Source organism: Cobetia sp. 5-11-6-3 (assembly GCF_013374055.1).
Classification (GTDB): domain Bacteria; phylum Pseudomonadota; class Gammaproteobacteria; order Pseudomonadales; family Halomonadaceae; genus Cobetia; species Cobetia marina.
This window is the reverse complement of the sequence record NZ_BLWJ01000012.1, coordinates 1-56726: the sequence shown is the minus strand read 5'-3', so window position 1 is coordinate 56726 and position 56726 is coordinate 1. Positions and strand designations below refer to the sequence as shown.

52 protein-coding genes and 4 tRNA genes (1 of these 56 running past the window's edge) are annotated in these 56726 nt (G+C 62.1%); 41 read left to right on the top strand and 15 right to left on the bottom strand.

Annotation, left to right across the window (positions count from 1 at the left end; all coding sequences use genetic code 11):
• Positions 1–381: the 3' end of an aspartate ammonia-lyase gene (locus tag HXS66_RS16555; protein WP_077374611.1), read on the top strand. The gene continues 1017 nt to the left of window position 1, outside the view; the window shows 381 of its 1398 coding nt (coding positions 1018–1398); its start codon lies beyond the left edge, outside the window; it ends in the stop codon at positions 379–381.
• Between the two features lie 154 nt (positions 382–535).
• On the opposite strand, the gene glpD is transcribed toward HXS66_RS16555, so the two are convergent.
• Positions 536–2038, bottom strand: a complete 1503-nt coding sequence (gene glpD, locus HXS66_RS16550; RefSeq protein WP_176504108.1) for a glycerol-3-phosphate dehydrogenase — start codon at positions 2036–2038, stop codon at positions 536–538.
• 97 nt (positions 2039–2135) lie between these two features.
• On the opposite strand from glpD, the gene HXS66_RS16545 reads away from it, so the two are divergent.
• Complete coding sequence (locus tag HXS66_RS16545; RefSeq protein ID WP_176504107.1) at positions 2136–2543, top strand: hypothetical protein; 408 nt, start codon at positions 2136–2138, stop codon at positions 2541–2543.
• A 57-nt stretch (positions 2544–2600) separates the two neighbouring features.
• Here the strand turns inward: HXS66_RS16545 and HXS66_RS16540 are convergent, their stop codons facing one another.
• Positions 2601–3383, bottom strand: a complete 783-nt coding sequence (locus tag HXS66_RS16540) for a DeoR/GlpR family transcriptional regulator (protein WP_084208138.1) — start codon at positions 3381–3383, stop codon at positions 2601–2603.
• 419 nt (positions 3384–3802) lie between these two features.
• Between HXS66_RS16540 and glpT the strand changes: the two genes are divergently transcribed.
• From glpT to HXS66_RS16505, 7 genes are all read left to right on the top strand, one after another.
• On the top strand, positions 3803–5146 hold the full coding sequence (gene glpT / locus HXS66_RS16535) for a glycerol-3-phosphate transporter (RefSeq protein WP_077374603.1): 1344 nt from the start codon (positions 3803–3805) through the stop codon (positions 5144–5146).
• 88 nt (positions 5147–5234) lie between these two features.
• Positions 5235–6728, top strand: coding sequence for a glycerol kinase GlpK (gene glpK / locus HXS66_RS16530; protein WP_176504106.1), 1494 nt, complete (start codon positions 5235–5237; stop codon positions 6726–6728).
• 1 nt (position 6729) lies between these two features.
• On the top strand, positions 6730–7452 hold the full coding sequence (locus tag HXS66_RS16525) for an MIP/aquaporin family protein (RefSeq protein WP_077374599.1): 723 nt from the start codon (positions 6730–6732) through the stop codon (positions 7450–7452).
• A gap of 198 nt (positions 7453–7650) precedes the next feature.
• Entirely contained in the window at positions 7651–8373 is a 723-nt protein-coding gene (locus HXS66_RS16520; protein ID WP_084208139.1) for an MIP/aquaporin family protein, read from the top strand.
• Positions 8374–8675: 302 nt separating this feature from the next.
• A tRNA-Val gene (locus HXS66_RS16515) sits at positions 8676–8752 on the top strand.
• 37 nt (positions 8753–8789) lie between these two features.
• Positions 8790–8866, top strand: a tRNA-Val gene (locus tag HXS66_RS16510).
• A gap of 40 nt (positions 8867–8906) precedes the next feature.
• Positions 8907–8983 (top strand) — tRNA-Val (locus tag HXS66_RS16505).
• A 90-nt stretch (positions 8984–9073) separates the two neighbouring features.
• Here HXS66_RS16505 and HXS66_RS16500 read toward each other — a convergent pair.
• The 5 genes from HXS66_RS16500 to HXS66_RS16480 all read right to left on the bottom strand — a co-directional run bounded on the left by HXS66_RS16500 (position 9074) and on the right by HXS66_RS16480 (position 13637).
• Positions 9074–10105, bottom strand: coding sequence for an alpha/beta hydrolase (locus HXS66_RS16500; RefSeq protein ID WP_176504105.1), 1032 nt, complete (start codon positions 10103–10105; stop codon positions 9074–9076).
• A 183-nt stretch (positions 10106–10288) separates the two neighbouring features.
• Positions 10289–10777, bottom strand: coding sequence for a GAF domain-containing protein (locus HXS66_RS16495; protein ID WP_077374593.1), 489 nt, complete (start codon positions 10775–10777; stop codon positions 10289–10291).
• A 203-nt stretch (positions 10778–10980) separates the two neighbouring features.
• Positions 10981–11799: a MetQ/NlpA family ABC transporter substrate-binding protein gene (locus HXS66_RS16490; RefSeq protein WP_077375588.1), complete on the bottom strand. Its 819-nt coding sequence runs from the start codon at positions 11797–11799 to the stop codon at positions 10981–10983.
• 160 nt (positions 11800–11959) lie between these two features.
• Positions 11960–12613 (bottom strand): methionine ABC transporter permease, encoded by a 654-nt coding sequence (locus HXS66_RS16485; protein WP_077374591.1) that lies wholly within the window; start codon positions 12611–12613, stop codon positions 11960–11962.
• Positions 12594–13637: a methionine ABC transporter ATP-binding protein gene (locus HXS66_RS16480; RefSeq protein WP_077374589.1), complete on the bottom strand. Its 1044-nt coding sequence runs from the start codon at positions 13635–13637 to the stop codon at positions 12594–12596. Before HXS66_RS16480 ends, HXS66_RS16485 begins: the two co-directional genes overlap by 20 nt.
• A gap of 622 nt (positions 13638–14259) precedes the next feature.
• Here HXS66_RS16480 and HXS66_RS16475 point away from each other — a divergent pair.
• The 6 genes from HXS66_RS16475 (at position 14260) to HXS66_RS16450 (ending at position 19629) form a co-directional block, all read left to right on the top strand.
• A complete protein-coding gene (locus HXS66_RS16475; RefSeq protein WP_136938677.1) occupies positions 14260–14871 on the top strand; it encodes a riboflavin synthase subunit alpha in 612 nt (203 codons plus the stop codon).
• Between the two features lie 300 nt (positions 14872–15171).
• On the top strand, positions 15172–16473 hold the full coding sequence (locus HXS66_RS16470; protein WP_176504104.1) for an NCS2 family permease: 1302 nt from the start codon (positions 15172–15174) through the stop codon (positions 16471–16473).
• Positions 16473–17018 carry an adenine phosphoribosyltransferase gene (locus tag HXS66_RS16465; RefSeq protein ID WP_077374582.1) on the top strand — a complete coding sequence of 182 codons (546 nt, stop codon included), beginning with the start codon at positions 16473–16475 and terminating at the stop codon, positions 17016–17018. Before HXS66_RS16470 ends, HXS66_RS16465 begins: the two co-directional genes overlap by 1 nt.
• Before the next feature lie 171 nt (positions 17019–17189).
• A complete protein-coding gene (gene gpt, locus HXS66_RS16460; protein WP_077374580.1) occupies positions 17190–17687 on the top strand; it encodes a xanthine phosphoribosyltransferase in 498 nt (165 codons plus the stop codon).
• A gap of 1 nt (position 17688) precedes the next feature.
• On the top strand, positions 17689–18402 hold the full coding sequence (gene ung, locus HXS66_RS16455) for a uracil-DNA glycosylase (RefSeq protein WP_218015199.1): 714 nt from the start codon (positions 17689–17691) through the stop codon (positions 18400–18402).
• 36 nt (positions 18403–18438) lie between these two features.
• A complete protein-coding gene (locus HXS66_RS16450) occupies positions 18439–19629 on the top strand; it encodes a glycosyltransferase family 4 protein (protein ID WP_176504102.1) in 1191 nt (396 codons plus the stop codon).
• A gap of 63 nt (positions 19630–19692) precedes the next feature.
• Here the strand turns inward: HXS66_RS16450 and HXS66_RS16445 are convergent, their stop codons facing one another.
• Positions 19693–20628: a glycosyltransferase family 8 protein gene (locus HXS66_RS16445; RefSeq protein WP_176504101.1), complete on the bottom strand. Its 936-nt coding sequence runs from the start codon at positions 20626–20628 to the stop codon at positions 19693–19695.
• 165 nt (positions 20629–20793) lie between these two features.
• Between HXS66_RS16445 and HXS66_RS16440 the strand changes: the two genes are divergently transcribed.
• From HXS66_RS16440 to HXS66_RS16425, 4 genes are all read left to right on the top strand, one after another.
• The gene (locus HXS66_RS16440) at positions 20794–21414 is read left to right on the top strand and encodes a sulfotransferase family 2 domain-containing protein (RefSeq protein WP_167592976.1); all 621 of its coding nucleotides are present in this window, start codon (positions 20794–20796) and stop codon (positions 21412–21414) included.
• A gap of 148 nt (positions 21415–21562) precedes the next feature.
• Positions 21563–22771: a glycosyltransferase family 4 protein gene (locus HXS66_RS16435; protein ID WP_176504100.1), complete on the top strand. Its 1209-nt coding sequence runs from the start codon at positions 21563–21565 to the stop codon at positions 22769–22771.
• Positions 22772–22895: 124 nt separating this feature from the next.
• Complete coding sequence (gene upp, locus HXS66_RS16430) at positions 22896–23525, top strand: uracil phosphoribosyltransferase (protein WP_077374565.1); 630 nt, start codon at positions 22896–22898, stop codon at positions 23523–23525.
• Between the two features lie 122 nt (positions 23526–23647).
• Complete coding sequence (locus HXS66_RS16425) at positions 23648–24928, top strand: uracil-xanthine permease family protein (RefSeq protein ID WP_176504099.1); 1281 nt, start codon at positions 23648–23650, stop codon at positions 24926–24928.
• A 145-nt stretch (positions 24929–25073) separates the two neighbouring features.
• Here HXS66_RS16425 and HXS66_RS16420 read toward each other — a convergent pair whose 3' ends face one another.
• Genes HXS66_RS16420 through HXS66_RS16410 form a run of 3 tightly spaced genes read right to left on the bottom strand, consistent with a single transcriptional unit; the run spans position 25074 to position 29591 of the window.
• Positions 25074–25760: a helix-turn-helix domain-containing protein gene (locus HXS66_RS16420; protein ID WP_084208148.1), complete on the bottom strand. Its 687-nt coding sequence runs from the start codon at positions 25758–25760 to the stop codon at positions 25074–25076.
• 40 nt (positions 25761–25800) lie between these two features.
• Positions 25801–28062, bottom strand: coding sequence for a cache domain-containing protein (locus HXS66_RS16415; RefSeq protein WP_176504098.1), 2262 nt, complete (start codon positions 28060–28062; stop codon positions 25801–25803).
• On the bottom strand, positions 28059–29591 hold the full coding sequence (locus HXS66_RS16410) for a sigma-54 dependent transcriptional regulator (protein WP_176504097.1): 1533 nt from the start codon (positions 29589–29591) through the stop codon (positions 28059–28061). The genes HXS66_RS16415 and HXS66_RS16410 overlap by 4 nt, the downstream gene beginning before the upstream one ends.
• Positions 29592–30137: 546 nt before the next feature.
• On the opposite strand from HXS66_RS16410, the gene HXS66_RS16405 reads away from it, so the two are divergent.
• From HXS66_RS16405 to HXS66_RS16360, 10 genes are all read left to right on the top strand, one after another.
• On the top strand, positions 30138–31067 hold the full coding sequence (locus HXS66_RS16405; RefSeq protein ID WP_077374553.1) for a substrate-binding domain-containing protein: 930 nt from the start codon (positions 30138–30140) through the stop codon (positions 31065–31067).
• 26 nt (positions 31068–31093) lie between these two features.
• The gene (locus HXS66_RS16400; RefSeq protein ID WP_205632739.1) at positions 31094–31768 is read left to right on the top strand and encodes an ABC transporter permease; all 675 of its coding nucleotides are present in this window, start codon (positions 31094–31096) and stop codon (positions 31766–31768) included.
• Positions 31769–31956: 188 nt separating this feature from the next.
• Positions 31957–32649: an ATP-binding cassette domain-containing protein gene (locus HXS66_RS16395; protein WP_176504096.1), complete on the top strand. Its 693-nt coding sequence runs from the start codon at positions 31957–31959 to the stop codon at positions 32647–32649.
• 95 nt (positions 32650–32744) lie between these two features.
• The gene (mobA, locus tag HXS66_RS16390; RefSeq protein WP_077374547.1) at positions 32745–33494 is read left to right on the top strand and encodes a molybdenum cofactor guanylyltransferase MobA; all 750 of its coding nucleotides are present in this window, start codon (positions 32745–32747) and stop codon (positions 33492–33494) included.
• 458 nt (positions 33495–33952) lie between these two features.
• A complete protein-coding gene (gene mobB / locus HXS66_RS16385) occupies positions 33953–34576 on the top strand; it encodes a molybdopterin-guanine dinucleotide biosynthesis protein B (protein WP_176504114.1) in 624 nt (207 codons plus the stop codon).
• Between the two features lie 35 nt (positions 34577–34611).
• Positions 34612–35982 (top strand): gephyrin-like molybdotransferase Glp, encoded by a 1371-nt coding sequence (glp, locus tag HXS66_RS16380; protein WP_255303320.1) that lies wholly within the window; start codon positions 34612–34614, stop codon positions 35980–35982.
• Positions 35983–36149: 167 nt separating this feature from the next.
• Positions 36150–36965 carry a cyclic pyranopterin monophosphate synthase MoaC gene (gene moaC, locus HXS66_RS16375; RefSeq protein WP_176504094.1) on the top strand — a complete coding sequence of 272 codons (816 nt, stop codon included), beginning with the start codon at positions 36150–36152 and terminating at the stop codon, positions 36963–36965.
• Between the two features lies 1 nt (position 36966).
• Positions 36967–37530: a molybdenum cofactor biosynthesis protein MoaE gene (locus HXS66_RS16370; RefSeq protein ID WP_176504093.1), complete on the top strand. Its 564-nt coding sequence runs from the start codon at positions 36967–36969 to the stop codon at positions 37528–37530.
• Entirely contained in the window at positions 37530–38516 is a 987-nt protein-coding gene (gene moaA / locus HXS66_RS16365; protein ID WP_176493384.1) for a GTP 3',8-cyclase MoaA, read from the top strand. Before HXS66_RS16370 ends, moaA begins: the two co-directional genes overlap by 1 nt.
• Positions 38517–38754: 238 nt before the next feature.
• The gene (locus tag HXS66_RS16360; RefSeq protein WP_077374537.1) at positions 38755–39042 is read left to right on the top strand and encodes a hypothetical protein; all 288 of its coding nucleotides are present in this window, start codon (positions 38755–38757) and stop codon (positions 39040–39042) included.
• 214 nt (positions 39043–39256) lie between these two features.
• Here HXS66_RS16360 and HXS66_RS16355 read toward each other — a convergent pair whose 3' ends face one another.
• Positions 39257–40837, bottom strand: a complete 1581-nt coding sequence (locus HXS66_RS16355; RefSeq protein ID WP_084209644.1) for a ribonuclease J — start codon at positions 40835–40837, stop codon at positions 39257–39259.
• A 363-nt stretch (positions 40838–41200) separates the two neighbouring features.
• Between HXS66_RS16355 and purU the strand changes: the two genes are divergently transcribed.
• Positions 41201–42055, top strand: a complete 855-nt coding sequence (gene purU / locus HXS66_RS16350; RefSeq protein ID WP_077374535.1) for a formyltetrahydrofolate deformylase — start codon at positions 41201–41203, stop codon at positions 42053–42055.
• A gap of 117 nt (positions 42056–42172) precedes the next feature.
• On the opposite strand, the gene HXS66_RS16345 is transcribed toward purU, so the two are convergent.
• Positions 42173–43141 carry a LysR family transcriptional regulator gene (locus HXS66_RS16345; RefSeq protein ID WP_077374533.1) on the bottom strand — a complete coding sequence of 323 codons (969 nt, stop codon included), beginning with the start codon at positions 43139–43141 and terminating at the stop codon, positions 42173–42175.
• A gap of 181 nt (positions 43142–43322) precedes the next feature.
• On the opposite strand from HXS66_RS16345, the gene trpB reads away from it, so the two are divergent.
• The 4 genes from trpB (at position 43323) to HXS66_RS16325 (ending at position 48542) form a co-directional block, all read left to right on the top strand.
• Complete coding sequence (trpB, locus tag HXS66_RS16340; protein ID WP_176504092.1) at positions 43323–44558, top strand: tryptophan synthase subunit beta; 1236 nt, start codon at positions 43323–43325, stop codon at positions 44556–44558.
• A 125-nt stretch (positions 44559–44683) separates the two neighbouring features.
• Positions 44684–45523, top strand: a complete 840-nt coding sequence (gene trpA / locus HXS66_RS16335) for a tryptophan synthase subunit alpha (protein WP_084208158.1) — start codon at positions 44684–44686, stop codon at positions 45521–45523.
• A 470-nt stretch (positions 45524–45993) separates the two neighbouring features.
• Complete coding sequence (locus tag HXS66_RS16330; RefSeq protein WP_176504091.1) at positions 45994–48369, top strand: EAL domain-containing protein; 2376 nt, start codon at positions 45994–45996, stop codon at positions 48367–48369.
• Between the two features lie 96 nt (positions 48370–48465).
• Positions 48466–48542 (top strand) — tRNA-Arg (locus HXS66_RS16325).
• A gap of 280 nt (positions 48543–48822) precedes the next feature.
• Here the strand turns inward: HXS66_RS16325 and HXS66_RS16320 are convergent.
• On the bottom strand, positions 48823–49992 hold the full coding sequence (locus HXS66_RS16320) for a glycosyltransferase (protein ID WP_176504090.1): 1170 nt from the start codon (positions 49990–49992) through the stop codon (positions 48823–48825).
• A 326-nt stretch (positions 49993–50318) separates the two neighbouring features.
• Here HXS66_RS16320 and HXS66_RS16315 point away from each other — a divergent pair, with 326 nt between their 5' ends.
• Together HXS66_RS16315 and HXS66_RS16310 are read left to right on the top strand one after the other, a co-directional pair.
• On the top strand, positions 50319–51176 hold the full coding sequence (locus tag HXS66_RS16315; protein ID WP_176504089.1) for a methyltransferase domain-containing protein: 858 nt from the start codon (positions 50319–50321) through the stop codon (positions 51174–51176).
• 72 nt (positions 51177–51248) lie between these two features.
• Complete coding sequence (locus HXS66_RS16310) at positions 51249–52304, top strand: methyltransferase (protein WP_176504088.1); 1056 nt, start codon at positions 51249–51251, stop codon at positions 52302–52304.
• Between the two features lie 45 nt (positions 52305–52349).
• Here HXS66_RS16310 and HXS66_RS16305 read toward each other — a convergent pair whose 3' ends face one another.
• The gene (locus HXS66_RS16305; protein ID WP_077374288.1) at positions 52350–52889 is read right to left on the bottom strand and encodes a GreA/GreB family elongation factor; all 540 of its coding nucleotides are present in this window, start codon (positions 52887–52889) and stop codon (positions 52350–52352) included.
• A gap of 242 nt (positions 52890–53131) precedes the next feature.
• Between HXS66_RS16305 and HXS66_RS16300 the strand changes: the two genes are divergently transcribed.
• The 5 genes from HXS66_RS16300 to HXS66_RS16280 form a co-directional block, all read left to right on the top strand.
• Positions 53132–53821: a hypothetical protein gene (locus HXS66_RS16300; protein ID WP_077374285.1), complete on the top strand. Its 690-nt coding sequence runs from the start codon at positions 53132–53134 to the stop codon at positions 53819–53821.
• A 152-nt stretch (positions 53822–53973) separates the two neighbouring features.
• Positions 53974–54612 carry an NUDIX domain-containing protein gene (locus HXS66_RS16295; protein ID WP_176504087.1) on the top strand — a complete coding sequence of 213 codons (639 nt, stop codon included), beginning with the start codon at positions 53974–53976 and terminating at the stop codon, positions 54610–54612.
• A gap of 268 nt (positions 54613–54880) precedes the next feature.
• Positions 54881–55327, top strand: a complete 447-nt coding sequence (locus HXS66_RS16290) for a DUF1249 domain-containing protein (RefSeq protein WP_077374279.1) — start codon at positions 54881–54883, stop codon at positions 55325–55327.
• Between the two features lie 234 nt (positions 55328–55561).
• Positions 55562–56296, top strand: a complete 735-nt coding sequence (locus HXS66_RS16285) for a metallophosphoesterase (RefSeq protein WP_176504086.1) — start codon at positions 55562–55564, stop codon at positions 56294–56296.
• Between the two features lie 278 nt (positions 56297–56574).
• On the top strand, positions 56575–56726 hold a 152-nt coding region (locus HXS66_RS16280; RefSeq protein ID WP_176504085.1), incomplete at its 3' end, for a phosphoadenosine phosphosulfate reductase family protein.

Sequence of the window (56726 nt, the reverse complement as noted above, 5' to 3'; positions counted from 1 at the left end):
GTGATGGGCAACGATGCCACCATCGGCATCGCCGGTCAGAGCGGCAACTTCCAGCTCAATGTCATGCTGCCGTTGATCGCCAACAATCTGCTGTCCTCGATCACGCTGAGCGCCAATGTCAGCCGCCTGCTGGCGGACAAGGCCATTGCCACCTTCACGGTGCGGCGGGACAACATCGAAGCGCCGCTGGCCAGGAACCCGATTCTGGTCACGGCACTCAATCCGGTGATCGGTTACAACGAGGCCGCACGTATCGCCAAGGTGGCCTATCAGGCCGGCCGGCCGATCCTCGAGGTGGCCGAGGAGGAGACGGATCTCGACCGTGAGACGCTGGAGCGTCTGCTGGACCCGGCCAAGCTGACCGAGGGCGGCATCCAGTAAGCGTGCCCCCGCAAGGCTGACAGCAAGCGACAGCAGGCAAGAGACAGCAGGCAAGAGATAGCAAGCAAGAATCTGCGAGTAAACGACAGAAAGCCCGCCCTCCAGTCAGGAGGGCGGGCTTTCTGATGTCGCGAGCAGATGAATCAGCGATGCGTCAGGCGGCACGCGCCATCAGGCGTTCCTTGAGGTACTCACCGATGCGGGCCTTCTGCTCATCGCTCAGGCGCAGGGTCAGCTTGGTACGCCGCCACACCACATCCTGTACCTCATGTGCCCACTCACGCTCGACCAGGTAATCGATCTCGGCGGCGCTCAGGCCGGCACCGAAGTCTTCGCCAAGCTCGGCTTCGCTCTTCTTGCCGTCGAGGAAGTGCAGGCACAGGCTGCCGTAGCTGGAAGCCAGGCGTCTGGCGCGAGCCTCTCCCAGGAACGGGAAGTCGCGGACCAGCTGGCGAGTGAAGGCCGCGCGGCTCTCGATGTCTCCCCCCGGCAAGGCCTTCTCGTGGGTCCACGGCTCACCCATGTTGGGCAGCAGCGGCTTCAGATCTTCCAGCGCGGATTCGGCCAGCTTGCGATAGGTGGTGATCTTGCCACCGAAGATGGACAGCATCGGCGCGCCGCTGTCATCCAGATGCAAGGTGTAGTCGCGGGTCATCGCTGACGGGTCGGCTGACTCGTCATCACACAGCGGGCGTACGCCGGAGAAGGAGGAGATGACGTCATCGCGGCTCAGCTTGCGCTTGAAGTGATGGTTGACCACCTCGAGCATGTAGTCGGTTTCATCGCTGGAGCAGGCCACCTCGGAGGGGTCGCCCTTGTAGCGCACGTCTGTGGTGCCGACCAGGCTGAAGTCTTCCTGATAGGGCAGCACGAAGACGATGCGCTTGTCCTTGTTCTGCAGGATGAAGGCGCGATCATCGGTATTGAGGCGCGGCACGATCAGGTGGCTGCCCTGGATCATGCGGATGCCGTAGCGCGGCGTGCGCTCGGTGGCACCCTTGATGAAGGACTCCACCCACGGCCCGGCGGCATTCACCAATGTGCGGGCGTGGCGGGTGAAGGTCTCACCGCTGTCGATGTTCTCCAGCGTCAGCTCCCAATGCCCGTTCACGTCGCGTGCCCCGACGCAGCGAGTGCGCGTCATGATCTCCGCGCCTTGCTCCTGAGCCTGAAGCGCGTTGGTGATGACCAGACGCGCATCATCCACCCAGCAGTCGGAATATTCGAAGCCCTGGGTGATCTCGCTGACCAAGGGGCTCTGCTCACCGAACTTGAGCCCCTTGGAGGCTGGCAGGGTCTCGCGCTTGCCGATGTGGTCATACAGGAACAGGCCGGCACGGATCATCCAGGCCGGACGCAGATGTGGCTGGTGCGGCAGGATGAAGCGCAGGGGCCAGATGATGTGCGGTGCCTTCTTGAGCAGCACTTCACGCTCCTGCAGGGCTTCACGTACCAGCCGGAACTCGTAGTGTTCCAGGTAGCGCAGGCCGCCATGGATCAGCTTGCTGCTGGCGGAAGAGGTGGCGCTGGCCAGATCATTCTGCTCGCACAGTGCCACGCTCAGGCCGCGCCCGCTGGCGTCATTGGCGATACCGGCACCATTGATGCCACCGCCGATGATGAAGAGGTCGATAAGTGCGTCGTTGTCGCGGGACATGGGCTGCTCCTGCACGTGCCCGGCGCTACCGGGGAGATCGAGATGGGGCGGCACCGGTTCGGTGCGCGTGATAAGTTTCGAAAGTGAACATAGCTTAGTGAAAGTCGAACATCAAGGTGATTCTTGTGGCATCTCGATTTTCGAAAGTGCGCATAATGGGCTCGAACAAGCGACCCGGCATTGCACCATGTTCAACCTGTTGTCCTGCCTGAACATTTTTCACAGTGTCGATGCGGGATATGACAGTCGGATGAAGATCTGCCTCTTCGCCCATGCGCTCGAGGCACTGGCCGACGGGCTTTTCTGCAGCCTGCCGGCGCACCGCAAGGCGAGATGCCCGATGCAAGGGGAGCTTGCTGAGCAGGAGGATGAGAAGAGAGCCGAGGAGGAGCAGGCTAGAAGAAGAGAAGAAGAGAAGAAGAGAAGAAGAGAAGAAGAGAAGAAGAGCGGCGACCCACGCCACGGCATGACGCACGGCTTGACGTGGGAAATGACTCAACGATGAGGAAGGGGATGGCGAGACGACAGGCGTTCCGCGTGGCTGGGCGCTCTGCGCCGTGGATCAGGCGTTCCCGGCCTCGTCGGATACCGCAACATGCAAGGCCACTTCATGCTGGTGCATCAGTCTCAGAATGTTTTCCGGAGGCTGGATATCCGTGAACAGCGCATCCAGCTGGCTCAGGTTGCCCTGACGCACCACGGCATTGCGCTGGAACTTGGAGTGATCCGCGATCAGGAATACCTGGCGCGAGTTGTGGATGATCGCCTGGGCGACGCGCACTTCCTGATAGTCGAACTCCAGCAGCGAGCCATCTTCATCGATGCCGCTGATGCCGATGATGCCGTAATCCACCTTGAACTGATTGATGAAGTCGATGGTGGCCTCGCCGATGATGCCGCCATCGCGGGAGCGCACCATGCCACCGGCGACGATGACATTGAAATCCTCCTTGTGCTGGAGAATGGCTGCCACGTTGAGGTTGTTGGTGATGACTTCCAGTCCGTGATGATCACACAGCGCCTCTGCGACCATCTCATTGCTGGTGCCGATGTTGATGAACAGCGAGGCGTGATCCGGTATCTCGTTGGCCAGGGTGCGAGCGATGCGTCGCTTGGCTTCCAGGTTCAGGGTCTTGCGCGTGCTGTAGGCAGTGTTCACCGTGCTGGATTCAAGCCCCGCCCCCCCATGGACACGCTTTAGGGCACCGGCTTCCGAGAGCTGGTTGAGGTCACGGCGAATGGTCTGCGGCGTGACCTTGAAGTGACTCGCCAGCTGCTCGATGGAGGCATAGCCCTGACGCGTGATCAGTTCGACGATGGCGCGGTGGCGCTTGGACTGCATCATCCTGTCCTCTTGCTCATGTCCGGTGAAAAGACGTCTGCTCTGAACCGTCGCGCAGGCAACGTGATCCTGCGTGCGGTTGCTGCTCGACCAGGTGCCCCGTGATGGTGAGGCGGGGCGGTGTGCCATCCAGAATGTTCGTTTGATGTTCTTTTTGATACATGCTCGCGGTGACGCCAGTGGTTGCACTGATTGACCTGGTGGGCGCAAGCCGTTGAAGTTATACGAAATCATGCATAACTTACTGAATAGCAAGGATTGTCATGCTCGTGTAGACAAAGGTCTAGCGAATATCGGTGCTTTTCGCATTGTGACACCGATGTGAAGCCTGTACTTTCGCATTCGAACACCAAGCGCGTCTGTCAAGGCGTCGCTATGCCCGTGTAGAGGTCGGTGTCGTAAAATCAGGAGCGAGCAGCAGAATGTACGGTTTATTCAAATCCGCGGTGCACGCCACACCGCTTCACGACGCCAAGGTAGACGACACCTATAAGCGACTGAGATGGCAGATCTTTCTCGGTATCTTTCTAGGCTATGCCGGCTACTATCTGGTACGCAAGAACTTCTCCCTGGCCATGCCTTCCCTGGTGGAGCAGGGCTATTCCCGTGGTGATCTTGGTCTGGCCTTTGCCGGCGTGTCGATCGCCTATGGCATCTCCAAGTTCGTGATGGGGGCTGTCTCTGACCGCTCCAACCCGCGTTACTTCCTTCCTGCCGGTCTTCTGATGTCTGCCGGCATCATGTTCCTTTTCGGTTTCACTGACTGGGCAACCTCCAGCATCGGCATCATGTTCGTGCTGCTGTTTCTCAATGGGTGGGTGCAGGGCATGGGATGGCCGCCCTGCGGTCGCACCATGGTGCACTGGTGGTCACAGAGTGAGCGTGGCCAGATCGTCTCGGTGTGGAACGTGGCCCATAACGTCGGCGGCGGTCTTGTCGGTCCGCTGTTCATTCTTGGCATGGCCTGGTTCAACGACTGGCAGTCCGCGTTCTATGTGCCCGCCGCGCTGGCCGTCTTCGTGGCGATCTTCGCCCTGCTGACCATGCGAGACACGCCGCAGAGCTGTGGCTTGCCTCCCATCGAGAAGCACAAGAATGACTACCCGCCGGGATACGATGAAAGCCACGAACAGGAATTCTCCACGCGGGAGATCCTGGTCAAGTACGTGTTCAAGAATCGCATGCTCTGGTACATCGCGCTGGCGAATGTCTTCGTGTATCTGCTGCGTTACGGGGTCCTCGACTGGGCGCCGACCTACCTGCAGGAAGCCAAGAGCTTCAGCGTCGACAAGTCCTCCTGGGCGTATTTCCTGTATGAGTGGGCCGGTATCCCCGGCACGCTGCTGTGTGGTTGGTTGTCCGACAAGCTATTCCGGGGCAACCGCGGTGCGACAGGGGTGTGCTTCATGGCGCTGGTCGCCGTCTTCACCACTGTCTATTGGTTGAATCCTGCCGGTAATCCGGGAATCGACATGCTGTGTCTGGTCGCCATCGGCTTCCTGATCTATGGCCCGGTCATGCTGATCGGTCTGCAGGCGCTTGAGCTGGTACCCAAGAAGGCGGCAGGGACCGCGGCTGGCTTCACCGGCCTGTTCGGTTACCTGGGCGGCTCTGTCGCTGCCAGTGCCTTGGTAGGCTATACGGTAGATGCCTATGGATGGGATGGTGGTTTCATGTTGTTGATTGGCTCGTGCGTGATGGCGGTCGTCCTGTTGTCATTGACGATCTTCGAGAGCGCTCGCATGTCGGCACGCACCGCCAGCTGATTCCCAGCGGAAACATGATCATTCAAATGGCCCGCTGAACGTGGCATGGGCGGGCCATCTTGTAACGGACTACCGGGAGATATTGACGATGACCAACCACATTCTGTCCATTGACCAGGGAACCACCAGCTCGCGCGCCATCCTCTTCGATCGTGAAGGCGTGGTGACCGGACTGGCACAAGAAGAATTTGCGCAACACTTTCCGAACAGCGGCTGGGTCGAGCATCACGTCGATGATATCTGGGGATCGGTGAAGCGCACCGTGCATCAGGCGCTGATCAATACCAATATCGGCGCCGAGCAGGTCGCGGCCATCGGGATCACCAACCAGCGTGAGACCACGATCGTCTGGGATCGCAAGACCGGCGTGCCGGTCTACAACGCCATCGTCTGGCAGGACCGCCGGACCCACGAGTACTGCCGCGAGCTTTCCGATGCCGGCCATGGCGAGATGATTCAGCGCAAGACCGGCCTGCTGATCGACCCGTACTTCTCCGCGACCAAGCTGCGCTGGATTCTCGAGAACGTCGAAGGCGTGCGTGCGCGCGCCGAGAAGGGCGAACTGGCCTTCGGAACCGTCGACAGCTATCTGATCTGGAAGCTGACCGGTGGGGCCCGTCACGTGACCGATGCCACCAACGCCTCGCGCACCTGCCTGTTCAACATCGTTGATCAATGCTGGGACAGTGAGCTGCTGGCGCTGTTCGGCATCCCGGAATGCCTGCTGCCGGAAGTGCTGGATTCCAGTGATGATTTCGGCACCACCGATCCGCAGCTGTTCGGGGCGGCAATGCCGATCCGTGGCGTGGCGGGCGATCAGCAGGCGGCGCTGGTCGGGCAGGCTTGTTTCACGCCGGGCATGAGCAAGAGCACCTATGGCACGGGCTGCTTCATGATCATGAACACCGGCGAGAAGATGGAGCTGTCCAGGAACCGTCTGCTCACCACCGTCGGTTATCGCCTCAACGGCAAGCCGACCTTCGCCATGGAAGGCAGCATCTTCGTGGCCGGCGCCACCGTGCAGTGGCTGCGTGATGGCCTGAAGCTGTTCTCCGATGCCTCCGAGACCGAGCCGCTGGCACGTGCGGCCAGCGCCGATCACGGCGTCTACATGGTGCCGGCCTTCACCGGCCTGGGAGCGCCACACTGGGACCCGCAGGCACGCGGCGCGATCCTGGGGCTGACCCGAGGTACCGGCATCACCGACATCGTCGCGGCCGGCCTGCAATCGGTGTGCTATCAGACCCGAGATCTGCAGGAGTGCATGCTGGATGACGTCACCATCAATTGCGCGAATCTGCGCGTGGATGGCGGCATGGTCAGCAACAACTGGGTGATGCAGTTCCTCTCCGACATGCTGGGCGTGAAGGTGGATCGCCCGCGCGTGCTGGAAACCACGGCGCTGGGTGTGGCGTATCTGGCCGGCCTGCATATCGGTTGGTATGAAAGCCTGGAGGAGATCAGCGAGCTGTGGCACTGCGAGCGCACCTTCGCGCCGGAGATGGCGGAAGAGCAGCGTGAGCGCCTCTATGCCGGTTGGCTGGAAGCCGTCGAGCGAGTGAAGAGCGACGGAGGTCACTGACATGTGGACTGACGTCATGACGGGCGAGTTTCTCGGTTGTCTGTTCCTGATCCTCTTCGGCGGCGGTGTGGTCGCCAACGTGGTACTCGCGGATACCAAGGGCAACGGCTCCGGGTGGATCGTGATCACCACCGGCTGGGGATTTGCGGTGATGATCGGCGTGTTCGTGGCCGTTTCCACCGGCTCGCCCCAGGCGGACCTCAATCCGGCGGTGACCCTCGCCAAGTACCTGCTCGGGGTGCATGCCACCCTCATCGATGTGGCGCGTCATGTCATCGCCCAGATGCTGGGCTGCTTCGCCGGTGCGGTGATGGTGTGGCTGGCCTATCTGCCGCATTGGAAGCGTACCGGCGACGCTGGCCTCAAGCGTGCGGTGTTCTGTACTGACCCCGCGGTCGAGTGCCGGTTGGGCAACATGCTCAGTGAGGTGATCGGCACCGTGGTGCTGATCTTCGGTATCGGCGCCATCGTCGGTTCCGGCAAGATCAGTGCCGGCCTGCTGCCGTATCTGGTCGGCATGCTGGTGTGGGCCATCGGGCTGTCGCTGGGTGGCGCCACGGGCTATGCCATCAATCCGGCACGTGATCTTGGTCCTCGCATCGCGCACTCGCTGCTGCCGATCCATGGCAAGGGTGCCTCCGGGTGGGGATATGCCTGGGTGCCCATCGCCGGCCCGCTGGCGGGGGCATTGATCGCGGCCAGCATGTGGAATCTACTGCTGTAAGCCCTTCTGTCGCGAGTGGCTGGAGCCACCTCGTCAGCTGTGGCAATGTAACGCCTCCTTCGCCCCGTCACTCGACGGGGCGAAGTCTTTGTGCCCGTGTGCCGACATTCCTGTCTGGGGGAGCGATGCCGCGACCTCTCTCGGGGCTGGAAGACACAGTGGGTGGTGGATGGGGACAAGTGACGGAGGTCATCTGGCATGTGGACTGACGTCATGACGGGCGAATTTCTGGGTACCACGCTCATGATCCTGCTGGGCGGCGGAGTCGTCGCCAATGCGATGCTGCGCAAGACCAAGGGAGCCGGTTCCAGCTGGTTGATGATCAATGCCGGCTGGGGCTTTGCGGTGATGGTCGGGGTGCTGGTGTCGACCTCGACAGGCTCTCCCTACGGAGATCTCAATCCAGCGGTCACCCTCGCCAAGTATCTGCTGGGCGTGCATGCAAGCGTGCTCGAGGTGGCCAGGATGATGCTGGCGGAGATGCTGGGATGCTTCACCGGGGCCGTGCTGGTGTGGGCGGCGTACTATCCCCACTGGAAGGTGACCCGTGACCCGCTGCGCAAGCGTGCGGTCTTCTGTACCGATCCGGCAGTCGATTCCCGATTGGCGAATGTCGTCAGTGAGGCGATCGCGACGGTGGTACTCGTCTTCGCGATCGGCAGCATGGTCAACAGCGAGCTGATCACTGACCGGGTATTGCCGTATCTCATCGGGGCGCTGGTATGGGCCATCGGTCTGTCACTGGGTGGCCCGACCGGCAATGCGATGAACCCGGCGCGCGATCTTGCGCCACGTGTCGCGCATTGGCTTCTGCCGATTCCGGGCAAGGGCAGTTCTGACTGGGGGTATGCCTGGGTGCCGATCGCCGGCCCCTTGCTGGGGGCGGCTGTGGCCGCGGGACTGCGATGGGTATTGTTTTGACGCCCCGTTGCCTTGTGATGTCGCTTGCGCGGCGCTGAGGGCGTGAAGATGTGAGGGCGTAAAGAAGTGAGGCGGTGCCGGCATGGGCTGGCACCGCCTCGCGCGTTCTCGGGGGAGGATCGGTGACCCCGGTGAGACGCCTGAAAGAAGGCGCATACGGCGAGTATCGCGATGCTGCTCAGGCGAGAAATTTTTTTATCATCAGGGGGTTGCATCAAAACGGAAGATAAGTAGAATACGTCCTCGCTGACAGGGCAAAGCGCTTCGCACCACAAACGCTTCCCTCATTCAGCTGCTGACACAGGACCATAGCTCAGTTGGTTAGAGCGCCACGTTGACATCGTGGAGGTCGGCGGTTCAAATCCGCCTGGTCCTACCAGCATCGGCATCGATGGCAACATCGCGCCACTTGATACAGGACCATAGCTCAGTTGGTTAGAGCGCCACGTTGACATCGTGGAGGTCGGCGGTTCAAATCCGCCTGGTCCTACCAAGCAGAAACTTCAAGTGACAGTGATCCATCAGCCTCATCCAGGACCATAGCTCAGTTGGTTAGAGCGCCACGTTGACATCGTGGAGGTCGGCGGTTCAAATCCGCCTGGTCCTACCAGATTCCAGAAAACGCCCGGCTCATCGAGTCGGGCGTTTTCGTGTGCGCGTCAGACACGCCTGTCGAGAAGCGCTGGCGCTGGCCGTGCTGTCAGGCAAGCGTGGTGTCGAGGAAGTCACCGGCTTCCTTGAGGGCGGCGTTGGCAGCGCTGAGCAGCGGTGCGAAGCCGACGAACACATGCGGCATGTCCGGCCACAGGTTGAGCGTGACAGGTGAGCCGCAATCCTGTGCCTGCGCGGCGTAGCGACGACTGTCATCGAGCAGGATTTCCGCCTCGCCGCATTGGATCAGCGTCGGTGGCAGGTCAAACAGATTCCCCTCCAGCGGCGAGATACGTGGATCGCTCATGTCGGTACCGTCCTGCACATAGGCCATGCTCACGAAGGGCAGCAGATTGGGGTCGAGGATCGGGTCCACCTCGGCCTTGCGCGACAGCGAGGCGCTGCCCCAGCTGAGGTCAGTGGCGGGCGAGAAGGCGATCACCGCGTCCGGCAGCCGCTCGCCTGCGCTCTTGAGCGCGTTGAGGGCCGAGAGCGTGAGGTTGCCGCCCGCGCTGTCTCCGGCCAGCAGCAGGTGGTCATCCGGAAACTCGCGGCACAGCCAGTGCCATGCGGCCAGTACGTCTTCCAGGCCTGCCGGGAAGGGCGCCTCAGGGGCGAGGCGATAATCCAGCGTGTAGGTCTCGGCGCGCGCCGTGCGGCCCAGACGGCTGGCCAGCGGGCGATGGCCGGCGGGGGAGCCGGCGATCCAGCTACCCCCATGCACGTACAGCAGGCGACGTGCAGGTGTCGGTGCGCCGTCTGGTGCGGGCAATACCTCACAGAGGCGCTCGCCGTTTCCTCCCGGCAGCATCTCGAGGCGTGGCGTCACGCCGGTGTCGAGAATGCTGGCATCGGCGGCGAAGTAGCCTTCCAGCAGGGTGCGCTTGGCGCCCAGGTCATTGCCGGTACGTGCCGTGAAGGTCTTGAGGCGCTCGAGATGCGCGATGACCTGCTCGAGCCCGGCGTGGGCGTCATCGTGATTCTGGAGGGAGCCTTGCGCATGCGGGGCAGGATGAGCGGTCGATGAAGATGAAGAAGGTGCTGAGGAAGACGCGTCATGTGATGGCGACTGGGATGACATGTTCTGCTCCTGTCGGGTCAGAGAACTCTTAACGTGTCATCTCGCCAGGGGCTGTGCAAGGGGCTTTGCAAGGGGCTGTGTGAGGGCTATGCAAGAAAGGCCTGACCCGCCGCAACGCAGACCGCCCGCCATGCAGGAGGCATGGCGGGCGGCAGGACATGATGTCGGCACCTGATGGGCGTATCAGGCGGGCACGCTGTCGAAATCGCTGGAGGCGATGAAGATCTCGACCAGGCGTTCGATGCCGGCTTGATCCTCTTCATCGAAGCGCTCGGGGCTGGGGCTATCCAGGTCCAGCACGCCCCACAGCACTTGCTGGCCGTTCTGCTCGATGAGAACCGGGATGACCAGCTCGCTGCGCGACGCGGCGTCACAGGCGATATGGCCCGGGAAGGCATGCACATCCGCGATGCGCTGAGTGGTGCGCTGGGTCGCGGCAGCGCCACACACGCCCTTGGTGAAGGGGATCGGGTGGCAGGCCGGCTGACCCTGGAACGGTCCCAGGTGCAGGATCTGCGGCTGACGTTGCACATAGAAGCCTGCCCAGTTGAGGTCCGCCACCGTCATGTTGATGAAGGCAGCCGTCTGGGAGGCGTTGGTCAGCCAGTCGCGAGTGTCGAGCGTGGCGTCCAGCTGGCGGGCCAGCAGTGAGTAGTCGGGACGAGTGGCCATATTGGCTCCTGAGTGGATGGCGGGTTGATGCCGGTGACGCAGGGATGCGGTCGCGGGTCGCCTGTTTCAAGCACGCCCTGCGCGCGCGCTCTTGCGCCGCGTCGGCATCTGGACGTGATGAGAGATTCATCAAGCAGATGCAAAAGCGCCGACCTCAGGGTCGGCGCTTTGCGTCATGCAGCTGTCAGCTTGCGCTCGAAGGCTTATTTCCAGCCCGGTACCGCAGCGCCCTTGAACAGCTCTTCGGCCTTGGCTTCGACTTCCGGTGTCTGGTAGGCCTTGACCAGCTTCTGCACTTTCTCGCTGTCTTCATCGCCCTGGCGCACGACGATCAGGTTGACGTACGGGGACTCGGCGCCTTCACGGATCAGCGCGTCTTCCGGTTTCAGGCCAGCCGGCTGAGCGAAGGTGTTGTTGATGAAGGCCAGGTCGACGTCCGGCAGGATGCGCGGCAGCTGGGCAGCCTCGATTTCCTTGAACTGGTAGTCATGCGGGTTCTTGGCGACGTCGATCGGGGTCGCTTCGAGGTTGTCCTTGTCGGTCAGCTCGATCATGCCCAGGTCGTGCATCAGGATCAGGGAGCGGCCTTCGTTGGACGGGTCGTTCGGCAGTGCGATGGTCGCGCCGTCCGGCAGTTCGCTGATGTCTTCGTACTTCTCGGAATAGGCACCGATCGGGTACACGAAGGTCTTGCCGGCGCTGGCGAACTTGTAGCCGCGCTCACGCACCATGGATTCCATGTACGGCTGGTGCTGGTAGGCGTTGGCATCCAGCGAGCCATCGGCCAGAGCGGCGTTGGGAGACACGTAGTCGGTGAACTCGGTGATCTCGACGTTCAGGTCGTACTTTTCCTTGGCGATCTCGGCTGCGACCTTCATCACCTCGGTTTCCGGACCTGCGACGGTACCCATCTTGAGGGTGTTCTCGTCGGACGCGTCGTTGCCGCAGCCTGCCAGCAGGGTGGCGCCGAGCAGGGTGGCAGCACCGGCAAGGCGCAGCGGGGAAGAAAGCGTGGTCAGCATGTTGCGCATCGATGTTCTCCTTGTGATCCGACGTGACCGGCGGGGTCCGCGGGATGTTATGAGTGACGGCTCATTGTGATGAGCCGTCACGATACCGAAAGCCGTGTGATTTGTAGATCGAACGCCACTGGTGGATCAGTCGCCGCTCATGGAGCGAGGCTTACTTGTGGTTCGACTTGCGCACCAGATGGTCGCCCAGGCTCTGGAAGCCCTGCACCATGACGACGAGGATGACCACGGTCACCAGCATCACCATCGGGTCGAAGCGGTTGTAGCCGTAGCGGATGCCGAGATCCCCCAGGCCGCCGCCACCGACGGTACCGGCCATGGCGGAATAGCTGATCAAGGTGACCACGGTGATGGTCAGACCATTGATGATGCCGCCGCGTGCTTCCGGCAGCAGGACCTTGGTGATGATCTGCATCGGCGTGGCACCCATGGCCTGAGCGGCTTCGACCAGCCCCGGGCCGACTTCATTCAAGGCGCCTTCGATCAGACGGGCGACGAAGGGAATCGAGGCGATGGTCAGCGGCACGATGGCGGCATTGGTGCCGATCGAGCTGCCGGCGATCAGGCGCGTCAGCGGGATGATCGCCACCATCAAAATGATGAAGGGCACCGAGCGGCCGATGTTGGTGATGATGCTCAGCACGCTGTTGAGTACCGGGCGCGCGAGAATCTGGCCCGGGCGCGAGGTGTAGAGTGCCACGCCCAGCGGAATACCGAGTGCCGCGGAGATCAGGCCTGCCACCGCGACCATGTAGAGGGTCTCGAGGGTGGAGGACAGGACGAGTTCAAGCAGTGCGGGTGACATGGCCGAGCACCTCCACTTTCAGGTCGTGGGATTCGAGATAGTCCAGCGCCTGCTGGGTCTGGGCGCTGTCGCCCATCAGTTCGGCGATCATCAGGCCCAGGGTGCGGTCCTGAATGGATTCCACCTTGGCCTGCAGGATGCTGACGTCCACCTGACACTCACGCGCAAGGCGCGAGATCAGCGGCGTGGAGACGGCGTCGCCACTGAAGGCCAGACGGACCACCGGATGGGTGTGCGGGCCGGGAGTCGCCTCCAGGCGCTCGACCAGTGCGCGTGGCGGTTCGAGTTCCAGGAATTCATTGAGGAATTCGCGGCCCAGGCGGGTCTGCGGGGCGGTGAAGAAATCGCCGACCGCCGCCACTTCCACCAGCTCGCCGCCGCTGATCAATGCAACCTGATCACAGATGCTCTTGACCACTTCCATTTCATGGGTGATCAGCAGGATGGTCAGGCCCAGCTTGGCATTGATGTCCTTGAGCAGCTCGAGAATGGAGGCAGTGGTCTGGGGATCGAGCGCCGAGGTGGCTTCATCGCACAGCAGCACCTTGGGGCGGCTGGCGAGTGCGCGAGCGATGGCGACGCGCTGCTTCTGTCCGCCGGACAGCTGGGCAGGATACTGGCTTGCCTTGTCGCTCAGGCCGGTCAGTTCCAGCAGTGGCTCGACGCGCTGGCTGATCTCGGCCTTGGAGATTCCGGCCAGTTCCAGCGGCAAGGCCACGTTGGCGAAGACGGTGCGCGAGGACAGCAGGTTGAAGTGCTGGAAGATCATGCCGATCTGGTGGCGAGCACGACGCAGGGCGCTGTCGTCGAGTGCGGTCAGCTCCTGACCATCGACCACGACACTGCCCTCGGTGGGGCGTTCGAGCAGATTGACGCAGCGAATCAGGGTCGATTTTCCGGCACCGGACAGGCCGATGACACCGGTAATGGCGCCCTGGGGAACCGTGAGACTGGCATCCTTGAGCGCGACCACGGCCTTGTCACCACTGCCGTAAGTCTTGGAGACGTTCTTGAGTGTGATCATGGGGGTCCGAATGGTTAAGGCACCAACCGGAATGCGGGCGAAGGTCTGCGGCAAGCCGCCTGTTCTGCGTGTGTCGTGCACTGCGCCGAGAAGGGCAAGGCACGCCTGGCAAGAGGAGAGTGATCCAGAGAGGAAAAAAAGACCACCCAAGATGGGTGGCCATCAACGCTGGACACACCCTTTTAGCAGAACTTGCACCCCGGGAGACAGACTCTCGGAGTGGGCGCCCGCAATCCGGGTACAAATCGGCGCCAAACAGATTTGAGGCGCATTCTATCAGTCACCCTCGGGGTGTCAACGACTTTGGTCTGGCGTTGACGGTTTATTCGAACTGTCGTTCGATATGGCAATTTGCCGATACTCGCTGTCAGAGATGTCTTACACGCAGGACGCCTTGCCAGCCCCGTGGCGCAAGGCCAACCCTTGACAGCAGGCCTGCTCATCTTCTTTTCGCTCGATGGCGTGAAGGAGGCGTGATGGCTGCCGGCATCGAGTCCGGCATGCTAGGATTTCCCATCGGCATGTCGGATCTCGTGGTGTCATCAGTGCCCGGGTGTCATGGCCTGTCATCATATTCATGGGTTCCCGCTCTGCGGGAAGCAGTGCAAGGATAAGGAAGCGCATGTTCACCGGTATCGTGCAAGGCATGGCGGAAGTGGTCGCCATTGAAGAGCGTCCGGAGTTTCGTACCCATCAGGTCCGGTTGCCGCAGGGGTTGGAGCAGGGGCTGGAAACCGGGGCGTCAGTGGCGCACAACGGTTGCTGCCTGACCGTGACGGCACTCGAGGGTCAGCTGGCCAGTTTCGATCTGATGCGTGAGACACTGCGACTGACCAACCTCGGCGAGCTCAAGGTGGGCAGTCGGGTCAACATCGAGCGGGCAGCGCGCTTCGGGGATGAAATCGGTGGCCACTCCATGTCCGGTCACGTCATGGCGATGGTCACCCTCGATGCCATTGAAGCCACGGCCGACAATCGCCGGATCTGGTTCCAGGCTCCCGCTGAGCTGATGCGTTTCCTGTTCGACAAGGGCTATGTGGGACTTGACGGTGTCAGTCTGACCATCGGGGAGGTCCAGGGCACGCGTTTCTGCGTCAATCTGATACCGGAAACCCTTGAGCGCACCCTGATGGGTGAGCGCGCGGTGGGGGATCGGGTCAATCTCGAGGTGGACCCCCAGACCCAGGCCATCGTCGAGACGGTGGAGCGAGTCATGGCCTCACGGCTGGCATGAGGCTTGCAGGCTTCCTGCGGGGTCAATTCGCTGGCAGGACGCCAGAACCCGTCTGACCGGTCAGGAAATATGCCTGCAATGCTCGATTCGCTGCAGACCTTTGGGTACCATGTTGCGCCTTTCGATGCCCTGCCACCGGCAGGGCATCGTGGTTCAGGCAGGCTGAACGAGGGGGAAGCCATGGTTGCCCCCTGTGCAGCATACCTGTCCGAGTGAGTTCGTGTTGATCCGCTGTTCCCGAACGTCATCGACCACTGCGGCTTGCCGGACAGGCACTGCTCAAGGATAAGGGTTTCCCTCATGCTGGAACGTCTCTTCAAGCTCTCGGAGCACGGTACCAATGTGCGTACCGAAGTCATCGCCGGATTCACTTCCTTCCTGGCGATGGCCTATATCATCTTCGTTGCCCCCTCGATGCTGGCCTCCACCGGCATGGATCACGGCGCCGTCTTCGTGGCGACCTGCCTGGCAGCTGCCCTTGGCTGCCTGATCATGGGGCTCTACGCCAACTACCCGATCGCGCTGGCACCCGGCATGGGCCTGACGGCCTTCTTCACCTATACGGTGGCGGGGCAGATGGGCGTTCCCTGGCAGATCGCGCTGGGCGCGGTCTTTCTGTCCGGGGTGAGTTTCTTCCTGCTCTCCGCCTTCAAGATCCGGGAGTGGATCATCAACGCCATTCCGGCCTCACTGAAGACGGGCATCGCCGCGGGCATCGGCCTTTTCATGGCGATCATCGCGCTGCAGGGCAGCGGCATCGTCGTTGATGCACCGGGCACTCTGGTCACGTTGGGTGATCTGTCCTCGCCGGCAGCCCTGTATGCGCTGCTGTCATTCTTCCTGATCGTCGCGCTGTCCTACCGCAAGGTGATCGGCGCCGTGATGATCGGCATCCTGGTGGTGACGCTGCTGGCGACCCTGACCGGCAACAATGACTTCCATGGCCTTGCCTCGATGCCGCCGAGCATACTGCCGACATTCGCACAGCTCGACATCGCCGGTGCCTTCAACCTGGGCATGGTGTCGATCATCTTCGCGTTCCTGTTCGTCGATCTGTTCGATACCTCGGGCACGTTGATCGCCGTGTCCCAGCAGGCGGGACTCACCAACGAGCGTGGCCACCTGCCGCGTCTCGGTCGTGCCCTGATGGCAGACTCCAGCGCGACCATGGCCGGTTCGGTGATGGGGACCTCGAATGTCACCAGCTATATCGAATCTGCCACCGGTGTGGCGGCAGGCGGACGCACAGGACTGACCGCGGTGGTCGTGGCGGGGCTGTTTCTCGTCAGTCTGTTCCTGTCACCGCTGGCCACCTCCATCCCCGCCTTTGCCACCGCGGGTGCGCTGCTCTATGTCGCCTGCCTGATGACAGGTGGCCTGGCGCGCATCGACTGGAATGACATTACCGAAGCCGCGCCAGTGGTGATCGCCACCCTGGTGATGCCACTGACCTACTCGATTGCCAACGGGATCGCACTGGGCTTCATCAGCTACGCCGTGATCAAGCTGTTCTCTGGCCGCTATCGTGATCTGAGCCCGGGGCTGGTGATTCTCGCCGTCCTGTTTGCCTGCAAATACCTGTTCCTCGACGGAGCCCTTTAATGAGCATCTACAGCGACTACATCAAGTCTGTCATCCGCACCGTGCCGGATTGGCCCCAGCCGGGTGTCAACTTCCGTGACATCACGCCGGTACTGCAGAATTCCGCCGCGTTCCGCAAGCTGATCGACTCCTTCGTGCACCGCTATCAGGAGATGGAGATCGACGCCATCGCCGCCATCGATGCACGCGGCTTCATCATCGGTGCACCGCTGGCCTATGAGCTGGGCTGCAGCTTCGTGCCGGTGCGCAAGAAGGGCAAGCTGCCGTTCAAGACCATCAGCGAGACCTACACGCTGGAATACGGTGAGTCCACCGTCGAACTGCATTCCGATGCCTTCCGTGAAGGCGATCGCATCCTGGTGATGGATGACCTGATCGCCACCGGTGGCACCATGCTGGCGGCCTGCAAGCTGATCGAGCGCACCGGCGGTATCGTGGTGGAGACCGCCGCGATCATCGACCTGCCAGAGCTGGGAGGTTCCGCCAAGATCCGCGAGGAAGGCCACAGCGTCTTCGCCGCCTGCAGCTTTACCGAAGCCGAGTAAGCCTGCGCAACGACGATGGCCCTGTCTTCTGGCAGGGCCATCGTCGTTGCAGACAACATCCGATATCGTCGTCGCCGGCAGTGTCGTTTCACACCGGCGCGATCTGTCCCTTGTAGGGTGGCACGCCAGCCACCATGCTTTGTTCCTGTTCCGTCATTGCGAGTGACCCACATGTCTTCCGAACGCTATCACGACCATTTCATCGTCTCCTGGGACCAGCTGCACCGCGACGTGCGCGCGCTCTGTCATGACCTGATCGGTCGTGACTACAAGGGCATCATCGCCATCACCCGTGGTGGGTTGATCCCGGCTGGCCTGATCGCCCGTGAGCTGGGCATCCGCCATATCGACACCGTGTGCATCAAGAGCTACCACGACCACATGGAGCAGGGGGGGCTGGAAGTGGTCAAGGGCGTCGATCATGACGGTGACGGCTGGCTGCTGGTCGATGACCTCGTCGACACCGGCAACACCGCACGTGCCGTGCGCGACATGTTGCCCAAGGCCCATTTCGTGACCGTCTACGCCAAGCCGGAAGGCCGTCCGCTGGTCGATGATTTCATCACCGAAGTGCCGCAGAACTGCTGGATCCAGTTCCCGTGGGACATGGGTATCGCCTACGTCGAACCGATCTCCGAGCAGCTCAAGAAGCAAGAGAGCGACAGCTGACATGCCGTTGGAGACTGCCACCTCCGGTAGCTCCCAGGTGCTGCCTGCCGACTGGCAGGCGCATCTCGGGCAGGAATTCCATGCCGAGTACATGCAGCGGCTCAAGGCCTACCTGCGCGCCGAGAAAGATGCCGGCAAGGTGATCTACCCGCACTCGCAGGACTGGTTTCGCGCCTTCTGGCTGACCCCGCTGAGCAACGTCAAGGTCGTGATCCTGGGGCAGGACCCCTATCACGGGCCGGACCAGGCACATGGCCTCTGCTTCTCGGTACGCCCCGGCGTGCGCCCGCCGCCCTCACTGAAGAACATCTACAAGGAACTGGCTGTCGATGTCGGGGTCGAACCCGTGGATCACGGCTTCCTCGAAAGCTGGGCGGAGCAAGGGGTATTGCTGCTCAATAGCGTGCTGACGGTCGAGCAGGGCAAGGCCGCCTCGCATCAGAAGCAAGGTTGGGAGCAGTTCACCGACCGCGCCATCGACGTGATCAACCAGCACTGCGAGGGTGTCGTCTTCCTGCTCTGGGGCAGTCATGCCCAGAAGAAGGCGGGGGCCGTGGATCGCCAGAAGCATCTGGTACTCCACGCTCCGCATCCGTCGCCTCTCGCAGCGCACCGCGGATTCTTCGGTTCTCGTCACTTCTCACAGGCCAATGCCTGGCTGGAGGCACGTGGCGATGTGCCGATAGATTGGCAGCTGCCACTGCTTGATACCTGAGAGTGAAGACGAGAAACCACATTGACGCATCCGACATTGCAAGGACCTCGCGCGGGTCATCTGATCAGTCTCAAGAACCTGGGAGGGGCCGAGCGCACCTTCACCAATTTCTATCGCATGGCCGCCAATGAGCGTGATCATCATGTGCTGTTGCAGACCCCCGAGATTCATCCGATGCTGCAGTCCGTCTATGCGGACTTTCCAGGTCGCGTGCACGATATAAAGCGCTATCTCGGTATCAAGATCCCGCGTCAGCTCCCCTGGCTGCGGGATAACTGCCAGGCGCGATTGCTCGATGATGAAGAGATGCAGGCAATCGTGGTGTGGAACAAGCTGCGTCACCATCCTCTGCATTTTCCTGAGCACATCAGCCTCATCCATTACGAGCATGGCGCTGCCTGGTTCGTGGAGCCTACCCCCGAGGTCGAGGATTACCTCTCGAGGCTCGATGGCATCATCTGCAACTCCCATGCCGCCAGTCGCATGTTGCAATTGTCGCTCGGCATCCGTGACACCTTGCCCTGCAAGGTGGTGCGCAATTCCATCGTGCTTCCCGAGAAGGCCTCCACGCATCCGGCTTCGCGATTCAGAATCGGTTTTGCAGGACGCCTGACCGGCCTCAAGGCGCCAGTGATTGCCATCGAGGCGCTGCGAGATCTCAAGGTCAATGTGCCCCATGCTGAGCTTTGGATCGCTGGTACGGGGACGCTGGAGGCGGCTCTCAAGTCATTGGTCATCGAGTGGGGGCTTGAAGACAGTGTCCGCTTCTGTGGCCTGCTCAGTGACATGAGTGAATTCTATTCTTCCCTCGATGCCTTCATCTGTCCTTCCTGGCGCGAGCCGTTCGGCAATGTGGTGCAGGAAGCCCTGGCGCATGGAGTGCCTGCGATCGTCGGCAATGTCGATGGATTGCCGGAGCAGATCACCTCCGGCCTCAATGGTGAGGTGCTGACGCCCGGACGCCCGAAGGATGAGCTCGCCCGTTATGGAGAAGACTTCGTCCAGGGGCCGGACAGAGTCTATTCACCCGAGCGCGATGCCATCGTGCAGGCGCATGTCCTGGACTCGGCCGCCATTGCCGATGTCCTGCAGCGTTGGGCGGAAAGCCCGGAGCAGCGGAGAGAGATGGGGACGGTCGCCCGCGATATCATCGCACGAGATTTCTGTCAGCAACGGTACTGCCAGGGGATTGGTGACTTCATTGCCGAGGTAGTGGACAAGCGGTAATCAAGAGGCGGCCATGATGATGAATTGAATGGCATCTCCGAGAGATGCCATTCAAGGAAATCGTTATCGATGAGCGTCAAGCAACTCCTGGCTCATGGATCTTCTCTTGTGGTACTTGTATAACTTCTGCAATTCAATATAAGACAGAATGGATTTCTTGAGTGTCTTGTTGTTGACGATATTGCCAGAGGCCCATGGCGTCTTGGCTCTATAATAAAAGTAAACATCCTTCAATGGATGCAGTGAGCCATACTCCCAAGGCTTGCTGCCTTTTCCCATGTAGTGAATCATCTTGGGTTTCTTGATGGACTCCAGGAACTCATGTTCTGCTCTATGCTGTTCATCCATTCTTTTCTCAAGAATCTTGTAAGCAGGACGTTGAGCATTCCAGACCAACGGTAATTGTGTCCATTGGCCGTCGAGAATTTTATTCAGTGCGGATTGTTCAGGGTATAGACAGAGTTCGGGGTGTTTTCTCAAGAAATATAATGCCCTCTCGCCAATATTATATTCCTTCCAGCGAGGCATGTTGATCAACATCAAGCCGCAGTTGAAATATTTGCCTTTCTCCAGGCCTAATGATTTATAAGGAGATCGGCCAATATTCTCCACAGCGGCCAGCGTGAAGTCCTGGGTCGGCAGGTCATCCATGATCGTCGTGATATCGCCCACGACGATAGTATCGCAATCAATGCATACGATATGTTGAATGGAAGGGTCGATGACCTCACTCAGATATAATCTGAAATAGATGGAAAGCCCGTAACGTTTGACCTCCAGTCCTTCAAACTTGCTCTCGTGCAGGTAAGTAAAGGTGATCTGTGACTGGTAGGGTGCGATCATTGCGTGCAATCTGGAAATGGTGTCGGACGACAGTCCTCCATCACCAATGATGAAGCTCAGCGCTTCTGGCTTTTGACAGTTATCAAGTATGGACATGATAGTCGTGGCTAGATGAGGCGCATAGTTTTCATCGCACGATATAAAGATATGGAGCATGGCTGATGGTCACACCGTAAGTCTATTTCCATGTACTGTAACATTGCGCTGGCGCATGATCTACTTCTTCCTTTTTTTGACGGTATGTACACGAAAAATGCGTATTGTTTGCCTACTCTTGCGGCAAGGTGACGGATCATTCGCAATCTATGTATGAGGCTTGTCATGTGGTTGAAGCACGAATTCCCTTATCGTAAACACTTTGATCGCAACAAATGTATTTTCATACATATTCCCAAGGCCGCCGGGACCTCGGTTCTAGCCGCATTGGGAAAGAAGAGTGAAAAAGGCCGAGATCACGTTTCCTGGCAAACTTATAAAAAAGCCGACAGCAAGAAATTCAATAATTACTTCAAGTTCTCCTTTGTGCGAAATCCCTATGATCGCGCTTTTTCCGCATACCATTATATATTGAAGGGTGGGAATCAGGGACCTGAGGACAGTCGCGTGGCAGCCTCACTCGCAAAGTATCGTGGCTTTGATGACTTTGTGGAAAACGGGCTCTGGCAAGGTGCTTTTCGCAGTCATCTGTTATTCCACTCTCAATCTTCTTTCATCATGTCGGCAGATGACAGGTTGATGGTGGATTTCCTGGGACATTTCGAGACGCTGGATCAGGACTTCAAGATTGTCGCTGAGAAGCTGGGTATCGATTCCTCCATTGCTCATCGCAACAAGGGGGATGTCCGCTGTCGTGTGGCTCAGGAAAGTATGGCGTCTGCCACGCGAGAGAAGTTGGCCATCCTCTATGCACAGGACTTTGCCAATTTTGGGTATCCTTCTTGAGCAATGATTGTCGGAGGTTGGGTGTGGACTCATCCTCTCATGAGAGGGCAGGTGAGTCATCGGGGATGTCAGGCATGGCGCGGTGCTGATGTTTCCGTTGTGATAATGTTGGCTTCCGATAGGGACGCATTCACATAGAAGGAGCGCCATGGGAAGTCAGCCGAAGATAGGTCATCTCGTCAGCCTGAGAAATCTGGGCGGAGTGGAACGTCACTTTTCACGCTTCTTCACTACCATGCTGGAAGCCGGAAATGATTATCATGTCCTTCCGATGACCGATCGAATCCACCCTATCGTACAAGAAGAATTGAGTGATCATTTCTGGCGAATTCATTCCGTCAAGGGACCTCGTGGCATCAATCTTCCCAAGCAGATTCCATGGTTGCGTTCTACGTATCAGCGGAAATTGCTGAAATCATTGACGCTTGAGCAGTTGGTCATCTGGAATAAATATCGCAACTTCCCCATTGCTCTCCCAAATGACGTACCCATCGTGCATTTCGAGAGAGGCAGCGCCTGGTTCATCGAGCCGGCTCCCGATATCCAGCGCTACGTGGAACGCTGGTCCGGCGTCATCTGCAATTCCCATGCATCACTGCGCATGCTCCAGCTGAAGCTAGGTCTATCAGAGGAGTGCCCGGCGCTTGTGGCACGCAATGCCATGTCGCTACCGCAGGTGACAGCAACCCATGACGGCGACGTCTTCCGGTTGGGGTTTGCCGGTCGACTGACGGCACTCAAGGCGCCTGTCGTGGCGCTCGAGACCATCAGATTGCTGCGGGAAACCCATGCGAATGTGGAGCTGCATATCGCGGGAGACGGGCCTTTGCGACCCCCCTTGCAAGCACTGGTGACAAGGTGGGGGCTGGCCGATGTCGTGACGTTTCATGGCGCGGTCAAGGAGATGTCGGAATTCTATTGCACGCTGGATGCTTTCATCTGCCCTTCCTGGCGTGAGCCATTCGGTAACGTGGTGCAGGAAGCCTTGGCGCATGGCGTGCCGACCATCGTCGGCAATGTCGATGGGCTGCCGGAGCAGGTCATCGCGGGAGAGAATGGCGCCGTGCTTCCCACCATCAGATCCATAGGTGAACTTGCAGAGCATGATCTCGCTTTCGTCGGGCCAGAGGTCAGGGTCTATTCGCCTGACGAGGATGCCATCGTTGCGGCCAGGGTGATATCGCCAGTGGCAGCAGCAGAAGTGCTTGATAAATGGATCGCCAGTCCTGAGCTTCGGTGTGAAATGGGCCGACGTGCGCGCCAGATTCTGGCTGAGCGCTTCGATTACCCTGATTACTGTTCAGCCGTCGGCGATTTTCTTGACCGCCTCGCCTGTGACGATGTCGGGTGCGCTTAACATCAAAGTCCTGCTCGGCTAGAATACGCCCAATTTGCCAGCCTCTCTGCCTGCCATCGTCCCTCGCTGGCGGGGTAGTGCTGCGCAATCATGAGCACCATCTTCTGTCCCAAGAGGTATTTCCATGAGCGTCCATGCCATCAATCATCCACTGGTCCAGCACAAGCTCGGCCTGATGCGTGCAGCAGGCATCAGCACCAAGAGCTTCCGTGAGCTGGCCAGTGAGGTCGCCAAGCTGTTGACCTATGAGGCAACCCAGGACCTTGAGCTGGAAACTACCACCATTGACGCCTGGAGCGGCAACGAGCTGGACGTCCAGAGCATCAAGGGCAAGAAAGTGACCATCGTGCCGATCCTGCGTGCCGGTCTCGGCATGCTGGAAGGGGTGACGGACCTGATTCCCAGCGCGCGCATCAGCGTGGTGGGGCTGTACCGTGATGAGGAAACCCTCGAGCCGGTACCGTACTTCGAGAAGTTCGTCTCGGATCTCGATGAGCGTCTGGCGATCGTCATCGACCCGATGCTGGCGACAGGCGGTTCCATGATCGCCACGCTGGACATGCTGAAGGCCAAGGGCTGCCAGCAGATCAAGGTGATCGTGCTGGTCGCGGCACCGGAAGGCATCGCCAAGGTGCAGGAGTCCTATCCTGACATCGAGATCTTCACGGCTTCCGTCGATGATCGTCTTGATGAGAATGGCTACATCGTCCCGGGTCTTGGTGACGCCGGTGACAAGATCTTCGGCACGCGCTAAACGCCTCGCCTGAGCTCTCGACGCCCTACGCCTTGCGTGGGGCGTTTTTGTATCTGCCTTACCTGTCTGAGCAGTCAGGTTGAGGCCTTCCTTCGTCAGTTCATTGAATAGAATCTTCCGCCATGTCGTCTTCTCAAGCCCCGGACTCCGCTTCCTCTGCCTCTCACGATGCTCACCAGATTCCTGAGAAGGAGCCTTTCACGCTGGCGACGCTGATCACGGGAGCACAGATGCTCTTCGTGGCCTTCGGTGCGCTGGTGCTGGTGCCGTTGCTGACTGGCCTTGATCCCAACGTCGCGCTGTTCACGGCAGGGGTCGGGACGTTGGTCTTCCAGAGCGTCACCAAGGCGAGCGTGCCGGTCTTTCTCGCCTCGTCATTTGCCTTCATCGCTCCCATCCAGAGTTCGGTCGCCAACTTCGGCATTCCCGCCACCATGGGGGGATTGTTCGTTGCCGGACTGGTCTATGTGCTGCTGGCGCAGTGCATTCGTCTCAAGGGCGTCGGCATCGTGCATCGCCTGTTGCCTGCCGTGGTGGTGGGGCCTGTCATCATGGTGATCGGACTGGCGCTGGCACCGACCGCCGTCCAGATGGCCACGGGGGAATTCAGTGACACCATTTCTCATGGACAGGCACTGACCCTCTCGCTGGTGAGTCTTGCCGTCACCCTGATACTGTCGATCTTCGGTCGCGGACTGTGGCGCCTCATCCCGATTCTCGGCGGGATCATCACCGGCTATCTGCTGGGACTGGCCATGGGGGTGATCGACCTGTCGCCTGTGGCGGAGGCGGCGTGGCTGGCCCTGCCAAGCTTCACCGCTCCTACCTTCGAGTTCTCCGCCATCCTGTTCATGATTCCGGTCGCCATCGCACCGGCCGTGGAGCATATCGGTGACATGGTGGCCATCGGCTCCGTGACGCGTCAGAACTATCTGAAGAAGCCGGGACTGCATCGGACACTGCTGGGAGATGGCCTGGCCACCAGCGCGGCCTCATTGTTCGGTGGACCGCCCAACACGACATACTCGGAAGTGACGGGCGCCGTCATGCTGACGCGCAATTTCAATCCGCGTGTCATGACCGTCGCGGCCTGCGTGGCCATCTCGCTTGCCTTCATCGGCAAGGTGGGGGCGGTACTGCAGACGATTCCCACCCCTGTCATGGGTGGCATCATGTGCCTGCTGTTCGGGTCGATCGCCGTGGTGGGGATGAACACCCTGGTGCGTGCCGGTGATTCGCTTACCGCGCCGCGCAATCTGGTGATCGCGTCCTTGATTCTGGTCTTCGGGATTGGCGGCATGCAGGTTGGTGGTGGCCAGTTCACGCTGCAGGGCGTCAGCCTGGCGGCCATTCTGGGGATCGTGCTCAATCTGGTGCTGCCCCCGGCGAAAGAGGGGGAGTGAACCCTCACGGCCTGTCGAGTGAGCGGATGCCCAGGTGAATCGCGGTTCTGATGAATGCCCCTCTTTCGTGTCGCGGTACTGGCAGGAAAGAGGGGCATTCTTGATTGATGCGTGGCTCGCTGGGAAGAAAGGGGGCTCCTTCGGTTTATCCCGCGCTGGCGATGCATGACCAGTGACAGGCTGTCAGGCTTTCCTCGTCCAGTGGTTCAGACCCATCAGCATCTTGCGCCTGGGCATGGTGTAGTCGGTAGCGCTCTCCGGCCTGCAGCCGCACGGCATCTCCGGATCTGAGGTGGATATCGAGCGCTTCTGCCGGCAGCTCGATGCGCAGTCGCCCGCGGGTGACGAGCAAGAGGCTGTCATGGCTTGCCTGCAGGCTGACGCTGTCATGGTCTTCAAGCCTCCCCAGCGTGACCTGCGGTTTCTGACGACGCTGCCCTGAGGCATCAGGCCAGTCGGGAATCTTGCGCAGTCGCGTGTCAGCGGGGCTTTCCTCGCATGGTGCATGCTCCTCACGGCGCAGCACTCGCGCAGGCGCCTCGGGGATCTCGTCGCTGAAGAAGTGACTGAGCGAGACGGGGAAGACATCGAGTATCTTGTTGAGCGAGCTGACAGAGGGGCTGACGGCATCCTGTTCGACCTGGGAAATGGTCGAGTTGGTCACGTTGGCGCGCTTGGCGAGTTCGCGTTGAGACAGGCCGTGGCGGGTGCGCAGGATGCGCAGGCGCTGGCCAAGCGTCGGCGATGTGTTCGCGTGACGGGCTTGTGGCTCATCGGTGGATGCCGTCGAGGTCTGGCGGGCTGGAGAGGGAGTCGAATTGGCCGATGGCATATGGCAAAGGCTCCGGTCGGTGGATGGCAGGGCAGGGGGATCAACTGGCACGGCTGCTGCCACCGGCGCTCAGGGTCTCGAGCAGGTGTCGGCCCTGGTTGTCTTCGTGGTGACGCCGCGCGATGCAAGGTAGCCACAGGCAGAAGGTCGCGCCGCCCCCGGGCGTCTCTTCCAGCCACAGTCGTCCGCCCAGTTGCGTGATCAACCCGGACGAGACCGACAGACCGATGCCGGAGCCGTTGGCGCGCGTGGTGAAGAAAGGGGTGAAGATGCGCTCCCTGAGGTGTTCCGGGACGCCATTGCCGTGATCGATGATCCGGATCTCGATGCCGGCCACGACCTCACCGCCGGGGTCTCCTGTCATCACCGGCGAATGATCCTCCTCCACACCGGCGAGCGTCGCGTCCCGATCGGCGCTGGTGATGCATAGCGTGTCCGGTCCGGGTGCCATCTCGATGGCATTGATGAGCAGGTTGACCAGCACCTGTGTCAGCTGGGCGCGGTCGGCCTCGATCTGACGTGTCGCCGAGAGCTCATGCGTCAATCTGTGTCCGTGATGATCCAGCGCATGGCGTACCAGTACTTCGACGCTATGGATGGCCTCATCTGGATGAATCTGGCTGAGGTTCGGGGGGCTCAGCGTGGTGGGGAGCGTCTCGCCCGGCAGGTCAGGCAGCTCTGCCTGTGCGCCGTGGTGGCTCGCCTGATGTGGGTCACGTGCATATTGGCGCAGGTTGTCGACCAGCGCGCGAATCCGTTCCACCTGATGGATGATGGTCGCGATTTCCTCGCGTACGGGGTCTGCCTGGTCGCCGAGAATGACTTCGATCAACTCGACATGCCCGAGGATGACGGCGGCGGGATTGTTGATCTCATGCCCGATGCCTGCCGTGAGTTCCCCGAGTGCTGCCAGCTTCTCGCGGGTCAACAGCTTCGCGCGTGCTTCGCGCAACAGGCGGACATGCTCCTCCAGTGCCTGGCTGCGCTCGCGCAGCGTGTTCGTCTGTGCGCTCAAGTCACGCGTGCGGTCCTCGACCTGGGCTTCCAGGGTATTGGCGGCCGCCTGAATCTCGCTGCGGTGCGCCTCCAGCCGCGCCAGCATGGTATCGAATTCCTGCGCCAGCTCATCCAGCTCATCACCACGACGCTGTTCTGGCCCAAGCGAGGCAAGCGGCCCGATGCGCAGCCCATCACTGGAGGGTGCATCGCGAACGGCATGCACCACATGGCGTATCTGGCGAATGGGGCGCATCAGGCGCTCGACCCCGCCCCAGACCAGCAGAACTCCCAACAGGCTGACCGCCAGCAGTACCAGGCTGATGTGGACCAATGTCTCCCGGTAGAGTCGCACGTAGGGTGCCTGGGGGTAGCCCGCGTAGATCATGCCGATTCGCTGGCCGTCCAGAGAATCCAGAGGCGCATAGGCGGCAACGAACCAGTCGCGTACCACGAAGGCGCGATTGACGTAGCGCTGCCCCTCACCGATGACCTGACGGGTCACTTCGAGCGAGGCCTGCGTGCCGAGTGCGCGTTCACCGGTGCTGTCAGTCACGTTGGTGGCAATTCGGACATCGTCCAGAAACAGGGTGATGGTGCCTGTGCCATCCAGCGGCAGCGTCCCCGGGCCGTAGAGGAGATCGCGGATCTCATCCACCAGGTTGGGGTCACGATTGAGCAGCCGCCCGGCATCAAGCACGCCCACGAGCGTCCCGCGTGAATCCATGATCGGCACCAGTGCACGCAGCAGCATGCCGCGCGTTTCCTCACGCCGCGCGCTGGGTTGTGCATGGGGGGTTCGGCGCAGGGCCAGGCGGGCTCGCTCTGCCAGCAAGGGGTCGAGGGATGCCAGCGAATCGCCGCTGAGCATGTCGAGGCCATCCAGACTCTCGCCCTGGCGCAGACGCGGAACCAGGGCGGCGACACCGGGCGTCTGTCCGAGCTGCTCCGCTGGCAGCCAGCGGAGCCAATCGGCGTTGAGGGTCTCACGCAACGCCTTCAGACGAGGCGCCAGTGTCTCGGTCGATGGTGAGGACGGGCCTGGCAGCGTGGTGGACTGGCGCAGGTTGCGGCGCAGGGTTTCCAGGCCGTCACGAAGTCGCTGGTGCTGACGTTGCAGCGTGCGGCTTGCCACATCGAGATCGCTGCGCACGTTCATGTACAGCTGGCGGTCGGTGTAGGCGGTGGTCCAATAGGCGGTCAGGCCGACCAGCGCCAGCAGCAGCAGCAGCAGCGGGGCCAGCGTCAGCACCAGCAGGCGGCGGCGCAGGGAGCCGGCAAGGTAATGGCGCAGGCGCTGGATCATGCAGGGTCATCAGCCGAGCGGTGAGACGAGTCGCGGTCAGGCATGGCGCTCTCGGCCTCGGCGCGCCAGTGGGTCAGCTTGCGATCCAGCGTCTTGCGCGAGATGCCCAGCTGACGCGCGGCAGCGGACTTGTTGTTGGCGTGATGCTCCAGTACTGCACGCAGATGCGCTTGCTCAACACGATCCAGCGACCACTCCAGCGGATAGCCGTGTGAAGCCTCGCTGTCGGCCTCCCCCCCCGCATGGGGAGCGGCAGCGTCGCCTGGTGCATCCGAAGCGCCGGGCATACCGGCATGGCCAGACGTGAGAGAGGTGCCGGAGGCCGGGAGGGCATCGCCGGGCAGGCGGCCCAGCAGCAGCGCGCGCTCGATGACATTCTTCAATTCACGCACGTTGCCGGGCCAGGCATAGCGACACAGGCGTGCAAGGTCGGTGTGATCCCAGGGGACCTCGGGCAGTCCCAGTTCGCGCGACAGCTGTCGAGAGAAATGCAGGGCCAGGGCAGGAATGTCCGCGGGGCGATCCCGCAGCGCCGGCAGCTGCAAGCTGAGCACGTTCAAGCGGTAGTAGAGGTCTTCCCGGAAGCGACCCGCCGCGACCTCCGTCTCGAGCGTGCGATGGGTGGCGGCCACGATGCGCACATCGACGGCCTGCTCCTGCTCACCGCCCACTGGGCGCACGCGTCGGGTTTCCAGTACCCGCAACAGCCTGGACTGCATGGTCAGCGGCATCTCGCCGATTTCATCCAGGAACAGGGTGCCGCCATCGGCGAAGCTGAACAGCCCATCACGTCCGCGGTGGGCGCCGGTGAAGGCCCCCTTGAGGTGACCGAAAAGCTCGCTCTCCAGAAGTTCCGGACTGATGGCGCCACAGTTGACCGGTACGAAGGCACCGCGCCGTCCGGAGAGGCGGTGCAGGTCGCGTGCCGCCAGCTCCTTGCCGGTGCCGGATTCCCCGAGTATCAGCACGGGAGAGGGGGCCGGCGCGACGCGCGCGATGATCTGCGCGAGTTCCTGCATGCCGGGGGTCTCGCCCTGCAGGCTGGCCTCCTCACCCTGGTGGCGTGCATTGTCGCGACGCAGCAGGAAGTTCTCGCGTGCCAGCTGGCGGCGTTCGAGGCAGCGGTCTATCGCGGCGTGCAGCTGTTCGAGGCGGAACGGCTTGATGATGAAATCACTGGCACCTGCGCGCAGGGCACGTACGGCGGTATCGAGATCGGCATAGGCCGTCATGAAGATGACGTCGCTGACCGATGACGGTGACAGGGCTTCTTCCCACTCAAGGCCATCACGTCCCGGCAGGCGGATGTCGAGCAGGATGAGGTCAAAATGCAGGCGCGAGCGCAGCGATTCGGCCTGCTCGACGCTTTCGACGGCTTCGATCATCGCGAAGCGGGATGCCAGCGCCTTTTCCAGGTAACGCCGCATGCCCGGCTCGTCATCGACGATCAGGACCGATGCGGTCGGCAAAGCCTGGTCGTGCGTGGCGCGACGCGCCTCCCGTGCGGGAGAGGTGGCGTGGACGGTCATGGCGTTCCTCTATCATGCGTGGCGTGCATCGGGGCGATGGTCATACGGGTATGGCGTGTCAGGGTGGCGTTCGTTCGCTCATTGTCGCGCGGCGCACGGTACTTTATCTAGCCATTCTCTCGATCTTGCGATTCTCTCGGCATTCGCTTTCGCCCGGCGCGGGCACAGTCACCACGGTGTCGGGTGAAGCGAGGTCCAGAGGCCCGCGCATGAGGCCATCGCAGCAGCGAGAGTCAGGGCCGCGAGCGGGTGGCCAGCGCGAAGGAACAGTGTATCGTGTCGTCCCGCGCAGGCTCACGGGTGGGTCAAGATGACCCGCCTGTGGCAGGGCGGCGATATCCTGTCAGTATTCTCGCCGGCGCTCACCCGGGCATCCAGGCATTGCCAGCGGGCCATGTGCAGGACAAGCCTGCAGATGAATGGCGAGAGCGTGGCCTTGCGGGCACGCTGCTTGCAATGTCTTGCCGCGGGGAGATGGCCAGCCATCGCTGGAGGCACATCTCCCTCGTGAATCACCCCGATAATGACACGCCAGGGAGCTACCTCATGCCGCATCGCCACATCCTCTCCGCCCGCCATCTGCTGGGTGCCATCGCCGGTCTGTCTCTCGGCGCGCTGAGCCTGCAACCCGCTCAGGCCGCGGATGACATCATCCGCCTCGCGACCACCACCAGTACCTACAATTCCGGCCTGCTGGACAATCTGTTGCCGGCATACGAACAGGCCAACGATGTCACTGTCCAGGTGATCGCCGTAGGGACCGGCAAGGCATTGCGCATGGGGCAGGATGGCGATGTGGATCTGGTGATGACGCATGCGCCGGGCGCGGAGCGCAAGTTCGTCGATGCCGGGTATGGCATTGAGCCACATGGCGTGATGTACAACGACTTCGTGCTGCTGGGGCCCAAGGCGGATCCGGCCAATGTCGAGGGAATGTCCGACGTGGACGCGGCCCTGGCCAGAATTGCCGAGAGCAATGCCGGCTTCGTGTCACGCGGTGATGACTCCGGGACTCACAAGAAGGAGTTGTCGCTGTGGGCGAGCGCCGATGTCGTCCCCGACTTCTCGGCATACAAGGCCGTGGGGCAGGGGATGGGCAAGGTGCTGAGCATGGCCAGCGAGCTGCAGGATTACACCCTGAGTGACCGCGGCACCTGGCTTGCCATGCAGGACAAGCTCGACCTTTCCGTGCTGGTGGAGGGAGATGCGCGCCTGTTCAATCCCTACCAGGTGATTCTGGTCAACCCGGCCAATCATGAAGGTCTGAACACCGAAGGCGCCCGTGCGCTGGCTCAGTGGCTGATTTCCCGTGAGGGTCAGCAGGCGATCGATGACTTCCGTCTCAAGGGGCAGGCGCTGTTCCATGCCAGCCACGGTGAAACCGGTTTCGATGCCCAGAAGACAGCGGATGGCAGTGGTGCAGGTCAGGCAGCCGGCGGTGAGACTGCCACCCAGCAGGCGGCGCCGCGTTCGTGACGCTCTGGCATACCACGCAGGAGGCCATGGGCCTCCTGCTGAGCATGGACGCCGCACTCTGGGAAATCATCGGCGTCTCTTTCCGGGTCTCGCTGATGGCCATGCTGGTGGCTGTACCGCCGGCTCTGCTGATCGCCTTCGTGCTGGTGCGTTGCGCCTTCCCGGGGCGCTGGCTGTTGATCTCGCTGGTGAATACCCTGATGGCCGTGCCTACCGTGGTGGTGGGGCTGCTGCTGTTCATTCTGCTGTCACGGGCAGGCCCTCTGGGGGATTGGCATCTGCTGTTCACCCAGCCAGCGATGATTCTGGGCCAGATTCTGCTGGCGCTGCCGATATTGGTGGTGATGCTGCATGCGGCACTGGCTGGCGTGGACAGACGTGCCTGGGAAACCGCATTGCAACTGGGGGCATCCCGGCCTGCGGCGTTGTGGCGGCTGGTGATGGAGGCACGCTTCGGGGTGATGGCCGCGTTGGTGGCGGCGTTTGGTAGAATCATCGCGGAAGTGGGTTGCGCCATGATGGTGGGTGGTAACATTGCCGGCTTTACCCGCAACATCACGACCGCGATCGCCCTGGAGACCCTCAAGGGAGAATACGCTCAGGGGGTCGCCCTGGGCATGGTGCTGCTGGTATTGGCCCTGGTGCTCAATCTGCTGCTGGGGCTGCTGCGTGGCCGTGGTCAGCTGGCCGTACAGGTCTGAGTGGCGTGCCGTGGATCACCGCATCGCGCAAGTCTGAATTGTCGTCTGGAGTTTCGATGTCCCCCCTCAACTCTTCGCCCTCATCCTCCTCGCCGGGCGAATCTCCCCATGAGGCCGTGCTGACCTCGTCGTCAGAACCCGTGGCAGAGTCTGTGCCAGAACCCGTGGCAGAGTCTGTGCCAGCGCCTGTGCCAGAGCCCCGAGCCCTCGCCGAGGAAAGCCTGCTGTGGGTGCGTGACCTGCAGTATCGTCTGCCTGACGCTCCCACGAGCCCTGGCCGCTTGCTGTGGCAGGTACCCTCTCTGGAGTGGACGCCAGACCCGAGGCGCGGCTGGGTGCATCTGAGCGGAGACAATGGCAGTGGCAAGACCACCTTGCTCAGGGTGCTGGCCGGCATGCAGCCTGCCAGCGGTGGAGAGCTTCGCTGGCAGAAGGGGGCCGCCGGCCAGATACGCTATCTGCACCAGCAACCCTATCTCTTTGATACCAGCGTGGCCGGCAACCTGGTGCTGGCGGCGCGCTGGCAGCCGCAACGGCGCTCTGCCGGCGAGCAGCGCGATCAGGTCGAGGCCATGCTGGAGTGGAGCGGTCTGAGCGAGCATGCCCGTCAGCCGGCACGCTCGCTGTCCGGTGGCGAGCGTGCACGTCTGGCACTGGCGCGCGCCTGGCTGTCGCGTCCGCCCGTCCTGCTGCTGGATGAGCCAGCGGCCAATCTCGACCAGGCCGCCGTGGAGCAGCTGGCCATCCGTCTCGAGCAGATGTCCCAGGCGGGTTGCGCGGTGATTCTGTCCTCGCATCAGGACAACGCGCTGAGTCATGGCTGTACGGCACGCTGGACGTTGGCGGAAGCTAGCCTGCACACTGAGCGCATGCCTGGTTGAGCCCGACACGGGAAAGGTATCGTCGGTTCCCGTGTCTTGCGTGATCAGAGGAATTTTCTCGCGCGTCCGCCGCGCCTGCATCGAGACCCTCTCGCATGTCCAGACCCCACTCTGATGCCAACTCCGGCCCCTCTCGTGATGGCCAAACCAATCCCGGCGTGACACCTCTGCCGGCCAGTGGTGAACAGCTGGCGGCCTCGCTGACGCCGGCCAACATCACCGGTGTGATCCTGGCCGGCGGCCAGGCCCGGCGCATGGGCGGTGTCGACAAGGGGCTGGTCATGCTCAATGAGGTGCCCTTGATCGCGCATGTGCTGGCACGCCTCACGCCCCAGGTCGGTGAGCTGCTGATCAATGCCAATCGCTCGCATCAGGAATATGCCGCCTATGGTCATCCGCTGGTGGAAGACCGTGAGGCGGGCTATCACGGCCCTCTGATGGGCATGGCCAGTGCGCTGGCCGCCGCGCATACCGAGTGGGTGATGGTGGTGGCCTGCGACGTGCCGCATCTGCCCAATGACCTCGTGGATACCCTGAGCGTGGCGCTGATAGATCACGCCAACGGTGACAGGCTGGCCGGCTACCGTGTGCAGGGGGATGACACCTCGGCTGAGCCAGCGCTGCTGGCGGTGGCCGCCGATGACGAGCGCTATCACCCCGTCATCTGCCTCCTGCACCGTGGCCTTTTGCCATCACTGGAAGCCGCTCTGGCGGCAGGTGAGCGCAAGATCGACCGCTGGTTCGCGCAACATGTCTGGCTGACGGTGCAAGCGGGCAAGGCCGAAGACTTCGCCAATCTCAATACGCTGGATGAGTGCAGAGCGATGGAATCCGGCCCCCGCTGAGACTGCCCGCATCGATTGCCATTGCGGCGCGGCCGCTGCCGAGCCTGAGCCGCAGGGCATTCAAGGCGTGTCATCCGACCCCACTCCGCTGGCCAGGCGAGTCATAATGATCCACGGTCAGTGCTCACCTGCCGTACATGTTGGAATTCAGCGGCGTATTGTCCTGCCGCGCCAGGCATGCCTGGCCTTGGACTTGCAGATTTACAGGCAAGCCTGTTGTGGCAGGCCACCCTTTTTTCATCATGTCGCCAACGCTCCTCATGAGCGGCGCTGAGAGAAAAGGGCCCGACATGTGGGTCGATGCCATCAGTATCATCGAATCGTATCGGCCATCACGTCGTGAGCACGCCGGAAACCTCAAGAGAATCGTCATGCCCGAGTTGCCCACTGATGCCATGGGGCGCGAAGCGTCCACTGTCTCTCATTCTTGCTCTTCCGCTGATACCGGCGGCGGGACGATGTCACCCGGTTGGGCGGCGAGACTTGCCGCCTCGGCCTGTCCGCTGCTGGGCATCGCCGCCTGGAGCGGCACGGGCAAGACCACCTTGCTGGAACAGTTGCTGCCGGCCTTGCGTGAGCGTGGTCTGCGAGTCGCCGTCATCAAGCACGCTCATCATGCCTTTGATGTGGATACGCCGGGCAAGGACAGTCATCGCCTGCGCTCGGCGGGGGCAACTCCCATGCTGGTTGCCTCTGCCCGGCGCTTTGCGCTGATGATGGAGACGCCTGATCAAGAGGAGGCGGATCTGGAGCAGCTTGTCGCGCAGCTCGATGGGCTGGCGGTGGATCTGATTCTCGTCGAGGGGTTCAAGCAGTGGCCATTGCCCAAGCTTGAGCTGCATCGCGCGGCCGTCGGCAAGCCGCTGCGGGCCTTGCATGACCCCTGGATACGGGCACTTGCCGTGCCAGGTTCAATGGATGAGCCAGTTGATGAGCCCGATGGCGAGTTCCCGGTGGCGCTTCCCGCGGATCTGACGCGGCTGGATCTCGATGATATCGACGCCTTGGCGGCCTGGGTGGCGGCCTGGCCGGTGCAATGGCGATTGAATGGCGGCCAGCCCCGTCAGGAGGTGGCCTCTTGAGTCTGTCGTGCTTTGACCCAAGATTCGGTGAGCGGATGCTGAGTGTCGACGAGGCGCTTGCAGTGCTGGGAGGCAGTCTGGCGAAGCTCGCGGCGACACGGCCCACCCAGCGCGTGCCACTCGCCCAGGCCGTCGGACATGTTCTGGCTGAGCCGGTGATATCGCCATTGGATGTGCCTGCCCAGACAAATGCCGCGATGGACGGTATCGCGCTGGCCCACGCGTCGCTGGCTGCCGGCGCGCTGGATGAGGGGGATCGATGCCAGCTCCGAGTCATCGGCAGCTCGCTGGCAGGGCACCCCTGGACGGGGCGTGCCCTGGCTCCGGGGGAGGCATTGCGCATCACGACCGGTGCGGCCATGCCGGCGGGTGCTGACAGTGTGGTCATGCAGGAGCAGCTCGACTATTTCACGCCCGACGCCTCGCCTGATTCAATGCTTGATGCCGATAGCCAGGCGGGTGACGCCGAGACTGCCGAGCAGGTCGTGATTGACGGCGCCAGCAGCGTTCGCGCAGGGCAGAATGTGCGTCAGGCCGGCGAGGATATCGCCCGTGGTAGTGACGTGATCTCGGCGGGGCAATGGCTGTCGCCGGCGGCCATCGGGGTACTTGCATCGCTGGGACTGGCCGAACTCACCATTCATCGTCCGCTGCGTGTAGCGATCTTCTCGACCGGTGATGAAGTGACGGCGCCGGGAGAGCCCTTGCCGGCCGGCGGCATCTATGATGCCAACCGTTTCAGCCTCACGGCTGCCTTGCATGCCGAGGGAGTCGAGGTGCTGGATCTCGGCATTCTGCGTGACCAGCGCGAGGCGTTGAGCATTGCCCTGCGAGATGCCGCGGCACGGGCGGATCTGGTGATCACTTCCGGCGGCGTGTCGGTCGGCGAGGCAGATCATGTGCGCAGCGCGCTGGAGGCCTGTGGCCAGCTGGCGCTGTGGCGGATTGCCATGCGTCCCGGGCGCCCTCTGGCCTTTGGCGTACTGGCGGCAGAGGAAGGCCGGCAGGTGCCGTTCTTCGGTCTGCCCGGCAATCCGGTCGCCACCATGGTGACCTATCTGCAGTTCGTGCTGCCGGCGTTGCGCATGCTGGGGGGGCTGGGTCCGCTGAGCCCGGCACCGGCAGACCATCCGGGGACCCTGGCATGCTGGCAGTCACCGCGTCTGCAGATGGTGGCAGGCGAGACGCTGCGCTCACGGCCTGAACGAGTCGATTATCATCGCGGCCGGGTGACGCTCGATGACCAGGGGCGTCAGGTCGTGACTGCCACTGGCCGCCAGGGATCGGGGATTCTGACTTCGATGCTGGCCGCGCAGTGTCTGATCGAGATCCCGGCAGGCTGCGCCTCCCTCCAGGCCGGCGACCCGGTCATGGTGCAATGGCTGGGGACGCGTGGCCTGTCATGATGGCCTGCCAAGCCGAGTGATCGAACGCGGAGTTCGGCGGGTCGTCCGACATCCTCGGGCCGCCGACAGACCACGAAACAGGATCTACCGGGCTGTCGTGACGACCGCCCATGCTTACAGAGGTAACCGCCACCCCCGGCGGACCTGATACGGATACGAGACAGCTAATGAGCCTTACCCATCTCAACGCCCGCGGCGAAGCCCATATGGTCGATGTCGCGGACAAGCAGGAAACCCGGCGCGAGGCCCGTGCCAGTGCGCGGGTCAGCATGCTGCCTGCCACGCTGGCCTTGTTGGCGGAGGGCGGCCTGCCCAAGGGAGATGTGCTGGCCACGGCGCGTATCGCCGGCATCCAGGCAGCCAAGCGCACCCATGAGCTGATCCCGCTCTGCCATGCCTTGATGCTCTCCAAGGTCACGGTCGATTTCACGCTGGATGAAGTGAACAGCTGTGTCGAGATACAGGTGTTCTGTCGCCTCAACGGGCGCACAGGTGTCGAGATGGAAGCGCTGACGGCTGCCTCCGTGGCAGCACTGACCTTGTATGACATGTGCAAGGCGGTGGACAAGGGCATCGTGATCGGCGACATCCAGCTGGAAACCAAGACGGGTGGCAAGAGCGGTGACTGGCAGCGTGAGGCCATGCAGGAGGAGGCGCCAGCCCCGACGGGAGTGCCGGCCGCCCAGGCAGTCGCATCCGAGGACGTGTCGCCTGTCACGGCGGTGAACGGCAATCTGCGCATCCTGTTTCTGGCCGAGCTGCGTGAGCGTCTCGACCTTGAGTCACTCTCGCTCAACCCTGCCACCCTGGCCGATGCCACGGTTGGTGGGCTCAAGCGCACCCTGGCACTGCGTGATCCGCAGCTGGAAGCGCTCAATGACTCGCGCGTGCTGTGCGCCGTGAACCAGGACATGGTGCGTGATGATCATCCTCTGAAGGCCGGTGATGAAGTCGCTTTCTTCCCGCCCGTCACGGGAGGCTGAGATGACGACACCCCTTGCGACTGCCGATCGGGCCTTTTCGGTCAGCATCCAGTCAGCGGATTTCGATATTCGCGCCGAGCAGGCGGCCCTGACCCATGCTCGGGGGGATATCGGTGCGGTGGTGACCTTTACCGGGCTGGTGCGTGATTTCAATGAACGCCCCGATGTCCAGGCACTGACACTGGAGCATTATCCCGGCATGACGGAGCGCAGCTTGCAGGCGTTGCTGGTGGAAGCGCAGGAACGTTTCGCGCTGACAGGGGCGCGTATCATCCATCGCATCGGGCGCCTGGCGCCCATGGACAATATCGTGCTGGTGCTGGTGGCGAGCGCGCATCGTCAGGCCGCCTTTGCCGGTTGTGACTTTCTGATGGACAACCTCAAGTCGCGTGCGCCTTTCTGGAAAAAGGAGCATACCGCCTCTGGCGATTACTGGGTGCAGGAGCGCTCCAGTGATCGCGATGCTCTGGAGCGCTGGCACTCTTCGGCAGAAGGCGCTCGGACACACTCTGCCAAGCAGGATTCCCTGACTCCTGTGACACCTCAGTCCCTGGGAGATGGTTGATGGAAACCCTGGTCGATGATTTCGGGCGTCGCATTCGCTATGTGCGTCTCTCCGTGACGGATCGCTGTGACTTTCGCTGTGTCTATTGCATGAGCGAGGAGATGACATTTCTACCGCGAGACGAGGTATTGAGTCTCGAGGAAATCGCCCTGCTGGCACGTGCCTTCGTGGAGCTTGGGGTCGAAAAGATTCGCCTGACCGGTGGTGAGCCATTGGTCAGACGCGATATCGGTACTCTGGTGGAAGATATCGGCGCGCTTGACGGGCTGAAGGATTTCTCCATGACCACCAATGGGGCGGGCCTGGTCAAGCATGCCGCTCGTCTCAAGGCCGCCGGCATGCAGCGCCTCAACATCAGTCTTGATTCTCTGGACTCTGAGCGCTTCAAGGCCCTGACGCGTACGGGGGATCTCGACAAGGTGATCGCCGGTATCCGGGCCGCGCGGGCAGAAGGCTTTCGCATCAAGCTCAATGCTGTCGTGCTCAAGGGGCGCAATGATCATGAGGTCGTTTCTCTGGTCGACTTCGCGCGCCAGGAAGGGCTGGATATCAGCTTCATCGAGGAAATGCCGCTTGGGCAGGTGTCCGATCACGGACGTGAGGAGACGTTCTGTTCCAGCGATGAAGTGCAGGCGCGGATAGAGGAGCATCACGCGCTCATACCGACGCTGGAAGACAGTCTGGGACCGGCCCGGTATTTCCGCATGGCAGACAGTGAAACGCGCGTAGGCTTCATCTCGCCGCACAGTCACAACTTCTGCTCGACCTGCAATCGTGTTCGAGTGACGGTAGAAGGGCGTCTGCTGCTATGTCTGGGCAATGAGCACTCGCTGGATCTGCGTGCCATCATGCGCCGCGACCCCGGCAATATCGAACCCCTCAAGGCGGCCATCATCGAGGCGATGCATCTCAAGCCGGAGCGTCACCACTTCACGACCGATGGTGATGTCCAGATCGTCCGCTTCATGAACATGACCGGTGGCTGACGAAATCGCCATCTGAATCTCTTGGCTGGCTTGGGATATCCACTCGACAACACGATAAACCTTCACAAGAACCCTGCCTTCGAGCAGGGTTCTTGTTGGGCGGTGCTGTGGCAACACTGCCTTGCTTTTGACAAGGCTTGTCAGCTTTCAATTAAGGCTTATACTTTGCTGCAACATCCAATCAACTATCGTGTCCCTCATTGGATTCCAGTTTCGCCCGCATGGTGGAGGTAGCAAGATGACCGCAGAATCCCTGGAAAAGATCGCTCGCAACAAGAATGTCGCACGTGCAGCGGCACGCCAGTTGTCCATGGAACAACTGCACAAGCTTTCTGAAGTCATCAATGAAGTCATTGAGCAGAAAGCCGAGGAAGATGAACAGCGTCGCGAAGAAGAAATCGCCAAGGAGCGCAAGCTTGCCGAGATTCGTGATGCGATGATCGAAGCGGGTCTTTCCGTCGATGATCTGGTCAGTGACCAGCCGAAGCGTCGCGGTCGTCCGCCGAAGAACAAGTCAGCACAGTAAGCGTTGCCCGGCACGGGGCCCCAGTGGATGAGGTGGATCACACTGGCGGTCATGACGGTAGAGTGGGACGTCTCTGCTGATGGATGTTCCAGCGTGCATTCAGGCATGAAAAAGCCCGATCGGTATTTTTCCGATCGGGCTTTTTCATGCTTCAAGGCAGGTGAAAGGCCGGGGGAATGGCAGTAGCCTGACAGGCTTGCCTGTCATGGCGTCTTCAGCTGTCACCCATGGTCATCACATGCAGAAAGAGCACCGGCTCGTGACGCAGATGATTGCGTAGCCAACGATTGATTCTGCTGTTCAATTGCTGTTTCACGGTGTCGATGTCGGTGGTCTCGAGTCCGGCCAGGGTGTCATCGAGCCACTCGGCGAAGCTGTCTTCATCCAGTCTGGCCGTACCACTGACGTCCAGCATCAGGCGGCCGATACGCACCCAACCGGCTTCCTGCAGCGTCAGGGGCAAGGCGAGCGATACGCTGCCATGGCGTCCGAGACGCGCTCGTGCACGACGGTCCATCGAGTCAAGTGGCCGCACCTTGTCGTGCTCGATGATCCGCTCCTGCAACGTCAGACGCTTTTCCACGGACAGCCCCTGAGCATCGAGACGAATCACGTCGCCATTGACGGGAATCAGCGGTGCCTCGATGCCCAGGGACTGTGCTACCTGGGTGTGCGCCAGCTGGTGACGGTATTCGCCGTGCACCGGCAGCAACCGCGTGGGTTTCAGCCAGCCGTAGAAGGTGCGCAGCTCCTCTTGGGCGGGATGGCCTGAGGCATGCAGATCCGGGAACTGCTTCTCTTCCATGATGCCGACGCCCAGGCGGGTCAGGGCATTGTGCAGCTTGCCGATCGCCAGTTCATTGCCGGGAATGGCCTTGGAGGAGAAGATGACCGTGTCGCCCGCCGCCAGCTCGAAATCAGGGTGGCGCGAGTTGGCCAGGCGTGAGAGTGCCGCGCGTGGCTCGCCCTGGCTGCCGGTCGCGATCACCATCACCTCTTCCGGCGGCAGATAGCCCAGGTCCTTTACCGGCACCAGCGGCGGGAAATCTTCCAGATAGCCCAGTCCGCGTGCCACCCGCACCATGCGTTCCATCGAGCGGCCCAGCAGCGTGACCCGACGGCCATTGCGAGCCGCCGCACGACCCAGTGCCAGGATGCGCGCCAGATTGCTCGCGAAGCAGGTCACCACGACCCGCCCACGGCAGCCGGCCAGCGTCTTCTCCAGTGCACGCGCCACCTCGCCCTCACTGCGTGAGTGGCCGGGCAGAGGGGCATTGGTGGAGTCGCCGACCACGAGATCGACCGGTGCCAACGCCTGATAGCGCTCCGGGTCAGTGGGCTCACCGATCAGCGGCTCCGGGTCCAGCTTCCAGTCACCGGTGTGCATCACGCGATATTCCGGCGTGACGATCAGCAGCGAGCAGCTCTCGGGTATCGAGTGGGTCAACGGCAGCAGGCGCAAGGCGAAGGGCCCGGACTCGAAGCCTTCATCGACCTCGATGATCTGCAGGCTGGACGTCTCGAGTTCGCGTTCCGCGAACTTGGCCCGCAGCAGGCCCGCGGCCAGTGGTGTGGCGATGATCGGACAGCGCCATTTCGGCCACAGCCAGGCAACGGCACCGATATGGTCTTCGTGACCATGGGTAATCACCAGCATCTCCGGGCAGATGCCCAGGCTTGCCAGCGATTCGGTGTCGGGTACCTGCAAGGGGCCTTCAGGAAGATCCTGGCGAATCATCATGCCGCAATCCACGGCGATCCAGTGATCCTGGTAACCATATAGCGTCAGATTCATGCCGATCTCGCCACAGCCGCCCAGCGGCAGAAGATGCAGCGGTGGACGTTGTCTCTGACGGACTTGAACGCGGGGTTTCAACATGGATGTCATGCCATCAGTAAAATGTCACTCAACTATACGGGAATCCCGCAAAGCGCCACAAATGACGGCACTTCTCGCCGGCCACCCCGAGGGGCGAAACCGAGGTCGAATTGACAATTCATTCACTCTCGTTGAAGGGCGCTGCTTCGTCGCGTGTGATCGGCTACAATGGCGCACCTTTTGCCGGGAGCCATGGCGTCGATGGCCGGACTCCCGAGCGTGTCGGTAGTCGTTACCGGCTGAATATCATTCCCCGCTTTCACAATGGTTGAACATACGATGTCACACGCCTATCGCCTGGTGGTGTCCTGCCCTGATCAGGTGGGAATTGTTGCCCGAGTCTCTACCTTCATCGCCGAGCAAGGCGGTTGGATCACCGAAGCCAATCAGCATTCCGATCTGGGTGCGGGTCGATTCTTCATGCGCTATGAGATCAATCCCGAGTCCATCGGCCTCAGCGCCGCTGAACTCAGCAAGCGCTTCGCGCCGATCGGGGAAGAGTTCGGGATGGAGTGGCGGGTGCATGACACGGCCGCTCGCAAGCGTGTCGTGCTGATGGTGTCCAAGGATTCCCATTGCCTGGTGGACCTGTTGCACCGCTGGCAGTCGGGGGATCTGGAATGCGATATCCCCTGTGTCATCTCCAATCACGAAGACATGCGCTCACTGGTCGAATGGCACGGCATTCCGTTCCACCATGTGCCGGTGGACAAGAATGACAAGGCGCCGGCATTTGCCGAGGTCGAACGACTGGTGGAAGAGGCCGAGGCCGACAGCATCGTGCTGGCGCGTTACATGCAGATCATCCCGCCGAGCCTCTGCGAGCGCTATGCCGGCCGCCTGATCAACATCCACCACAGCTTCCTGCCGTCCTTCATCGGTGCCAAGCCGTACCATCAGGCCTTCGGCCGCGGCGTGAAGCTGATCGGCGCTACCTGTCACTACGTGACCGAGGAGCTGGATGCCGGCCCGATCATCGAGCAGGACATCCATCGAGTCACCCATTGCCACACCGCGGAAGACCTGGTGCGCATCGGGCGTGACGTGGAGCAGAAAGTACTGTCGCGTGGCCTGCGCTGGCACCTGGAAGACCGCGTGCTGATCCACGGCAACAAGACCATCGTCTTTGCCTGACCCGCGCTCTGGGCTGACTGCCTGAGCCAAGCGGCTGAACTGAGGCCGGTACCTGAAAGGGTGCCGGTCTTCTTGTTTCCTGCGCCTGCCCGCAGGGCGGCGTGGCGCAGGTGCCTGTCATGGGTTGCGAGAGGTGACAGGCGGAGTATTCAGCTCCCGTGCCAGCCAGTCGGCGAGGGCTTTTGCATGAGGGTGTCGTGCCCGTGTGCGACCGCTCTCGGGCAGCGTCAGCGTCAGGCAGGCGCGTGTCTCGACGAAGCCCCACGGCGCGATCAGGCGTCTGCTGCGCAGGTCCTCCTCGACCAGATAATCCGGCGTGATGCCCACGCCCAATCCCACCAGCGTCGCTTCCAGCAGATAGTTGAGGTGCTCGAAGCCTTGCGCGTAGTGCAGTTGATCGCTGGACAGGCCCTGGCGTGAGCACCAGTCCGGCCAGGCCTGCGGGCGCGAGCGGGTGTGCAGCAGCGGCAAGGTCAGCAGAGTCTGTGGTGCGGGAGTCGCGGTGGTCTCGCCCAGCCAGTCAGTGTCCGGACGCAGCACCGGGCCGATGCGCTCCGTGCCGAGAATTCGCGTTTCCTGATGCTCAGCCTGGGTGAAGGGGGGAGTCTGAAAGCGCAGCACGCCATCCACGCCAGAGCGCAGGCCTTCGTTGTCGTCACTGGCAGTCAGATGCAGTTCAAGCTCCGGAAGGGCTGCCTTGAGGGCACCCAGACGCGGAATGAACCAGCGGGCGAGGAAGGAGCCCGGGCAGCTGAGCACGAAGGGCGCGCGGGCATCACTGCGGGAAAGGTCCGCACAGACCCGTGCCAGACCGCTCAAGTGATGGCGTGTGGCAGCCGCCAGCTCATGACCCGCCGGCGTCAGCTTCAGCCCGCGGCCAGCACGGTCGAACAGCTGTGTCCCCAGCGTTTCCTCAAGCTGGCGAATCTGACGACTGACGGCGCCGTGGGTCACGTGCAGCGCCTCGGCGGCACGCGACGCGCTCTCGAAGCGAGCCGCCACATCGAAGGCGCGCAAGGCATTCAGCGAGGGCAATGCCTCCAGAGAGGCGGGAGAGGATGAATCGGGCGGAGTCAGGCGGGCCATCGGATGTCTCCTGCTGAGTGTCCTGTGAGATAAACTCACACATCTTGGCGAATATATCGTTTTTCATCCCGCGTGCCGAGCGCTAGGATGGCCAGCATACTGTCGGGTGCACCACGCAGGCCAAGAATGCAGACGCCGCACCAGCGTGCCCCGCCACTGACATGACTTCGAGGAGATTTGCATGAGCCAGTCGACTGCTACCCTGCGTCAAGGCCCGGATGCCAAGGGCTTCTTTGGTGACTTCGGCGGCCGATTCGTCGCCGAGACGCTGATGCCGCTGATTCTGCACCTGCAGCGCGAGTATGAAGCCGCCAAGCAGGATCCGGCCTTCGCCGAGGAACTGGCCGGTCTCTCCGCGGATTATGTCGGGCGTCAGAGCCCGCTGTATTACGCCGAGCGTCTGACCGAGCATCTCGGAGGTGCCAAGGTCTATCTCAAGCGGGAAGATCTGATGCACACCGGCGCTCACAAGATCAACAATGCGCTGGGCCAGGTGCTGCTGGCACGCCGCATGGGCAAGCAGCGCATCATCGCCGAGACCGGTGCCGGCATGCACGGCGTGGCGACGGCCACCGTGGCGGCGCGTTTCGGTCTGGACTGCGTGATCTACATGGGCTCCACCGACATTCACCGTCAGCAGCCCAACGTTCAGCGCATGCAGTTGCTGGGCGCCAAGGTGATCCCGGTCACCGCCGGTGATGGCACGTTGAAGGATGCCATGAACGAGGCGCTGCGTGACTGGGTCACCAACGTCGACGATACCTTCTACATCATCGGTACTGTCGCGGGCCCACATCCGTATCCGCAGCTGGTGCGTGACTTCCAGTCCATCATCGGTCAGGAAACCCGCGTCCAGCTGCAGGAGAAGGAAGGCCGTCTGCCGGACTCGCTGGTCGCCTGCATCGGCGGGGGGTCCAACGCCATGGGGTTGTTCCATCCGTTCCTGGACGAGCAAAGCGTCGAGATCATCGGGGTCGAGGCTGCCGGTGAAGGTCTGGACACGCCGCGCCACGCCGCCAGTCTCAAGGGTGGTCTGCCGGGCGTGCTGCACGGTAACCGCACCTTCCTGCTGCAGGATGACGAGGGGCAGATCGGTGATGCGCACTCCATCTCCGCAGGGCTCGACTATCCGGGTATCGGCCCGGAACACGCCTGGTTGCACGACATCAAGCGTGCCGAGTATGTCGCCGCGACCGACCAGGAAGCACTGGACGCCTTCAAGATGCTGTGTCGCCTGGAAGGCATCATTCCGGCGCTGGAGTCTTCCCACGCGCTGGCGGAAGTCATCAAGCGTGCACCGGGCCTGCCGAAGGACCATCTGATGGTGATCAATCTGAGCGGCCGCGGTGACAAGGACATGGCCACCGTCACCCATCATCTGGCGGACGAGCTGGGCCTGAATCCTGACGGCGAGTAACGCCGCGCCTGTCGCGCAATGCCCGGCGATGGAGGGGTCAGACACTGACCGGGTCCATCCGCCCCATGTCTTCTTCGCCTGCAGGTGAATCGCTGCCTGCAGGTCAGCAAATTCGGAGTCTATTGATGAGCACTTCCGCTACTGACACCACTTCCAGCAGCCGTCTTGACCGGCGTTTCGCTGCCGTACGCAGCGAGAATCGCGCAGCGCTGGTGACCTACATCACCGCGGGTGACCCCGGCTATGATGCCAGCCTCGCGACCTTCCTCGGCATGGCCGAGGCCGGTGCCGATGTCATCGAGCTGGGCATGCCGTTCACCGACCCGATGGCCGATGGTCTGGCGATCCAGCATGCCACCCAGCGTGCCCTGAAGGCCGGCCAGACGATGGACCGTACCCTGGCGATGGTCACGGAATTCCGCAAGCAGGACCAGGACACGCCCATCGTGCTGATGGGTTACTACAACCCGATCTATCGTCGCGGTGTGGCCACCTTCCTCGAGCAGGCAAGCCAGGCCGGTGTCGATGGCCTGATCGTGGTCGACCTGCCGCCGGAGCACGACGATGAGCTGTGTGAGCCGGCCAATGCTGCCGGTATCAGCTTCATCCGCCTCGCGACACCGACGACTGACAGCGCGCGCCTGCCGGGCGTGCTGGCCAATACCTCAGGCTTCCTCTACTACGTCTCCAGCAATGGCGTGACCGGTGGCGCTGCACCGACGGCCGAGAAGGTCGAGGCCGAAGTAGGCCGTATCCGGGAGCACACCGAGATTCCCGTCGCGGTCGGTTTCGGTATCCGTACCGCAGAGCAGGCGGCGCGTATCGGTCGTTTCGCCGACGGAGTCGTGGTCGGCTCGGCCCTGATCGATCTGCAGGCCAATGCCGAGACACCGGAGCAGGGCACCCAAGCGGTACATGCCTTGACCCGTGAACTGGCGGATGCGCTGAAGACGGCGCGCCACTGAGGATTCGCTCAGGGGTAGCCAGCTCGCCTCTTGCCCTCGGGTAGTGACACAGCCACGCCTCGACCTCTGGTCGGGGCGTGGCTGTTTTCGTTCGTCTGTTTTCGTTCGGTCGTATCCGTCCGGCTGTGTCATCACGTTGTGCTGTCCTTCGCGCATTGCGCGGGAGGGTCTCGCGCGCTCTCGGATCCCACCACGCCAGAGAAGACCATCCTGCCGCGAAGGCTCGACATGGCAGTGCCTGCCTCGCGCTCGAGGCAGAGGATTCGTGAGATTTCGCCTTCATTCAACGCAGATTGAGGGTTACTTATACTCAAGGACAAGTGACACTTGACCAGCAGGATGAGAGGAGAGTCGGTGCCAAGGCGCCCGGCACTTCAGGAAGGAAAGATCGAGTGCGACCGACATGCTGACTGTGCCAGAAGCCATGAACCTTCAGGCAGCATCGGCAGGGAGATTGAAACGACATGTCCATGAATCCATCAGCGTCCTCCGCCGCGGCCACCTCCGCTGCTTCGGTTGACGGCCTGGAAGGCAGCAATTGCTTGCATCAGCTGTTGCAGCATACTTCCAATGGAGTGTGTGGATACGACCTTCAAGGGCGTGTGCAGTGGGTCAATCCTGCCTTCGAGGAGCTGACGGGATACCGGGCAGAAGACCTGGCCGGTCAGGTGCTCAGTGAATTTCTGACGGGTGAGGATTCCGACAGGACGGTGATCGCCAGAATGCATCAGCAGTGCGAGCTGGGTGAGCCCAGTGACGAGGAGCTGCTCCATCACGATGCGAATGGACGACCGCTGCGCCTTCGTCTGCGCTGCATACCGCTCATGGCCGCCGACGGCACCCTGACCGGTTATCTCGGCGTGCATACCGATGTGACCCAGGCGCATCTGGCGCTGGAGCTCAGCCATTCCCAGCTCAGATTGCTTGAGTCCGTCACGGCTGGCCAGCCGCTGGACAAGACCCTGCTGGACCTGTGCCAGGCCATCGAGGCTGTCGCGACTCGCGTGCGTTCCTCGCTGCTGCTTCTGGATGAGGCAGGCACACGAATCATCGGAGGGAAGGCGCCGAGCCTGCCTCCCAGCTTCATGCAGTTCACCTCCGGCCTGCGTATCGGGGAGGGGGTGGGCACCTGTGGTACGGCGATGTGGCGGCGTGAGCAGGTGCTGACCCCCGCCATCGGCGAGGACCCCGCCTGGGAGGGCTTCCGTCAGCATCCCCACGCGCTGGGACTGGATGCCTGTCTCTCCATGCCCATCCTCGATGATGCAGGCAATCCGCTGGGAAGTTTCGCCTTCTATGCCACGTCCGGCGATGTCTTCAACGATAGCCATCTCGGCTTGCTGAAGGTCGCCGTCAACGTGGCTCGATTGGCGATCGAACGCCATCGGCGTGATGAGCAGCTCACCTATCAGGCGCTGCATGATGCATTGACGGGCCTGCCCAATCGTCGGCTGTTGCGTCGCAAGCTCGGAGCCTTCGCGGACCTCGCTCTGGAAGAAGCGCGCGTCGGGGCGTTGATGTTCCTGGATCTGGATCATTTCAAGCGCCTGAACGATGTACTGGGGCATGACGCGGGAGATCGTGCCCTGATCCAGATCGCCGCCCGGCTGGAGCAGTTGCTGGAGCCGGGCGATGTGCTCGCGCGCCAGGGCGGGGATGAGTTCATCGTGCTGCTGGCGCCTCGCTTCGGTGGCATGGAGGACGCCAGGGCCCGAGCGATGCACGTCGGCGAGGGGTTGCTGGCACGTCTGCGGGTACCGGTTGAGCTGGAAGGGCGTGCGCATCAGCTGTCCGGCTCACTGGGCATCACGCTGTATCCGCGTCCGGATGAGGTGGACGAGGGGTATCAGACGCTTTCCGGGGCGGCAGAAGACGAGGGAGACGATTGGGGCCATCTGCTGCACGAGGCGGACATCGCGCTCTATGAGAGCAAGGGGGCCGGGCGTGCACGCATGTGCTTCTTCTCACCGGACATGCGCAATCGCATCATCGCCGCCACCCAGATGGAGCAATCCCTGCGCAGTGCGCTTTCCCGTCAGCATCTGGAAGTCCATCTCCAACCGCAATTCTCCCTGCAGTCGGATGCCTCGCTTGAGCATCAACTGCCCAGGCTCTGTGGTCTTGAGGCGTTGCTGCGCTGGAATGACCCGTTGCTGGGGAATGTCTCGCCCGCGACCTTCATCCCGATCGCGGAAGAATCAGGGCTGATCGTCGAGCTGGGCCATTGGGTGCTGGGGCAAGCCTGTGCGGTGTTGGAAGACATGGCGACACGCGGACATCAGCTGCCGATCGCGGTGAATGTCAGTCAGGTACAGTTTCGCAGCGCGGAATTCGTGCCGCAGGTCGCAGCCCTGCTCAAGCGCCATGCCTTCGCGCCGGACATGTTGCGCATGGAGATCACCGAGAGCCTGGCGGCGGAAGATGAGGCCGACATGCTGGAGAAGGTCGACCAGCTGGCGGCGCTGGGGCTGACGTTCTCCATCGACGATTTCGGGATCGGCTACTCCAATCTTGCACGCCTGCGCCGCATGCCGCTCAGTGAACTGAAGATCGACCGCAGCTTCATCAAGGATCTGCGTCTCATCGATGACGACGGGCTGGCAGCGCCTGCAGCTGGCGAGACTCCCGGACAGGAAGTCTGCCATGCCAACGAGATCGTGCGTGCGATGCTGGTGATGGCGCGCGCCCTGTCGCTGGAAGTGGTGGCCGAGGGAGTGGAGACCTCCGAGCAGTTCGAGGTGCTGCGTCAGCTGGGCTGTCAGCGTGTCCAGGGCTATCTGTTGGGGCGCCCCCGTCCCATGAAGGACGTGCTCGATGAGATCGAAGCCGGAGTGCTCGGCGCATGAGGCCGATGATGCTCTTGCCTGGCGTGAGGAGGGCGGCACGCGCGGGCCGAACGGGTTTATCTTGCCACTTCAATGGCTTATACTGCGCAGCGCTACGCCCCCTTAGCTCAGCTGGATAGAGCGGCCCCCTCCTAAGGGGCAGGTCGCAGGTTCGACTCCTGCAGGGGGCGCCAAGCCCTTCATTCATCCCCGCGTCATTCTTTCCTGAATCTCTCGTCACTCTCTGTACAGGGTGTCTTTCTGCTGTCTCTCGCTTGCCTGCCCTCTGGCTTCCGGGCCGGGTCACGTCCTGCGCGCCCATGCGCCAGTAGCTTTGAGGGTGAGCCGGACCCCGGCTTGAAAAGCACGGCACCTCATGCATGGCACGTCATTTATGATGCCCTGACCTGTTGCCCGGAGAATGGCAGTCATGCCGGGCGGGGCAGGGCATCTCGTCATTCCATCGCGTTGTGTTCAGTCGCGATGTGCTGCCTCGGCATCCGTTGGCAGGGCCAGAAATTCCTGCATGATACGGGTGTCGCGGAAACGTTCGATCAACTCCGGATCCTCGGCGAGTGACGGCGGGTTCTCGAGCCCTTCGCGGATCTTGGCTGCCAGGCCTTCAATGCTGTTCTCGGAGATCAGCCGCGCCTGATCATGGATCAGCACATTGCGGACCCCACCGGGGACATCCGGCGCGACGCATGGCGTGCCGCAGCACATGCTTTCCACCAGCACGATTCCGAAGGCTTCACTGCGCGAGCTGAGAATGAACAGACGGGCATGCTTCATCCAGGGGTAGGGATTGACCCGGCTGCCGATGAGATGGACCCGGTCGCCCACCCCGAGCTCGCGAATCAGGTTCTCCACACTGTCGCGCTTGGGCCCATCGCCGACGATGACCAGGTCTTCCTCGATATCCGCGGCGAGATAGGCCTTGATCAGGACATCCTGGCGCTTCACGTCCGACAGGCGACATACCTGCACGACATAGGGGCGTGATGGCAGCTCCACGGGCTCATCCGCCATCTGCGCGATGGCATCGAGATCGCAGACGTTGCCGATGGTGGCGAGGCGTCGAGGCGTGACAGCGTGTTGCGAGAGCAGTCGCTCGAGTTGCTCGCGGACATTGTCGGTATTGCAGATGATCTGCTTGTCGGCGTACAGGCGCTTGAGCAGGAATTTCTGACGCCAGCCCTGGCGGATGTCACCGGGCCAGGACACGGTGACCTGCCACAGGCGCGGGTCCTTGAGTGACCAGACCGTCTCGAAGGCGCCCTGGCCGCGCATGATCACCCGATCGACGGGGCCATGGCGTGTTTCCAGGGTACGGATGAATCGCCGCAGGTAGGCGCCACCGTAATAGCCGCGCCAGACGAATCCAGAGCCCTTGATCAGAGGGTTGAGCACTGCGCGGGTGAAGAGGTCATACACCAGGCCAATGCCGGTCTTGCGGAATGCCTTGTCGAAGTCGATCTGGTGGACATGTACGCCCGGGTCCGGGATGAGTTCGAGTTCACCCTTGAGCACGAGCACATGCACCTCGTGACCTTCGCGGCACAGGACATTGGCCAGATTGACGGTGTTTCGCTGGATCCCGCCGATGTTGAGCTTGCGTACCACAAGCAGGACGCGTTGTTTCATGGTGGCCATCTGTCCGTAAAGATGTGGGATGAGCCATCAACTCCCAGCGGTGCCAGTGACGGAAGACTGCCGGGGATCCGGCGCTCGGTCTGAGGCAAGGGGAGCGGGATGAGCGGAGGGTGCCATGTTACGTGGATTCAATGAGCGGGGGAATGCCGCCTGCCCGGCCGGATGTCAGGGCTCTGCGCCGCAGTCTGCTTGCATTCTGGCTTTGATGGAGTAGCCTACCTGCCGCCTTGTCCCGCGCGGCGCCTTTCGGCGTCTGCACTGCCGACTGTCGTCCAGTCGTGACCTCCGATTCCTTCACGTTCGAGATCCTGTCTGCCATGTCTGATGCTTCCAACCCGCCTGTCCGAGGGGAGTCCCGTGTCCGTCGTGCCACGGCGGATCGTCATTTCGATGGGCTGGCGGAAAAGTTCGAGCGCGGCTTCTATACCACCGAGCGTGGCAGGGTGCGTCTGGCGCTGACTCGCCAGTTGATGGAGGAGCGTTTCGCCCATCTGCCGGCCACCCAAGTGCTCGAGATCGGGGCCGGACTTGGTCAGATGGCGCACTGGTGGTTGTCGCGTGGCCATCAGCTGACGCTGGTCGAGCCTTCCGGTGAGATGCGTGAGCGCGCGATGCAGCGACTGTCCTCTCCGGAGGAGGATGCGGCCCCGCTGACGCAGGACACCCTGACAGAGCGCCTGACCTGGGATGGACGTGATCTACAGGGGTTCGCCGCCGCCGCCCACCGACAATGGCCGGTGGTGGTCTGCCATGCCGTTCTTGAGTGGCTGGTCTCCCCGCGTGAAGGGTTTCTGCTGCTGGCACAGCTGCTGGCACCGGGTGGCGTGATGTCATTGAGCGTCTTCAATCGCGACGCGCTGGCATTCTCCAACGTCGCCAAGGGCAACTTCGACAAGGTGCTGGACGGGCGGTTGGCCGGATGGGGGACGGGCAAGCGTCTGACGCCCATCTCGCCGCTGCGTGATGTCGAGATTCGCCAGTGGGCCGAGGAGGCCGGGCTTGAGGTGCGCGAGCTGACAGGGCTGCGAGTCTTCCATGATTATCTGCGCTCGCGAGACCCGTTGAGCGAGGGGGACATGCAGAAACTGCTGGCCCTCGAGTGCCAGCACTGGCGCACGCCCCCCTTCGTCCATCTCGGACGCTACCTGCACTATGAGCTGGTGCGCCCTGCCTGAGGTGTCACGGCGCAGGCTTCTGCGCCGTCTTGCTGTTCATCATCTGCCGTTTCCTATCTTTTCGGAGTCTTCATGTCTGCTCAAACCCCCGCCTGCCAGTTGCTTGAACGCCAGGACAGTGATTTCCGTGATTGGCTGTGGGTCGCTGCACCGCGTGATGACTGGTGGCTGTCATCGGACCGCCAGCGGCGTGTCTGGGGGCATGACACCGGCATCGTGAATGCCGCGCGGGAGGCCGGGCACCAGGTCAGCCATGCGGTGGCCTTTGCCGAAGCCCGCGCGGATACCACGATTGGCGAGGCGGCGGGTGCCTTGCTGTTCTGGCCCAAGGCGCATGCGCTGGGCGAGTGGTGGCTGGTGGCGCTGTGCCATGTATTGCCGGCAGGTACGCCGATCAAGGTGGTGGGCGAGGTCAACGGCGGCATCAAGCGCGCTGAGCGCATCCTCAAGGCACTGGGAATGACGGCCCGCAAGGACGATACCGCGCGTCGTTGCCAGCTGTGGTCATCCGCCACGCGTGAGTTGGCGGCCGAACAGGCCGCCAGCAGTGAATCGCCACTGGCAGTGGCTGGACAATGGACAGAAGGCTGGGGCGAATTCGAGGCGCTGGAGCTGCGCCTGACCAGCCATCCGGGCCTCTACGGCAATGCCAAGCTGGACCCGGGCACCGCGCTGCTGCTGGAGAACCTGCCGACCCGTGGCTACAAGCGGGCGCTGGATATCGGGGCGGGTGACGGCATCATCAGCTGCTGGCTGGCGCGTCACGGTGCGCGCGTGATGGCAGGCGATGTCAGTGCCTTCGCGGTGGAGGCGACCCGTCGCAGTCTGGCGCTCAACGGGCTTGAGGCGGACGTACGCCTGAGCGATGTCTTCGCGGCGTTCGAGGGCGAGCGGTTCGAGGCCATCGTGGCCAATCCGCCGTTCCATCATGAGCGCGATATTGATTACGGACCGGCGGCGCGTCTGATCAGCCAGGCGCCGGATCACCTGGTGCCGGGTGGTACCCTGACGCTGGTGGCCAATGCCTTCCTGCCCTATCCGGATCTGTTGCAGGCGGCCTTTGGCGAATTCGAGGTGCTGGCCGAAACGCGCCAGTTCAAGGTCTATCGTGCACGCAAGGCGCGCTGATCCTCTGCGGCCTGATTCTTTGCGACCTGATGCCGAGCCCGCCGCTTACGCCTCCGGCGACTGATAGCGGATGGCCGTGATGATGTAGGTGGTCTCGCCGCCCGGCGCTGCCACGCTCACGTCATCATCCAGCCCCTTGCCCAGCAGTGCCCGGGCGAGGGGGGCATCGACGCTGATCCAGCGGCGCGCATTGTCGGTCTCATCAGGGCCGACGATGCGTATCTCCATCTCCTCTCCCTGTTCATCCTCCAGCGTCACGAAGGCCGCGAAATACACGCGCTCCAGATCCGCGGGCAGGCGGTCGACGATGGTCAGTTCATCCAGACGCTTTTCCAGATAGGCGATCTTGGCGATGGTCTGATTCAGTGCCTTCTTGTTGTAGGTGTAATCCGCATTCTCGCTGCGATCCCCCATGGCGGCGGCCTCGCCCGTCTTGCGCGACAGCTCCGGTCGCCTGACGCGCCTCAGGTGGTCGGCCAGCGCCTTCATCTTCGCGTGGCCCTGCGGAGTGATCACGTTGCTCTTCTTTTCCTGACGCGGATCGGTCTTGGGATCGCGCCAGCGCGTCATGTTACGACCTTGCATGTCTTTCTCCACAGCCTGCGAAAATGAAGGGCAAGCGCCCGCAAAGGCGCTGTCTTGCGTTGAGGCCTGCGACCAAGGGGGGTTGGCGGCAGATTCAAACGTTCGTTACAGTCTTGGCATGCCGTTCACGTTCTCGTGATATCGCCATTGCGGCAATTCGCCAGCACGCCTGCCAGGGCGCAGGTCTCAAGGGGCATTGCCGTATCATCCCGCCAACAATAATGAATTTCAGGGAGCTGTCCATGCCAATCCCGTCATCGCTACGCCGTACTCGTCGCGCCACGCATCGTGTCTACCAGCTGATGCTCTCAGGAGGCATGGCGCTGGGCATCACGCTGGCCGGCATGACCGGCGTCCAGGCCGCCGAAGGAGATGATGCCGTCTTCGGACTCATGAAACGCTGGGCCCAGGTCAACTATCAGTCCTCCGGGGACGCTCAGGAAACCGGCATGGAGGCCTTGGGCAAGGAAGTGCGCGCGCTGGCGGACCAATACCCGGACAACGCCCATGTGCTGACCTGGGAGGGTATCATCCTGGCGTCGTGGGCCAAGGCGCGAGGGGGGCTGGGGGCGCTGGATCTGGCCAAGGAAGCCAAGGCCACCCTTGAGCAGGCCATCAAGCTCGACCCCCGGGGCGACAATGCCTCTGCCTACGTGACGCTCGGGGCGCTGTATGACAAGGCGCCGGGTTGGCCGGTCGGCTTTGGCGATGATGACAAGGCGGGGGAGGTGCTGCGTCAGGGGCTGGCCGTCAATCCTCAGGGCATGGATACCAATTTCTACTATGCCGACTATCTGGCCTCCGAGGGCAGGAAGGCCGAGGCACTCAAGCATGCACGGCTCGCGCTCAAGGGCCCGGCTCGGCCCAATCGTGAGCTGGCCGATCAGGAGCTGAAGCGCGAGATCAAGGCACTGATCACACGACTGGAGTGAGTGTCGCGCACGCGGCTTCAGGACAACGGTGACCGTTCGGCGGCACTGGACGAGGGGCACTTCCTTCGGACAGTGCCGCTTTCACGTCCAGTGGGCGGGCTGGCCAGCGCAGGGCGAGGTCGGGATAATGCGACTTCAGCCAAGGAGGATGCATGAGCGATACACCAGAGCACGTGGCAGGGCAGCAGGTCTTTGCGCATGGCGATGTCGAACGGGTCGAGACCAGGGTGCTGCAGGACGGTTTCTTTCGCCTGGAGCAGCGCGAGCTTCGCCATCGGCGTTTCAACGGTGGCTGGAGTGATGTGATCCAGCGCGAGGTGCATGTTCGCCATGATGCCGTCGGTGTGCTGCCCTATGACCCGGTGACGGATCGTGTGGTCTTCGTCGAGCAGATCCGGGCCGGCATGCTCGAGGACGAGCGCACCCCCTGGAGTCTGGAGCCCATCGCCGGCCTGGTGGACAAGCAGGAAAGCGCGGCGGAGGTCGCGCGGCGTGAGGCGGTCGAGGAGGCCGGTTGCGAGTTGAAGGAGCTGATCGAGCTCTACCGCTATTACCCCAGCCCTGGCGCCTGCACCGAAGAGGTCACCCTGTTCATCGGGCTATGCGACAGCAGCGGACTGGGCGGGGTGCATGGGCTGGCGGAAGAGAACGAGGATATTCGCGTGCATGTGCTCGATTTCCAGGCGGCTCTGTCGCTTCTGGAGCAGGGCAGGCTTGGCAATGCCATGGCGATCATGGCCATGCAGTGGCTGTTGCGGGAGCGTGCTGCACTGCGGGTGATGCACGCCTGAGACAGCGAAGGCGTTGCTTGGCAATCCCCCGTGGCTCACGCAGGGTTCCTCAACCTGCCCACCAGAACTGCTATTCTAGAGGCTTGCTGCCACCGGCAGGCCGGCAGTCGATCAATGCCTGCGTCAGTGCCGAGCGCCGAAACCCCGCTGCCGGGCGCTCTCACGGCGCTTGATCTGTCGCGCTTTGCCCGCATCATGCCATGCACGATACAGGGTGTGCCCTGCTAGACAGCACGCCAATGTTCTGAGATTCGCAAGGAGTTTGCCCATGCAGGTCAAGAAAGCCTATGTGGCCGACCTAAAAGCACTCCATGCCGAGTGCGGGTCCAATTATCTGCGCCTCACGCGCATCCTCGGCAAGGCCGAGGCGGGGGACAGCTTCGCCTTTCCCCTGGCGGGCAATCAGGGCCACTTCGGTACCCTGTTGCTCGAGGTGGTCGAGTGCGCGCCCTATACCACCATGGTCACGGTTGCCCAGACTGGCGTGCTGGATCACATCATCGATTCCCCGCGGATGAGCGTGCATCTCTATCACGATGTACGCATGGCCGAAGTCACCGACTTCCAGCGTCAACGGCATTTCTCGGGGCGCAACCGCTATCCGAACCCTCGCATGCACCAGCCGGATGAAAAGCTTCAGCTCAATCGTTTCCTCGGCGAGTGGTTGAGCCATGCTCAGGCTTTCGGGCAAGCCGATGTGCCCGAGTTGCCATGACGAGGCTGCCATGACGAGGCTGCCGTGACGAGGTTCTCGTGACGAGGCTGCCGTGACGAGGCTGTCGTGAGGCCCGCCGGGATGGGGGAGCGAGGGCGGCACCAGCGTCATGATCAGAAAGAGAATTCGCGTTGCGGATTCCACGCCTGACCGGCTGTCCGCTTGACTGCCTGAAAGAACCGCGATGGCCCGGCCATCGCGGTTCTGTTCTTTTTTCCGCTGTTCGAGAGACCCATGCGACTGATCCAGATAAGTGACTGTCATCTGCGTGCCGACCCTGACGCGCGCTCACGACTGGGCTTCCCCTTGCGTCAGCTGGAGGCCGTGATGGCGCATGCCTCAAGCCTGCGTCCCGATATCCTGCTGGTGACCGGGGATGTCAGCCAGGATGAGAGCCCTGCCTCCTACCGTCTGGCGGGGGAGCTGTTCGATGCCCTGGGGTGTCCGTGGTTCTGGTTCGCCGGCAATCATGACCACCCGGATTTCATGCAGGAGCTGCGCCCTTTCCATCAAGAGCTTGATCTTGGTGACTGGCGTCTGCTGTGTCTGGACTCGCGCATCTCTGGACAGGCGGGGGGCGAGCTTGGCCGCGAGCAGCTGGCGGCGCTGTCGCTGTCGCTCGAGGAGGATACGAGGCCGACGCTGCTGGCGATGCATCATCATCCAGTGCCGATCGACTCGGACTGGATGGATCAGCTGGGCCTGGCCGACCGTGAAGCCCTGTGGGACACCCTGAGTCATCACTCGCAGGTGCGGGCCATCCTGTGCGGCCATATCCATCAGGCTTTCGCCACCCGGCGCCCGAGCGGGCAGGGCAGTGTCGCCGTCTATGGCGTGCCCTCCACGTCAGACCAGTTCGCGCCGCTCAGCCATGATTTCGCCGTCGATGAAGCGGCGCGGCCAGGCTTCAGGGTCGTGGATCTCGACGGAGAGTGCCTCGAGACCTGGGTGGAGCGTGTCAGCCTGTGAGCGCCTTCGCGCTCCCGCTCGCGGCGTTTCGCCATCGGCGTGGGGCTGACGTGTCCCGGGGCTGCGGGAGTCAGGTATTCATTTTTGATCTTAAAAGATATTTTCTGATTCTTTGACGTTATCAAGGCGGCGCGGGTACCGTATCGGTATCCAGCATGCTCCGTGGGGGGTGAGAGAGTGAGAGTCATCTCGATCGACACGACCCGCGGGCACGCCCACTGATTGTCACGGGCCGCCTTCCAGGGCGACTCCCAGCGCTCACGAGGTTGCCGCACGCGATGCTTACCCCCGAACGTCAGACCCACCTCAAGCAGCTCGAGGCCGAGTCCATCCACATCATTCGTGAAGTGGCGGCCGAGTTCTCCAATCCGGTCATGCTCTACTCCATCGGCAAGGACTCCGCCGTGATGCTGCACCTGGCGCGCAAGGC

Bases quoted from the DNA above. Each gene is read 5' to 3' on its own strand.
- gpt (WP_077374580.1), top strand. From the start codon at position 17,190: ATGTCTTCCGAACGCTATCACGACCATTTCATCGTCTCCTGGGACCAG.
- purU (WP_077374535.1), top strand. From the start codon at position 41,201: ATGTCACACGCCTATCGCCTGGTGGTGTCCTGCCCTGATCAGGTGGGA.
- HXS66_RS16320 (WP_176504090.1), bottom strand. From the start codon at position 49,992: ATGAAACAACGCGTCCTGCTTGTGGTACGCAAGCTCAACATCGGCGGG.
- HXS66_RS16440 (WP_167592976.1), top strand. From the start codon at position 20,794: ATGTGGTTGAAGCACGAATTCCCTTATCGTAAACACTTTGATCGCAAC.
- moaC (WP_176504094.1), top strand. From the start codon at position 36,150: ATGAGCCTTACCCATCTCAACGCCCGCGGCGAAGCCCATATGGTCGAT.
- HXS66_RS16525 (WP_077374599.1), top strand. From the start codon at position 6,730: ATGTGGACTGACGTCATGACGGGCGAGTTTCTCGGTTGTCTGTTCCTG.
- HXS66_RS16470 (WP_176504104.1), top strand. From the start codon at position 15,172: ATGCTGGAACGTCTCTTCAAGCTCTCGGAGCACGGTACCAATGTGCGT.
- mobB (WP_176504114.1), top strand. From the start codon at position 33,953: ATGTCACCCGGTTGGGCGGCGAGACTTGCCGCCTCGGCCTGTCCGCTG.
- HXS66_RS16490 (WP_077375588.1), bottom strand. From the start codon at position 11,799: ATGCTGACCACGCTTTCTTCCCCGCTGCGCCTTGCCGGTGCTGCCACC.
- ung (WP_218015199.1), top strand. From the start codon at position 17,689: ATGCCGTTGGAGACTGCCACCTCCGGTAGCTCCCAGGTGCTGCCTGCC.
- HXS66_RS16305 (WP_077374288.1), bottom strand. From the start codon at position 52,889: ATGCAAGGTCGTAACATGACGCGCTGGCGCGATCCCAAGACCGATCCG.
- HXS66_RS16405 (WP_077374553.1), top strand. From the start codon at position 30,138: ATGCCGCATCGCCACATCCTCTCCGCCCGCCATCTGCTGGGTGCCATC.
- HXS66_RS16425 (WP_176504099.1), top strand. From the start codon at position 23,648: ATGTCGTCTTCTCAAGCCCCGGACTCCGCTTCCTCTGCCTCTCACGAT.
- HXS66_RS16355 (WP_084209644.1), bottom strand. From the start codon at position 40,837: ATGAATCTGACGCTATATGGTTACCAGGATCACTGGATCGCCGTGGAT.
- glpK (WP_176504106.1), top strand. From the start codon at position 5,235: ATGACCAACCACATTCTGTCCATTGACCAGGGAACCACCAGCTCGCGC.
- moaA (WP_176493384.1), top strand. From the start codon at position 37,530: ATGGAAACCCTGGTCGATGATTTCGGGCGTCGCATTCGCTATGTGCGT.
- HXS66_RS16290 (WP_077374279.1), top strand. From the start codon at position 54,881: ATGCAGGTCAAGAAAGCCTATGTGGCCGACCTAAAAGCACTCCATGCC.
- HXS66_RS16360 (WP_077374537.1), top strand. From the start codon at position 38,755: ATGACCGCAGAATCCCTGGAAAAGATCGCTCGCAACAAGAATGTCGCA.
- HXS66_RS16285 (WP_176504086.1), top strand. From the start codon at position 55,562: ATGCGACTGATCCAGATAAGTGACTGTCATCTGCGTGCCGACCCTGAC.
- HXS66_RS16400 (WP_205632739.1), top strand. From the start codon at position 31,094: ATGGGCCTCCTGCTGAGCATGGACGCCGCACTCTGGGAAATCATCGGC.
- HXS66_RS16300 (WP_077374285.1), top strand. From the start codon at position 53,132: ATGCCAATCCCGTCATCGCTACGCCGTACTCGTCGCGCCACGCATCGT.
- glpD (WP_176504108.1), bottom strand. From the start codon at position 2,038: ATGTCCCGCGACAACGACGCACTTATCGACCTCTTCATCATCGGCGGT.
- HXS66_RS16370 (WP_176504093.1), top strand. From the start codon at position 36,967: ATGACGACACCCCTTGCGACTGCCGATCGGGCCTTTTCGGTCAGCATC.
- HXS66_RS16495 (WP_077374593.1), bottom strand. From the start codon at position 10,777: ATGGCCACTCGTCCCGACTACTCACTGCTGGCCCGCCAGCTGGACGCC.
- HXS66_RS16415 (WP_176504098.1), bottom strand. From the start codon at position 28,062: ATGATCCAGCGCCTGCGCCATTACCTTGCCGGCTCCCTGCGCCGCCGC.
- HXS66_RS16420 (WP_084208148.1), bottom strand. From the start codon at position 25,760: ATGCCATCGGCCAATTCGACTCCCTCTCCAGCCCGCCAGACCTCGACG.
- HXS66_RS16540 (WP_084208138.1), bottom strand. From the start codon at position 3,383: ATGATGCAGTCCAAGCGCCACCGCGCCATCGTCGAACTGATCACGCGT.
- HXS66_RS16345 (WP_077374533.1), bottom strand. From the start codon at position 43,141: ATGGCCCGCCTGACTCCGCCCGATTCATCCTCTCCCGCCTCTCTGGAG.
- HXS66_RS16520 (WP_084208139.1), top strand. From the start codon at position 7,651: ATGTGGACTGACGTCATGACGGGCGAATTTCTGGGTACCACGCTCATG.
- HXS66_RS16445 (WP_176504101.1), bottom strand. From the start codon at position 20,628: ATGCTCCATATCTTTATATCGTGCGATGAAAACTATGCGCCTCATCTA.
- mobA (WP_077374547.1), top strand. From the start codon at position 32,745: ATGTCCAGACCCCACTCTGATGCCAACTCCGGCCCCTCTCGTGATGGC.
- HXS66_RS16315 (WP_176504089.1), top strand. From the start codon at position 50,319: ATGTCTGATGCTTCCAACCCGCCTGTCCGAGGGGAGTCCCGTGTCCGT.
- HXS66_RS16500 (WP_176504105.1), bottom strand. From the start codon at position 10,105: ATGTCATCCCAGTCGCCATCACATGACGCGTCTTCCTCAGCACCTTCT.
- HXS66_RS16435 (WP_176504100.1), top strand. From the start codon at position 21,563: ATGGGAAGTCAGCCGAAGATAGGTCATCTCGTCAGCCTGAGAAATCTG.
- HXS66_RS16410 (WP_176504097.1), bottom strand. From the start codon at position 29,591: ATGACCGTCCACGCCACCTCTCCCGCACGGGAGGCGCGTCGCGCCACG.
- HXS66_RS16480 (WP_077374589.1), bottom strand. From the start codon at position 13,637: ATGATCACACTCAAGAACGTCTCCAAGACTTACGGCAGTGGTGACAAG.
- HXS66_RS16330 (WP_176504091.1), top strand. From the start codon at position 45,994: ATGAATCCATCAGCGTCCTCCGCCGCGGCCACCTCCGCTGCTTCGGTT.
- HXS66_RS16295 (WP_176504087.1), top strand. From the start codon at position 53,974: ATGAGCGATACACCAGAGCACGTGGCAGGGCAGCAGGTCTTTGCGCAT.
- HXS66_RS16465 (WP_077374582.1), top strand. From the start codon at position 16,473: ATGAGCATCTACAGCGACTACATCAAGTCTGTCATCCGCACCGTGCCG.
- HXS66_RS16310 (WP_176504088.1), top strand. From the start codon at position 51,249: ATGTCTGCTCAAACCCCCGCCTGCCAGTTGCTTGAACGCCAGGACAGT.
- HXS66_RS16485 (WP_077374591.1), bottom strand. From the start codon at position 12,613: ATGTCACCCGCACTGCTTGAACTCGTCCTGTCCTCCACCCTCGAGACC.
- trpA (WP_084208158.1), top strand. From the start codon at position 44,684: ATGAGCACTTCCGCTACTGACACCACTTCCAGCAGCCGTCTTGACCGG.
- upp (WP_077374565.1), top strand. From the start codon at position 22,896: ATGAGCGTCCATGCCATCAATCATCCACTGGTCCAGCACAAGCTCGGC.
- trpB (WP_176504092.1), top strand. From the start codon at position 43,323: ATGAGCCAGTCGACTGCTACCCTGCGTCAAGGCCCGGATGCCAAGGGC.
- glpT (WP_077374603.1), top strand. From the start codon at position 3,803: ATGTACGGTTTATTCAAATCCGCGGTGCACGCCACACCGCTTCACGAC.
- glp (WP_255303320.1), top strand. From the start codon at position 34,612: ATGCTGAGTGTCGACGAGGCGCTTGCAGTGCTGGGAGGCAGTCTGGCG.
- HXS66_RS16475 (WP_136938677.1), top strand. From the start codon at position 14,260: ATGTTCACCGGTATCGTGCAAGGCATGGCGGAAGTGGTCGCCATTGAA.